Here is a 57,671-nt window from a genome sequence, read left to right on the forward strand (position 1 = left end):
CCGGAAAAGTAAATGTATTTTTTTGAAGAAAAGTGGTGAAATACTTTTGCTAAAAATTGATGAAAGTAAATTTGCTATTTACAAATGTACTTTACGTGATGATAGCAATCCGTTTGCAGTGGTTGTGCTGACGACCTTATTGGCAATCAAGAATAAAAAAGTAAGTGATGAAAAGCTGAAGGATATTAAGTTAGGCTTGTATGATGAGATGATGAAACGTGAAATGGATAAGAAGACTCGTCAAGGACTTTATAATTTTTTGACATATTACGTACGCTTTAATAATCAGGAGAATTTCATTATATTTGAACAAGAAATTGAAAAAAAATTAGGGAGGAACAGTATTATGGGCACTCACGAATATTTATTAGATAAGGCGGAAAAAGAAGGAATTGCTAAGGGACGTCTAGAAGAGCGCGCTAAGCTTAAGGTAGAAAAACAGAAAGCCGAGCATGAAAAAGCGATTTCCGTTGCATTAGAGTTTAAAAAAATGGGTTTACCTATAGCTGATATTGCTAAAGGTACTGGACTTTCTATTGAAGAAGTCGAGAAATTATAAAATTATTATATATTATACAGATAGCCGATTGGGATGACCTTTCGGCTTTTTTAATTATAGCTTAATCTGCTTTACTTTCATCGGTACCATTTCAACCCTTATCACTCACTTTCATTTCCTTCGGCTGGTTTCGGTAACAAACCAATAACTGGACGCTCGCCCTCATCGTAGAATTGTCCATAAGACAATCCATGATGCCTACTGAAAGTAAATCAACTTATCGTGAACTATTCGAAATTTATATGGTTCTAGGCCGAGTGCAAAAGTAAGATTGTGAAATTTGAGCTATCGTCATTTAAGTAGACCTGTGTATAAAAAAAGTACTTCAAAAATATCGAAGTACTTTCTGTTATTATAGGTAGATGAAAAATCAAGTGAAAAGCAACTAAGATTTACAATTTATTCAATCTTACTTAGTGGCTGATAAATCTTTGGAAATAGCCTTTTTATTAGCAAGTCTCTTTCTGACAAAAAGAACAACTTGAATAATATTTATTACTATTACAACTCCATATATAAAATGCAATACGATCATAAACTAAATATACTAAAAAGTTTTAGTTTGCAAAGACTTCCCTTTCAAGAACATGCTGTTCTAGTTCAAGGAAATCAAAGTTGTATGTTTTTTTTTATTTTTCTATTGCTAACCCCTATTGATGTTGTGGTAATGTACTTTCACACTTAGTAATAGATTTACCTTTTGTTTTGAAGTAGTTATTTTAATAGCTAATTCAAGATTGTCTCTTGTCCATCCGTTTTCGACTATTGCTCTGCAATAAAATATAGCTATTTCGATATTTTTTATTTTGGTTACAATAAGTCGATTATGTCCCCATGGTATTTGTGCCACAGGGTGTGGCAGAAAGTCATATTGTTGATTATAGAATAAGTACCTTTGACGTATAGCATAAAGATTTCGTCTGGAAAAACCATTAATACTACTAAAATTCAGTCTAACGCTTTTTCTAATTATGATTCGCTAGATTTCATATTATTTTTTTTCTTCTTTCTCAGGGATTATAATATTCCATTTTACATTTTTTATTCTGTCTCTAATTTTTATCAACGAGTCTAAAACGGTATCACTATTTGGTAGTGCCCCATATACTAGATTCCCAAATTCATTTGTGTACGTATTTTCTAATTCCTTCCAAGTTTCTTCAGTTTCATGGAATATCTTGGCTTCTTTAGGATGAATTTCTAACCATTGATTGTTGTTTTTAAAACTCGCTACATCATCTTCTCCAACAAGTAAAAGCATTTCTTCAAATTCAGAGCTCTCAAAAAAATCTAAAATTGCTGGAACTTGTAATAACTGATGTAAATCGTAAGTATGTCGAATTTTATTTCGCAAGTCAGTGATTGGATGTTCTCCGTAAGAAAATCGAACCAAACTCATTATTTTTTCGCAAATAGTTCTGTTTACATGCAAAACCTGAACTTCAAAAGGTAATATGTGATGTTGTTCGGCAATTTGATATTGTCCTGCTAATTCCATCATTTTAAAAATATAGGAGGAAATAGTGGTTTTGTGAAAAGGTTCGTATCGCCCTAGCCAAGTAGCTTCAACAATAATGTTTTCTCTTACTTGTCCGTATTTTCCAGTAGTCGTTTTTGGATAGCTATAAGCGATTTTTCTAAGCATTCCGACTTTATGGGTAATACCTTCTTCGTTAACTTCAGTTAATTTCGTTCCAACAAGATTTGTTATTTTTTTTAATTTTTTATTTAATTGATTTCCACCTTCACCTTCACGTTTCAAAACTACTAAATCAATATCTTCAGAGAATCGCTCAATTAAACCAAAACATTTTGATAAGGCAGTTCCTCCTTTAAAAACGGTTTCTGTTCCTATTGAATCATGGAAAATTAAATGAAGGACATACGTAACCCAATAATCCTTTTCCACATAAATGGGTAAAATTCCCATTTTTTGAGCTGTAAAATCAATAGATTGTCTGAATAATTTTATGTCATTGTGTAACTTCATAGTAAATTCCATTTTTCGGATGCTTTCAAAACACTGCCAACACCTGATAGTTTATACTTTGTAATTGGATTTAAGCTTTTCTGCAGCACTTCTTGAAATTGCATAATTCCTATTTCTTCCAATAAAGCACCTAAAAGTGCTCTTGTGGCGGGTTGATATTTTTGAGATAACCGTACTAAAGTATTTGTTTCTTTTTCGCTGAGATTTTTCAATAGCGTTATAAACTGTAAACAGGCGGATGAAGCATCGCTGTCAGGGATTTTTTTGATGTAACGAATAGCATCTAATAGTTGTAAAAGCGGAATATTTTCTTTTGTAATAGTGTTTTTTTGCTTGATAAATTTAATAATGTAGCGATCTCGTTGTAGAACTGGACGAATTTCGTTCCTGCCAATCTGAATTGTATTACTAACCTGCGTAGTTAATCCCAATTGATTGTAAATACTATAGCCTGTTAGATAACCAATTATTTTCCCATCATCTTCGAGTAAATCTTTTACAACTTGGAACTGGTTAGGCTCTAAATTTCCAAACGGAGTACTTTCGGGTTTGTAATATTTGCCTTTAGCTAGTTTAGCTATTTTACCAGAAACAGCCATTCTATTTAAAGCTTTAATGACTGCTTGTTTTTTATTCACCTCTGTAGTAAAATCAGTATGGGTGAAGACATATCCTTTGGGAAGCCGATCTATAGTATTCGCTATGTATTCAGTAGTTTTCATGCCTTTTTATTTACTGCAAATATATGGTTTTGTCCAGTTTATTATATAAAAAACTGGACATTTTATATTTTAAGTTATAATGTCAAGTTTTACTTATAGACTTCCTTAATAACAATATTTTTGTTAAGAATATTTCTCCTTTGAATCAAAGAATTGGTCAAGTCAGTTGTCATATTTCAATTAATAAAATTCTAAGATAAATATATATAAATATTTGATAAATAGGATATTGGAAGTGATTTTGTGGGGAGTATTTTGTTATGTCTCCGACATTGATGTCGGAGACATAAGTGTTTTATTACTTCGTAGAACAATCCATAATGTCTGTTGAAAACAATTTTGCTAGTCTAAATATTGAAACTATAAATTCATATATATAACTTATTTAGTTGCACTAGTCTGATATCAACAGTTGCAGTTTATCAAATAAAGCAATGAACTCTTTGAAATGAATCGGATCGAGTTCCTTTAGGTTTTCTGCAAATTTTCGCTTTTTCCCTTTGAAAAGATATATCGTTCCTCCTCCTGGCATTGCTTCTTCTGAAAAATAAGTTTCTATGAAACTAGGGGCATTAAGAAATAATGATTCAACTGTTAAATGCGATTTTTCCTCGAAAGTTTCATGATCGTTTTTTAAGACAAGTTTCTTTATTTTTTGATCTTGTGTTGCTGGTAATAAGAGAAGGAAACCATTTTGACCGTTATTGCGCGTTAGACATTTAGCAGGATCAGTTTCCATTAAATGTGGAAACTTCTTTTCCCTTTTCCAGTTAGAATAACCTGCCAGATCGAAATCGAACACTGCTATCAATTTTTTATGAGGAAATTGAATAAATATTCCATCAGGACGCTGATCTCCTTCATTAAAAAGTGACCCTAAAAAATTTGCAGAAAAACAATCTTGGATAAAAAATGGCATACTCTGATCTGGATAAAGTTTCTTCCATGCTATTTCGAGGATTATTTTATCTGTGATTCCCTCTGTAAATACAATATGTTTATCTGTATTTTGTAAATTATAAACGATCCCTAAATTTCCATCTTCCATAGTTATTGAAGCCAAGCCGTCGCTCAATGCTTGTACTGCTTTATTTCTATCTTCTTTTACGGGATATCCTAATGAACGGTCCATCCTATAAATAGAATTTGGTGGCGACAGAGCGATTGTGGATGGCGAATGGGTAGTTAAGATGACTTTAACTTTTTGTTCGTTAACTAATGTCTCCTGAATGACATTGATAAATAGTTGTGTTAAGGACGGGTGGAGATGGGCATCAGGTTCGTCAAATAAGATAACTTCAGGAAAATTACCATTACTTGACGCATGATATAGTACAAAAATTAAAGCCATTATTGTTTTTTCTCCAGATGAAAGACTACTAATTGGTACTGGTTTTCCATTCTCATTATCTACGAAAGTAACAGGAGGAGGTGTTTCTTCATTATTTGACGGTAAATATTCTGCTTTATATTTGAATTTAGCCTTAATAAGCATTTCGTTAAACACATCCCATGGAGTAGAAATGTTTTCTGTCAATGCAGGATAGTACTTCTGTTTTAAATGGAACTGATGAAAGAGTAGATCCAATGCAGAAGAAAAGATATGGGTAGGAACGCTATAGAATATTAGAAAATCCAAAAAAGTTAAATTATCAATATTTTTTTTTGTTTGTTGAGCAAGATTTTTTAATTGGTTTAGCTCAGAAGAATTGGTTTTTTTGAGTGATAATGGTGAAATAGCGTTTGGATTTGTATGTAAAGATCTAGCAAATAGTTCAATTGAACTGTTTAGTGCTACTAATTCAGCCTGTTCATTATCAAATATTTTGCCCTTTATTGAACTGAAACATTTTGAGATAGGATGTAAAATGTTCCATTGCTGCTTAATTGTCTGTATGAGTGATTGATTTTCAGTGTATTCAAATTCTGAACTTTTTAATCCGGGGTAGGAATAATGGATATCTTTAAGTTCTAACCCTTCGTTGGAGATCATGGGAAAAATCATTTGGGAGTCTATCCCCGGATTGTTCATCATCTCAAAATCATGCCTTTCCCAATAACCATGTGCATTGTCCCGAATACTTTCTAGGAATTGTGTTTTACCAGAACCATTTTCTCCAGTTAATACTGTTAGATCAGGTAAAAATATGTTGAATTGTTCTTTTAGTATTTTGCCGTTGTCTAATATGTTAATAATCATAAGAAAAGTTGGTTTGGTTTAATTTTTATTAATTGGTAGAACTTTAAGGAACACCAGTATTATAATGCTTCTTTTATTTTCAGTTGTGTTAAGCTTTTTTGATCTTTTCCTAATACAAATTCTACGCACCCCATTTATTTAGAACCTTCGCTCACATGATCTGGCTTAGGTAACTCTATTATAGGACGTTCGCCATCACCGTAGAAGTATTCGAAAAGTTGACTTGGTTTGAGGTTGAAAGCAATAGCTAAACCGTTAACGTCTTCTGGATAAGCATTTTTATATTCACCATTAAATAACTTTGTCAAACGGTTATATTCAATCCCAGTCGCTTTTGAAAGTAATTTCAGATCCCCAATGTATGTTGAAATAAAGTTATATATCTTGTTATTGCTTTCCGGGAAGAGATTAAGTCCCGATGATGATTGTTTTGGAAAAAGGGTGAAGCAAACGGTATCAATATTTAAATTTAATAGTTTGATTACGAGATAGAACGTTTTTCCTAAAACTAAATCTCTACTCCCTAATAATTTGTCGATTTCTTTCCCAAGTCTTCGCTTTTCACTGTTACTATGTGTGTGTTTTATTTCGTTAAGAACAAAATCTCTAAATGTTAAAATATCTAAATAGCTTATAATCATTTATTTAAATTTATTTTTAATAAAAACATTAAATATATTTTATGTTTTGGTATTATATTTTTATATTTGGCTTATAATCAGTTGTTCTGATTTCAGTCTCGTCAGATAAAACCAGCAATTTTAATTGACACGAGGCCTTTAGGAGCATATTGTCCCAATTTTGTATATTTGTACAATCTTTGGGAAAAGCTCCTACTGGAAACCGTGTCGGTCCTTGCTGGTACCATTTTGGCGGTGGAAAGTAGGAGCTTTTCCTTTTTTATAATTAAAGCTCCAATTTCTTCCGCACGAGACTTTATTTTCATTAACCAATGTTTTATTAACCGAATAATGATGAAAAGTAAAGAGTCCAGAAATCCAATTTTACGTCTGTCGATCCAGGATCGGGCAGGGCATAGCGCTATAAATGCGTTGATAAAAAACAAGCTTCGACAACCGGAATAGTTTGTCATCCATTAAAACCAAAAGGGCGTATCTACCTGTGATGGGCAATGAATAATGGCGATAATAATATAGAGCCATTTTAACTGTCCGATCCCTTGTTGGTTTTACCGATTCATAGCTTCAAAATCAGCGCAAAAGCAATAGGATTTCGATTCCTTAAATTTTCACACATTAAAAGTAACGAATATTTTATTGCTAAACAACGATTAAGCTTTTATTTGTATAGATTTTCTGTATAATATGAATCGGTTTTTATTCAAATTATATAAAATGCAATCACGAAGAAAAATTTTAATACGTACTGAAGACATATTATTGCATTTTTTCCATCTTATTTTTTAACTGTTAAGCTGTTAATAGCAGGTTGCTGGATTTCTAGAGTCCAGCCTGCTAAAATATGCTTAACGTAACACTTAATCGAATGCTAAAAAATAGCAAAAGGGAAAGCTATGCGCTGTCCCCAGAGGAAGAAATGTTTTCGTACCAGTCTAAAAAACGTATTCCAATCCTCAAAAAACCTGTTATGATAAGCCTTTTACCGGAAGGAGCTTTTAAAAAGCGAGTCGTGGAATCGACAAAAGAGCCAGTCCGCAACCGACTTAAAGATAGAACTGACGAGCGCCCGAAAGATCGCTACTATTCGTATGTGCTTGCTTCTAAAAAGGAGCACGAATCATACAGCGCGGTGGTTCGTGATGAACGCAAGGATGTGCTCCGCATATCACTGGTGAATATGGCTATTTATGAATGCTATTTGTTTGCAGTGGGATTGCCGTTGAGTTTTCCGACGGAACACATTATCGTGCACGGTGAAGATAAATCCAAGTTGGTACCGCCAAGAACCAATAACTATCGGAAGCAGTTGTCTGCCCATAATGATTTTTACGACTATGAGCTCACCGTACCTGCCGATACGGAAAGAGAGCAGTATAGTCAGCGGATATTGAACGATCTGAATGAGCACTTTCAACTGGAAGTACATATCGAGAATCTTTCGGTCGTGAAAGACAGTAGGTCTTTTATGACAGATAAAGGTGAATCAATCGAGCTTATTTGGGAAAAACAGCCAACTATGATCATGAAAACGAAAATAGGGGCTAAAGTAGGGAAGACTTATCCAATGTTAGCGGAGAGCAATTAAAAGTAAAGTTTCAGTGTTTATCGATCCCCTTTCTGCCGAGGGCTAAAAAAGACTTTAGAATCAAGTCTCCCTCGGTATGAACTGGAGTATGGGCACATTATGTCTAAAAATATGATTAAAATACATATAAAATATATAAGCAAGCTCTGGAGCTATCTCCAAAAGCTGATGCGGTCTGGGGGCGAAGGTTTTCTGTTGGTTGGGAAGATGATGATGGTGATGCTGTTGGTAATGGGTGTTAAGGAAGGAAAGGGACAGGAGATTAAACCTCTAAAAAGTGGTGAACTTATTCCAGATGCCGTTTGGCTTACTCCTTTACACTTAAACTATTTGAATGGTGAACAAAAAACCATTACTTTTTCCGATCTCAAAGGTAAACTGATACTTTTTGATTTTTGGGCTACCACATGTCCTTCTTGCATAGAAGGGATTCCGAAAATGGAAGATTATCAAAAGCAATACACGGATAGCATAGTAGTTATATTAGTGAATAGCAAAAGGAATAAAGATACACCCCAAAAGATAAAGAATACTGTAGAAAGATATAAAGAAAATTATGGTTACACGATTGCTCTACCCACATTGTACGATGATACTTTGTTCACACAATTGTTTCCACATAATACCATTCCAAATGTAGCATGGATATCGCCAGAGGGTCGGTATTTAGCTAATTCGTTCAGTAGTTCGGTGAACGCCGAACTTATCAGAGACGTGTTGCAGAAGGGTACTGCCAATATACCAAGTGTCAATATAGTTCGAAATCGTGATCGAAACACCACACCGCCGTTAATCGATACTGTAGGCGTGAAAATGTTATCTGTCTTTACAGGTCATGTCAAAGATTATTTAGGAGTTTATCCAAATCTCATCCATAATCATGGAAATTCATTGTATCAAATTGGTAATTATAGTCTGTCTTTTATTCTTGGGCAAGCATACGCAGAGGAGCTGAAAGGTTTCAATTGGGTAGACTATGCATTTGATCCTAAATTGGATAAGGGATTTAAACGGGGATTATTCTCAGATGATGACGTCTTAAACAATTATTGGTATCAGCTCTATGTAGCGGATACTATCACACAAAAGGATGCTGTTTCAATGTTACGAAAAGATATAGCAAGATATTTTAATGTCGAAGTAATTAGAAAGAACGGAAATATTGATATCTATCATATCACAACTGGAAAGGGCATTGAAAAAATAAGATCCAAGGGTAAAATGACCATGATTTCACCTTTTTTAGATCATACTCCAATTAAGCTTCAGAATGTTAAAATCCGATCATTGATAATCATGCTTGCGAAATATTTTGATAGACCGCTAAACGTTGACATAAAAGATGATTTAAATATTGATATCATTTTACCACAGGGGTTTCCCAATCTCCCTTTGGAGGAGAAAATAAATTTATTGCGGCAGCTTGGGTTTACAATTACAGCCCAAACAATACATAGGGAATATCCATATTTTCAAAAGACCAATTAACAGACTTACTTTATGAAAAGATTTATTTATATACTGGCCATCGTTCATTCTGTATTTACTGTACATGGACAAGATGTGGGAAAGTCGTGGATCAAAGGAAAAGTATATGCTGCTGAGACCAATTCACGCCTTAATAATGTCAATGTTCGTGTGAAAAATAGTCAAAATATCGCCTCTACAGATTTCAAAGGTGACTTTTCATTGCTTGTGACCTCGACTAAGGACTCTGTATTATTCTCTTGCGTAGGTTATGCCGACAAGATCTTCATTGTTCAAGATCTTCTCAATAGTCCTCATATCTTCCTATCCAAAAAAGATAATTATTTGCAGGAAGCTGTTGTCAATACGGGCTATCAAACAGTCAAAACGAATGAAATGACAGGTGCTGTAGATGTTCTTACGACCGATATGATAGAACAACAGACCGGCACTAATATCATGCAACGGTTGAATAATATGCTGCCCTCAGTTAGATGGGATAATGCCCCAATACAGAATGGCGATCTACAAAAATTACCCATATCTGTGCGTGGACTCAGTACGATAAATGGTAACCTGGATCCTTTAGTGGTCCTGGACGGATTTATCTATGAAGGAAATATTGCTAACATAGATCCTAACAGCATCGCATCGGTGTCTGTACTCAAAGATGCTGCTGCGGCAGCGATATGGGGAGCCAGAGCTGGTAATGGTGTAATTGTGATTACTTCTAAAAAAGGATCATTTTCCGCCGAGCAGCTCTCAAAGATATCTTTTAACAGTACACTGATTTTTTCAGAAAAAACAGATCTCAATAAGCTTTATCAACTATCCAATAAAGACTACTTTGATATGGAAAAATACATTTATGACAATGGATATTATAAAAACTATTCATTATTGATGCCTTATCAAGCTTTGACTCCTGTGATCGATATTTTTGAAAGACGTAGAAATGGAACGATTTCAGCAGTAGATTCTACTCGGTTAATAGATGATATTTTGATGCAAAACGGTAGAAAAAATTATTCTTCCGCTTTTTATAATGTGCCTTTGACGCAGCAATATGGACTGAATGTATTAGGAGGGAACTTAACACAACGATATTCTTTGTCTGTAGGTTATACCGACACGCGAACAGAACTTGATGCTAGGTCAAAAAAGATTAACATGCAGTTGTCTAATAGTTTTCAGTTGTTGCAGCGGCTTCAGCTAGATCTCAGCATATTATATACCAATCAAAAGGATAGCGAGGGTAGACCTTCTTTTACATCATTGACCCATGGCGGAACAGCTGTACCTTATATGCAGTTCTTAGATAAGGATGCCAATGAGATTCCTTTTGAACGAGATTTTCGCCAAAATTATCTAGCGCAAAATTTTTCCAAAGGCTACCTTGACTGGGGCTACTTTCCGCTATCTGAATATAAGCATGCAAATGTAAATGGCCAGCTAAATGAATGGTATGGTACTGCAAATATGCGGTACAAACTTTTTTCGTTTGCAAATATCAATTTTGGCGCGCAGTTGCAAAATCAAAGGGTTGATAATGTAGGGTTAAATACATTAGATAGTTACGAAACGAGAAGTTATATCAATCAATTTCTAGAATATAATGCCATTGACAATACTGTCAAATATAATGTGCCATTGGGCGGGATCCGGAAATCTAATACCGAGGTGAGCAGTTCTTATACATTTAGAGGTCAGTTGGATGTCAATAAAAAATGGAAAAGGCATCTGATTAATGGTGTTCTGGGTGCAGAAGCGCGAGAAAATAAAATTAGTGGTGAGAGTATGACTGCATATGGTTTTACAGAGCGCCCTTTATCATCTGTACCGGTGGACTATACTGCTGTCTTTTTTACAAAGCCCAACTTTGGCATCCGGCCGATAGCAGGCGCCCCTGATTTTAGGAAAGTGAATAATCGATTTGTATCGATCTATGCAAATTTTAACTACGTTCTAGATGAAAAATACGCTTTTTCTGGGAGTTTCAGAAAAGACGGAGCTAATATATTTGGCGTGTCCAGCAATGATAAATGGTCTCCTTTATGGTCAGTTGGATCTTTTTGGGAAATCGGAAAGGAAGATTTTATTCAAAAAGAATGGTTAGACATGTTGAAATTCAGAATTACTTATGGTTATAGTGGAAATGTTGATCTTCGAAAAACACCGGATCCAATTGCCTATATCGGTTCTGCAAATTATACTAACCTACCCATGTTGCAGATCAATAATCTCAATGACCCTTCCTTGCGCTGGGAAAAAATAAGAACAATTAATTTGGCAATGGATTTTGCAATTCTAAAAAATAGGGTTTTTGGCAGTTTTGATTATTATTTCAAAAAAGGAAAGGACTTATACGGAATGAGTGATTATGATTACACTACTTGGGGATTTCAGGGCAATATCACAAAGAATGTTGCAAGTATGGAAGGGCAGGGGTATGATTTAAATTTAAATAGTAAAAATATCCAGGGGCGGTTCAATTGGACGACAAGGCTTGTTCTCAGTAGAAATAACAGTAAAACATCAGATTATTACAATGCTTTAAATAATAGTGTTTCTCAGTTTCAAGGAAATGGTTATACCATTCAGCCTGTTGTCGGTAGGCCATTGTATGGACTATCTGCTTTTAAGTGGATGGGGCTGTCAGAAGCAGGAGAGCCGCAAGGCTTTTTAAACGGTCAGGTAAGTACCGATTATGCTGCAATTATCAAAGATATCAATCAAAAAGGTGATGATAGTGATGCTATTTATTTTGTTGGAGCTTCGAAACCGCAAGTATTCGGAAACTTGATTAATTCATTTGGATGGAGAAATATCGGTATCTCTTTTAATATAAGCTATCGCGGTGACTACTATTTTAGAAAACCGGTAACAACTTATCACAGTCTTTTTAGGTTTGGAAGTGCTTATCCGGATTATGAACATAGATGGAAGTCTGGTGGCGATGAAAAGAAGACCAATACCCCTGTTATGAAATATCCTCAAGAATCACCATTGTCGGATAGCTTTTATGCAACAGCAGATATTAATGTACTGCGGGGTGATCATTTAAGACTGGAATATATTAACATCGACTGGTCTGAAAATTTTAGAATAAAAAATAAAGATATGCAACTAAAAATATATGCCAATATAAACAATCTAGGTTTATTGTGGACTGCAAATAAAGAACATATAGACCCAGAATTTCCATATAGAATGACTCCTCCAAAAATGTTTTCAATTGGTGTTAAACTCGATTACTAATTATAGATCATGAAAAATCAATTTTATTTCTTTAGGATTGGCTTGGTCATTACCACGTTAATCTCGCTATGTTCATGCGAAAAATATTTGAGTGTGCAGTCGAATGATCAAATGAAGATTGTGACATCTTTGAATGATATGCAAATGTTATTGGATGATACCAGAATTATGAATATGTCGCTTTCTTCTTTTGCAGAAGCATCTGCCGATGATTATTTTATTGATGATATAACTTACAAAACTTATACTGACACCGATCAGAAAACATACATTTGGGACAATTATAATTACTATTATAAAAATGATTGGGCTTATGCTTATAATGTAGTCTATAATTGTAATTTGGTTCTCCAAAAATTAAATGAGGTAGATCAAAATCAGAAAAATACCAAATTATTTGATGCAGTAAAGGGTACTGCTTTATTCTTTCGCGGCAATCAATATCTGAATCTGTTGTGGACATATGCCAAAGCATATGATCTGAATAATGCTAAAAATGAACTTGGTATTGTGCTCAGGTCAAATAGTGATTTTAATATACTTTCTAAAAGAAGTACAGTTGAAGCAAGTTACCAAGCCGTAATTTCAGATCTTCGTCAAGCAGAGGGATTATTACCTGATCAAAGTAACGTTAAAACGAGACCTGATAAGCTGGCTGTGTGGGGAGCATTAGCTAGGACATATCTATCTATGGGGAGATATGACTCTGCATATTATTATTCAGACCGATTATTAGCTGTAAATAATAATTTAATGGACTTTAACAACAGTGAAGATATTCAGCCCAATAATCAATATCCATTTAAATTGTTTAACAAAGAAACGATTTCTTATTTCGAACTGACCCCCAGTATACTGACAAGCCCGGGAAATATAATGGTGGATACGGCTTTGTTTAGTAAATACGTGGACAATGATCTTCGTAAAACATACTACTTCAAAATTTCAAAAAATGGGTACGCGTCATTTTATGGTAATTATTCGGGTAGCTATGCATTGTTCGGAGGAATAAGCACTGCTGAAATGTATTTAACAAGAGCGGAATGCGCCGCAAGAATGGGAAATATAAGCAGTGCAATTCTAGAGACCAATAGACTTTTACAGAAAAGATATAAGCTTAATACATACAAACCATTTGAATCAAATAAAAAAGACGATGTATTGGATTGGATTTTAATGGAACGTCGAAAAGAACTTTTGATGCGCGGTCTTAGGTGGATGGATATCAAAAGATTAAATGTTGAGGCCAGGGATATCAGTTTAAAACGTATTATCAATGGTCAAATATATCTGTTAAAGGCCAATTCCGAACGTTACGCTTTACCGTTGCCAAACGATATAATTAGACAAACAGGAATAGAACAAAATAGGCGATAAAATATGTTAAAAGAATACCCCTAGTAAATAATTTACTAGGGATATTTTTTGATATTGCTTGTTCGAGTTTCCTAATCTATATAGGGAATTGCTAAGTTGCAGTTCTTGTTTTAAATCAGTTTCTATTAACAGGGTTGAAAGGAGTTGTACTCGAACCTCCAGTTTTTGTTGGAATGTAATTGCCTGATGATGTCAGTGATGATCCTAAAGTGATTCGCGATGGATTTAAAGCTGTACCGCTTGAATTTAAATCTGTATGATCCACAGGGATATTACATGATTTTTGATTTGCGCCATCACATGTTTGACCATTTGGCGAAGTAGTCCACATCGATTCATCTTCGACCTGAGATTGAATAGCGGGATTACCTTGAAATTGAACTGTCACAGGAATTAATGATTTTCCTGATGTCATATTACTCGCTTTAAAAGCTGAGAAACCTCCGATTGTTCCAATTGCCAATAAGGCCATTGCGTTTGTTTTTATAAAGTTTTTTAAGTTCATTTTTCAGGTTTTTATTTCACGTGGTGGAAAAAAAACACGGTAAAAAAAAGTTATGTTTATAAATTGTAATTCATAATTGTTGCCTCTATCGATACCTAGGTATGATTTTGGCGGTTTTAATTGGTGTCAAAATACTTTAAATTGATACACCTGACTACTGGGGAAGGTGTTCATTTTCTGGGCCATCACAAATGCATTTGTTTTCATCCCGAATGGTCTGTTCTGTACTGTGCCGATTGAGATTAGGACTAGATACATGAGAAACAACCGCACGCTTTTGCTGTACCCCTCGCTATCACCTGGGGATAATAAAGCAGGACGAAGTATCAATGATCCCAATATAGATGCGCTCAATAATATCATATTCACAACCAGATGCCACTCCCAGGACATTTCATTAAATATTGACGAACAGGTACATGGACGCTTTTCATAAATTCCAGCTACGCCAAGACCTATAAAGATGGTAAAAGCCGATAGAAGTAAAATAGAACCCCAATAACCTAACCGCTGCATTTTGTTACTTCGAAAAGCCAGCAAGATACCGGTGAGTATTTCTAGCATTGGTAGCAGCCAAAATATAATGCCTATCGACCAGTCGGGCAGTGGTTGCTGTTGCAGGGAAATCCGGAAGTTCTGCCAGCTCCATGCTTTCTCCAAACCGACAAACAACCAGATGATGATCAGTAAAATACTGATGCTCGTACCTATGATATTTTTTACCTTGTTGTTCATGTTTCCTTATTCTTATTTTCGCTTAACAGCTTCCTTGTTTGTGATTTGGCGCGCTGCTATTTTCTATATAATACCACTGTGGTGTTTTCAGTAAATCCACAAGTGCTTCCCGCATATCGTGAGCTTGAATTTTTAATACCTCTTGTGAGAATCGATTGATACTAACGGTTGAAGTAACCAAATATATTAGTCCAATGATTACAATTATGTATAGGTTATATCGTTTAATTTGGTTTTTCATGACCACTTTGTTTTTGTTTGCATCTTTATTCAAAGGTAGTGCGTACTGAAAAATTCCATTTCGGCGATTGACGTATTTTGATTTCGGAGTTTTTTCAGTGAAGGTTAGTTGATTAGAGGGTTAGAACGTTATGGTGTCCGGAGTTTGTGGTTAAATAGTTTAACTATTTTCAATAAATTATGTAAATTGGAGCTTTCTTATTTAACTGTTATGATATGATAAAGTCTTTTTTACCGCTTTTTTTTGTTTTATCGAGCTTGTGTTCGTTTGGACAGTCTACAACCAGAATTGAGGCCTCTCCAATAGAGGTTATGCCTGCTGCTTCTGGCTTTTTTTCCGAAATTAAGGTGGAAAATATAGAAGGGGTACTTTCTAAGAATTTAACGATTTACTCTTTCGATGTAATTTATAATGGTAAGGTAATTGCCAGAGAGGGAGTTAAAAAATCAATTGAAGGAGCAGGAAGTGAACTAGCGGCTATGAGTCGATTGAGCTATGAATTGCTTTTTCCTTACGCAGTATTTGAAACGGAAGATCTTTTGACTTTATTAGAAGAAAAACGAGTGGAAACAAAGAAAATCGGTGAGATGAAGTATCTTAAAACACCTGATTTTACTTTAATTGAAAAAGATGAAAGTGGTCAATGGAAAGTTGCCACTCCTCTGGGAAATAAAGTCATTATTAAACTTTATAAAGAAACAGTAAATTAACACCTATTTTACTATTTAGGAATATATAAAACATGCTACACATGAAGTATGGCATGTTTTGTTATTAGATCGTCTGATGTAGATGGCGAGTCTGGTATTTCCTTAAGTCTTCCTCTTTAAGATGTGTTCCTGATAAGCGCTCGGTCGCATGCCCACCCTCTTGAAGAAAAAATCGGAAAAACTGCTCACCTCGCTATAGCCACAATAAGTGGCTGTTTCACTTACAGTGTACAGGGCTAACTTTTCTTTTGCTTTTATAACAATAAGTTCGTGCAGGTACTGTTGCAGAGTCAGGCCAAAATACTGCTTGTGTACAGCAATGAGCCGTTTGTGCCCGACACTGAATTTTTCAGATAATCCACTTAGTGATAGATTGCTAAATTCTTGACTAACGAGGTCTTGTATAGCGCCTCGTACACGTTTAGCAAGATCTTCATTTGGATCAAGCCATTCATAACTTGTAAATTGTTTGAACTTAGCAATGTCAAATAGGCTATAGAGCATTTTGATTATCTCGGCTTCATGACCGGAATGGTAATGAAAAAAAATCTCTTCTAATCGCTGGATCTGATAACTCGTTTTTTCTTTGATAGGCCAGATCGGGGTCTGGAATAATTTCTTTTTATCCCGTAATCGTGCGGTTCTAAATTCATAGAGAAAGCTATGTGAGGGAAAGATGTTAGCCCGAATAAAACCTACATCAATTAATAAACCATAGACAAGATAATGACCGTACTGAAGGTGGACGGAAAATTTTCCTTTTGGTACATAGGCGTACGTGCCATGTCCACCTGGTAGCTGAATATGATCTTCGCTTTTGTTGTTTTTGATAATAATTTGACTTGGGGATTTGAAAGCATAAAGCAGATGAAAATCTGATTTTTCTGTTTTAAGGGGCAAGATACAGTCTGCTTCAGCATATGCTTCAATACGGTATAAGAGTACTGAATGATAGTCCAAATAGGTCTCCATAAGCTGTATGTTTTCGGCTTCGTGCCTAACTGTAGTAGCATCGGGATGCTGTGGCAGAAAGTTGTGCATTGGTCCGCTGAACTGTGCAACTTCGGGTATAGGAAAGTGATAGGTTTTGATCATTGATTAGGTGGTTAGATAGCTAGAAGGTTAGTTGGTTACTTCATTGTAATTAGATTATAGTAATTAGATAAGCGAGTCATGGTTTTTACTGAGTTACTTGTCACTATATTACTGATTACTGGGTTAACTGGCTAGACTATTACGGGTTAGACTTATATGTTACTTATTCTCTCGATTATTAAAAGAAAAATTAGTCTATAATAATAATTACCTGTTTAATTGATAAAAATATTTCTGAATAGGTGTTTTTATAAGGTGAATGTAGGGGTTTTAAGAGGTTAAATATTTTATGGCTTTTAAAAGCGTGTAAATAGAGCTGTTATGTGTATTGGGAAATTATTTTCATCAAGTTGAATAGTAGTGCGATTTTAGGGTAAATGTAAGGGCCCTAAATGAACGGTTATCGGCGCCAGATAACTGATGGTATTACTATTTATAAATGAAAAATCATGAAAAGAGACGAATCACTTATTATGGAAATTAAATTGCCTCAAGAAGTAGGTCAGCCTTTTACGGAGATTAAACGCTATTTGGCCTTCCTGGGCGACGAAAAGAAAAGCGATATTATTTGGCTGTAAAGTTTATTTGGCTGTCTATTATTTATAGACAGCCTTTTTATCAATCCTTCAATACTTTGTTTATGAACCTAACCACACATTTGTGCAGGGACAGTACTGCTTTTAAATTCCGTGAGATTGCACATTATACAACCAATATATATGGGGTGTTCCCAGAACTGACGACTGCACGGTGTTATGAAATGATGCAAACGCAACAGTCTTTGCAACGTCACGTTTTGACCAAAAATGACCGTGAAGATCTGAACAGACAATTACGCGTTATTATTTCACAGCTCGATGTAACGCAACAAGGCTGTATCTGGTTTTCTTTTCATATGGGACCTTACCATTTATTGCCTCATCTATTGCTCCGGTTAAATGTGAAGCTCTATGTCTTGGTGAGCCAACAGGTATATGACGACTATAGCCAAGAACTTAGTTTAACGCAGTATGGTGAAAACATCCGTTTAATTAATGTGCAAGATCAGGCTGCAATCTGGCATATTAACCATGCTCTGAAAACGGGGCTACAATTACTCGTATATTTAGATGGAAATATGGGCGTTGGCCAACAGTTGAAACATAGCATGCAGCTCCCGTTGGGAGATCGATGGTGGTCATTAAGTTCTGTACTGGCAAAACTGGCTCGATATCATCAAATACCGGTCGTACCTATTTGGCTACTCGTTAAACCGGGTGAAGGCATGCAGCTTAAACTTGGCAAAATACAGATCATTACTGATGCAACAGTATTTCTACAGGATCTCTTTCTGCAATTTTATCATGATCTGCTGTGTTATCCAGCGCAGTGGAAAGGCTGGCTATTTGTGCATCATGATATCCGGTCGACTCCCATAAAGTTGGAAAATACAAAGACACCACATAGTTACCCCGAATTTATTCCTTATCCGATTTCAGATCAATATTTTTTATTGGAACGGGTGACAGGACTTTTTTATCCTGTGGATTCTTTGCTTTACCAGCATATTATGAGGAAAATGAAAACCGAATTGAACCTAAACTTTGAATTATTTTAAAAAATAAGTATATTAATGATTTGTTAAGATAATTTCTTGCTATCCTGTAAACCTAAATGTTATTTTTTGATATGCTCGAAAAACGAATTGTTTATCGCTTACCTTGGTATGTTGTCTTCTTTTTATTAATAAGCTATAGCTTTTTATTCTATCAGGTAAATCAAGCTAGTTTTGTTGATTTACCCATTGTGCAATTTTTCTTTATTGCCGTAGCTTATAGCAGTGTTTTTCTAGCTGTTAGACATTTTATGGTTGATAAGTCGGGATATTTTCGGCGAGGTTTGAAGATACTACTTTATATACTCTGCTTATACATGCTGTATTTCCTACTGGTTGTCACTTTACTGTTTTTACTTCCCAGACAGTGGACAAGTTCTATTTATAAACCTCATCTCACTATTTCTCTATTGCAGGTGGGGCTGGGGCTGGCTGTATTCTTTTTTAAATATAGCTTATATGCTTGTTTGCTCGTTTTGTTCGAGTCGCGGATAAGTGCTCTGGTATGGATGGGAAAACGGTTGCTGCTCGTCAAAAAGTTACAGATCCGCAATAACATGTTCCGTCGTGATGCCTCGCAAGGGAAGGTTCGAGCACTGGTACGTGAGGAGGTAGCACACCTGTTACGCAACTTACTGCAACAGTTATATGCTTGGAAAGTTGTTTCTCAAACCGAAAAGCAACATGTTGATCGGTTGCTTCATTATGTATTAGATGGCTTGTCGGATGAAAAACTGCAGTTTGTTACAATGGATCAAGAGATGGAAGCGGTCGAACGGCTTAACCAGATCTACCACGATAGGCAGGTAGATCTGCTGTATCCTGACCGTTTGGGAGGCCACCTGGTACCACGTTTTATGCTTGTATCACTCCTGCAAAACTGCCAGAAACATGGGGTGCATGATAGTTCCGCGCTCTTAGAGATACAGCTGAGCAGGTACATGATGCATATTAAGGTGTATAATAAGATCGCTCATGATAAAAACTGGCAGATCGGAACGGATGGAACAGGTATGGACCGATGGCGTGACATTGTAAGGTATTTTTATGCCGATGCGGCGGAGGTTCTCATTGAGATGCAGGATGACCATTATTTACTGACGATTACGATTGACTACAAAAAACAAATTTGATAAATTATGTTGAAGAAAATTAGAGTTGGAATAATCGATGATGACCAGCAGGCTATAGATTTTTTAAGTGCCTATGTTGCAAAGACCGATGGACTGGTAAAAGTTTTTGAAACAGTTGATCCACAAAAGGGACTGACAAAGGTGAAGACAGGTACCATTGATTTATTGATAGTGGATATGATGATGGCTAATCTTTCAGGTATAGAATTGATCGCTCAGATCAAAGAACTGCAACGGCCAAGCCGAAAGTCCAGACTGGGTATGCAAGTGATCATCTGTTCCGGTACAGATAAATATGCTGCCGCAAGCTATCATTATGATGTGACCGATTACCTGCCAAAACCGCTGGAATATTTACGTTTTGTAGAAGCTGTCGACAAAGTAAAACAGTATTGGAATGAAAGGCACCCTATACTCATACCCAATGAACAGATTTTTCTGGTCAAAGTTGGAAGTATGTACCATCATAAGTTGATACGGATACCTGAAATTATTTTTTTGGAGGCCGATGGTATGGAGTGTATTTTGTGGTTTGGCGATGCGGTCAAGATTGTTGTCGGAAAACCAATGTCTTATGTATTGGAGCGGTTACCTCGTGAACGTTTTATTCAATGCCACCGTTCATTTGTGGTCAATACAGACTATATCGTTGATATTTTCAACAAGGAAATTAAGATGCGATATCTGGCAAATGAGGTGTCGGTCGGTGACCGAAATATTTATAAGGAATTTAGGTTATGGGAAGTGTCTAATAAATTGTGATGCAGCAGTTTAAATATTTGTCAGATGTTCAGGATGTTATGATCCTGAAGAACCAGTCTGAGTAAATTAATACTGAATATTAATTTTCAAGTTTTCACTGCGCTCCCATCAGGAAGTACGCTAACCGTTTATGGTCTTGTTTATGCCCAGTAGCTATGTCAAAAATCAAGCTTATCGAACAGATGCAACAGACTTTAACCCAATTGATGCAATATGAGGTTAAGCCTCTGCTGTCCGATATTCCGTACGAATATTTACTGAAGGAGACCATCGCGCGCTTTCCTGCTGACCCGACCTCCCCTCAGGTTCTGTCGAACATATATGAATTTGTATGTCTTGCCTCTCCTCATCTTAAGGAGCAACAGGTTCAACAAGAAAACATACCTCCTTATGTCGATATTGAATGGATCTGCTCGGTGCTGGATATTAGTAGATCTACTTTTTACGAATCTGTCAACCGCATATTACTTTTTCCAGTCGTGAAAGTCGGAAGGCGCCCTTATTTTTTAAAATCGGAGGTCGCAGCTCTATTTGAAAGAACCAAAGGGATGGGGCCTCATATTTTAGGGAAATTAGCAAGTAAAGCCCGAAAAAATTTAATCGATTGACTATTCCCAAGTCTTTCTTGAATCACTCTTTTGCGTCGGCTATCCACAATTTGTGAATAAACATGCCCTAATTGTGAATGAGGGATTACTTATCCACAATTAGGGCATAGCTGTTGAAAAATAGGGAACACTTATTATAAAATAGCATTCACTATTTCTAAAACTTCGATCTAAGTCTCAGCAAAGTTATCCCCGGATTGTGAATAAGGGGATAATTATTGTGGAAAGACGCTCACTTGTTAACAGCATTGTCTTGCTCATTCTTAAAAAGTGAACCTTCATCGCCAAACTGTGTTCGAGTTTTTAAAATTATCATTCCTTCATGTTAAACGTTGAGTGCTGTCTTGTCGATAGGTAGTCGATCTTTCTAAAGAAGTGCGCCCTTCTTATAAAAGAGCATCTGCTTTTAACAAATTTTCTGATGCTTGTTCTCAAGTTAGGAATGCTCAAAGTTAAATAGTATCACACTTTGATGCGCTATATCAGATATATGTCTTGATTATTGCCTGGAATCAGTTCTTTTTTCACAAATCTTTTGAATTTGTTTGTCCGGAAGTCCGCTCGGTCGTCCGTTAATGTCCGTTAGTGTCCGGAAGTTCCATTTCATGCAGGCACCTCGGCTATGTTTGCTTCATGATGTTCGTCCGGAAGTGCATCTGAAACTAATTTTTTAACGGAGCGGAAGCTCAATAACACCTAAGTGATATGAGAAAGAAAAAAGTAATCCTGGACTATTCAGGAATCAGCGATCATGAATTCAATACCATGATCGGAAAGGTGCTGGACTGTTTGGATGGGCACACACTTTTGACCGATTTGCCCATTCCATTAGCTGATCTGACAACACAGGCTGATGATTTTAAACTGAAGTGGCAGAAAGCGAGCCGAGGTGGAAGTCTTTTGGAAATTGAAGAGAAGAATGAGAGTAAGAAGGCGTTGGTCCAAAGTTTACGGAGTATTGCTTTTTATGTCAATACCGTTGCCGATGGCTCCCGCTCCATCTTATTGAGCTCGGGATTGATTTTGGAACTTGACCCTAGAAACGTAGAGGTACCTGCTGTGGTCAAAGAGGTGGCATTACTTGATGGAAAACAGCGTGATCAGTTGCAGATCCGATTTAAGCCTCTTAAAGAAGCGATTTTGTATGAGTATCAGGTATCGAATGAACTTGATCAGTTTGAACAACCGATATGGGGAGAGACTTTTCAGGCGAGTTCGAGTTATGGGAATGTTTTTTCGCCTACTAAACCCGGTTATGTTTACTACCTAAGGGTGCGTGCACGTAATAGAAGGGGCATCGGTGATTGGTGTGATGTGGTCAGTTTAACAGCTCGCTAAAACGGTATGGGAAATGTGCTGGTGCAGCGAATCAGACAGGGGAAGCAAAGTACCCTGTCTCATCTCTATATCGATGGAGAATTTGTGTGTTATGTATTGGAAGATGCCATTCGCGATGTGAAAATCAAAGGTGAAACGGCAATTCCCACCGGAAGGTATTCCCTGGTCTTAAATACCTATGGCGCCATGAATGCGCGGTATAAACGCCGGTTTCCGGACTTTCATCAGGGTATGATCGAGATCAAAGAGATTCCGAATTATAGCTATGTTTATATCCATATCGGAAATAATATTGGTGATACTTCTGGTTGCATCCTGGTTGGTAACAGTTATGAATTGATCGATGGGGACTATGAGCTAAGGAAATCGAGGAAAGCATATATCTCTTTATATAAAATGCTGATCGACAAAATGGCATATGATGCAGTTTGTGTGCAAGTTGATAACCAAATGCTAGACAGTAACGGAGTAATCTAGTAATGATGTTAGAGAGTGAGAAGGTTAGTAAGTGAGAAAGGTTTAACTAACTAACTAACTAACTAACTAACCTCTAGCTTTCTAACCTTTTAAAAAAAAACAATGAAAAAAATCATAAAAAAAATAAGCGGTGCTATACAGATCATCTTACTGGCGCCAGTGAAGTTACCTGCTAAAGTGTTGAATGTCCTTAAATATATCGGACTTGGAATGGGTATTATTGAGTCTGTAATAGCAGAAGAGGAAGAAGTAGAAGCGAAAAATAATGCACAAATACGCCCTTCAAATGGCCTGTCGCATGGTGTAGAAGGTGGTGCCGGCGCTATAAAACCTCCAGATCGCATCGTAAAATATGACCTGGAAACTGGAAAGGAGATCTTGGATGAAACTGAATGATATCCGGATTTCGGCACTAGGGGGAACTATCTGCTCCATATGGGCAAGTTTCTCCTTTGGTGATCTTTTTCAGACAGCACTCCTCGCTGCGGTTGGGACAGTGGTGAGTTTTGTGACGAGTAGACTATTAGGGAAGCTAAGGAAAAGAAAGTAGAATGTTGATAGTGAAGGTGTAGTATTACTTTTTATACTCTAGAAATATCTCTTAATGTTTCTTTACACCTTACAATAGAAAAGGCTGCAACTGTAAAAAGTTACAGCCTTTTTTTGAAATAGTTCGTGTTCGGATAGTATCATTTGATACTATCAAGCGGTAAATGATTATCATAAAAAAGCCTCCCCCGATTAAGGAGAAGGCCATGTGTAAATAGGTAGGTATTAGTTTCTTTAGTTCGCAGTTAATGCTACTGCATTTAACTGTCTTGATGTTCCATCTGGACCGACAGCGACAATGTTATCAAAGATAACACGGGTGCCCGGTGTGATACCGTTCAAGGCAGATGCCATGCTTGAACTTAATTGACCGCCTGAAGTGGATAGCACAATGGCATCAGCACGTGGTTTTGCAATGATCATTGTAAATTTAGTCACCTTAAAGTTCGCATCAAAGTCAAAGTTGTCCAGTTTCGCAAAGATCGCATTTTGTGCTTTCAACGCCACGGTAGCCATACTGCCACCTGTTTTTCCTGCAAATTTTGCAATTGGATCTGGAATACGTTTAACACGGAATTCCGTGGTACTCAAGGTCTGCATTTTGCCCGGTGCTACTTCAGCACTAATAGAAATGCGTGCAGTACCTGGTGAGGAAACACGGGCATTGTACTTACCGCCTGATCCTGAAAGGCTACCGCCTGTCATGCTAACTTTTACCTTATCTGTTGGTGTTCCTGCAGCAGAAACGGATAATGGGTTATCAACACCGATGTATAGTACATTCATCTTATCCGGTGATACTACTGCCGAAGGGCGTGCCACCTGATAGGTCTGTGTCGCTGTACGGTATTCCTTCATCGAACCATCCGTTTGTTTCACCTGCACAACTCCGGTCCAAGAGAAGATACCTTCCTTGCTTGTTGATACATTATACACTCCTTTTCCATCAACAATCTGTAATGGAGAACCATTGACACTGATGGCTGGTTGTGATTTAGAATCTGAAGCGGTTAAAAATACTTCTGCTTTATAGGGTTGTCCCTGTACCAAATAGGAGGTCGGAGCAACAGCTACTGCCGCAAATTTATCCAGATTAACTACTGCCTGATCCATTTTGCCTAGGATCAATTTTACCATATCCGATTCCGCATTTTGAGCATCGGTCTGGATTTTGGTCAAAATAGTCATCGCGGCTGTTAGTGGTGTACCACTTCCGAAATTGATTTCTTCCCAGCTTTTCTTGCCGTTGACAGATTTTTCAGGATCCTTTGCTTCCAATGAAAAGGAAACACTTTTTTGTTCTTCTGGGGTCAATAAAGCTAGGAGCTTAGCTCTTGTTTCATTGATCTTATCCTTTAAGACGGTTCCTTTTTTCTCATTGATCATCAGATTCGGCGAAATATCTTCGTTTTCTCTTTTAACAAGATCTCCCTTTTCAGGATCAATACCGCCACCTTGCTTGGTAAAATCTTCTTTTAGTGAGCTGATATAGGTGTTCAGTTCTCCGATGATCGCCTGTGCTTTTTTAGCTTTATCGTAGATCGGTTTTGCACGAGCAGGCTCTTCCTTTAATTTGGTGCTTTCAAATGCCGAGAACAATTGCTGTACGGCAGTGTTGACATTTGAGCGAGATGATTCGAGGCTATTGTTGATGTTTTTAAATGCATCCAAGATCGTATCGGGCACATTCAATGCAAGTAATGCAAGTAGTACCAGATAAAGAATGCTGATCATTCTCTGTCTTGGTGTCTCTCTTCCTAATGCCATTTTTATTGATTTAGATTATACATGGATGAATTAAACACGTGGTTGGTTCATTGCACTCAACATATTGCCATAGATCGCATTTAAAGCGTTTAGGTTTTTTGCCAGCTTGCCAACTTCTTCTTTGAATGCTTTAGAATCATCCAATGACTCATTGAAGTTTTGCATCGTATAACTTAAATTTTCATAAAATTGGTTCATCGATTTTAAGTGCGTAGCAGAATCCTGTAGTTCACGCTCGTACATACCATTCAATTGTTGCAGGTTTGTTGTCAGCTTATTCACCTGTTCGTGGTAGCTGGCAGTATCTGCGGATGAATTGGACATCTGTACCAAATTAGCAGAAGCCTGCTCAAAAGCAACACTCATGCTGTCAAATTTGGATGTTGCCAGTTTCAGCTTTTGTGTGAAATCTTCTGTTGCCAAAGAAACATCTGAAATTTTATTGATCGCCGACATTTTTTCGCTGAAATCACGTAATCCTCTTCCTAAATTGCCGATACTTGTCTCGTCAATATTAGCATCTGCAAACATTTTGTCCAAAGCTACAGTAGCAGAAGGTCCCGCAGGTGTGTTCACGACCGTTGCACTTCTGGTAGGTAGTTCACCGGTATAGTTTTCATCCAATTCTGGATATACGCGGCTCCAATCTGGTTCTGGTGCAGGAGGGTTGAGACCCATTAGAAAAAATAAGAAGGCTTCAACTCCTAATCCGATTCCGATCATATAATTGGCATAGGAACCGCCGATGTGGAGAATCTTGAACAGTACACCGATGATGACAATACTCGCTCCCCAAGAGATGGCGACATTTAACCATTTCGAATTGTCTTTTTTCTTACTCATAGTTTTTGTTGTTATAAATGTATTTAAATTGATTACTACTTTGGTTCTTGATATCTTTTTATGTAAAACGTATTTTTCACTTTTTTTAATATAAAATGATATAACAAAAGAAATTATTTGCTTTTCGAGCCACACAGCATATTATTTGCGATCTTATTCAGATAGCGCTACATGTGCATGAATGGGTAGGAAAAGATTGCGTCTGTTAAATACAAAAATCAAACCATATTTAATCTTGAAATAAAAATGACGTAGAAAAGATGGATAAATTCTTATTATATTAATCTTCTCCTTATATCGTTCCATTTCATCTTTCTGTACAGAAAGGAAATTAATTGTTTACGACATTAAATAGCAATTTCAAAAAATATAGGCGTAGCCTTTACAACTTAACTGTAAAAAGCTGTTTCACAATATGTTTTTTCTGATACCAGTCGTTGTATACAAATTCTATTGTACTTGCTTTTAAACAACCAAAATCAGCATTTCTATAATAATCTAATAAGTCTGAAAATTTTTCAGGCTCTTTTAATGTTGTTTGGAAACGTGCTGTGGTGATATGAGCTGTAGATAACATATACCTAGTGTCTATGCTTTGTCTAAGTTGTGAGCTATTAAAATTATCTCGTAATTGGCTCCTTAAATTTTCCAATTGATTATTAATCGGAAATCCTTGAATAAGTATAGCCTCCTGAGATGCTGTAACTCCTTTAAAATGTATGCTTATATCGGAAATACGATGTAAACTTTCTTTGATTATTTGTATATATTTTGATATATCTATCTGATTTAATTTAAAGTCTTGGGTGCATGAGATAATTGATAAAACAGTAATATGCATATCTGTAACTGGTTGATAATACGGAGTGTTATCAATATGACGCATACGTTCTTGAAAATAATGAATTTTTTCTTTGATATTTTCACTAGGTCTAATAATAACCGTCAGACCCCGTCGGGTATCATCTATATCATGAATTAAGCTATCAGTCAATATTTCCCCACTGCGGATTTTCGTTATAGCAGTATGATACATGTTATTATAGTGATTGGTTAGGTTCATGTGTAAGATGTAAATTTGTAAATGCTACTCTAAGATAGCCGTTTTGATGGTTTTTTTTATAATATTGTGAACAACAAATGGTATCTAAGTATAGGAAATGAAAAGTCTCAAAGCAGATTAGCCGTAGTATTTAATCCAAAAAATCGTTATATAGGTTTAAATTAAGACTCATCAATGATGAGCGACGTTTTTATAAACTATATTTAATTTTTTAGCTAAAAGCCAATTTTTTGCTACTGAAATTCTTATATAATTCTTCCTTAAAATACGACTGTTTTTATTTAAAATAGATCGCTGTACTTTTGTCGGTATACGTGAAAATTCGTTTTTTATCAGTGATATGTCACGCAATAAAATGAAATTGTTACTATATTTAGCAAATGCAAAGCATATATTTGTTTACCATGCTTTCAACTTTTACTTAATCTTATAAGTGTATCCATGATCGCTCATGATAGTTTAATATTAGCAATTCTTAATGATTCCCCTCAAGCAACGGCTATCTACGATAACGGTGATCTGAATATTGCTTATGCTAATCAGGGTATGCTGGATATTTGGTGTGCTGATGATTCCATCATTGGAAGAACCTTATGCGCCTGTTTCCCAAATTTTGTACAGGAAGGTTTTTGTTCTATTCTTAAAAATGTATGGAAGACAGGGATTACTTATAATGCCACGGAAGTCGCCGCCAATATTGTGGTGGGAGACAGAAAAATCAAACGTTATTTCGACTTTGAGTATAAAGCGATACTTGATGAGAAGGGAGAGACTTACGCTATCCTGCACACGGCAAGTGATGTGACTGAAAGAAAATTGGCTAATAACCGAATGGAAAGACAGCGTGAGGAGCTTTCATTAAGTTATAAATTGGACCGTTTGGCCAGTACCTTATCGCACGATCTGAAAAATCCATTATCTGTTTTAAAGATGGGAAATGATTTTCTGCTTAAAAATGAAGATCTTTCAGTTGAGGTGGCTAAACGATGGTATAAAAACTTCTCTGAATCGATACAGAATATTGAATCCATCATCAACCAGACTTTGCAGCTCAATAAAGTACGTGGATCAAAAAATATGTCTGATTGTGTCGAGATCGATAAAAGGATCGGAGAATGGATTAATGAAGTGAAGCTGAATTTTCCAGAACAACAGATCGAATTTCAGTTAGGACATCTGTATTCTTTAAATGCAGACAGTGGTGCGGTATATCAGATTTTTGTTAATCTAATTGGTAATGCTGTGAAATTTGCCAATAGTAAAGGGGCATATCTGCATATTGATAGTGAAGAGACAGATCAAGGTATTGTCTACATTTTTGAGGATAATGGAATTGGTATTCCTGAAGATGAATTAACCAAAGTATTACTCATGGAAGTTCGGGGTACCAATTCTTCACATATAGTAGGGTCAGGAATTGGATTATCATTGGTAAAAGATCTAATGGAATTTATGGGTGGTACTATCAACCTTTCAAGTGCTATAGGAAAAGGAACAGTGGTTCGATTATTTTTTCCGCAAAGTGTTGAGGATTGCTAGGTGGGGGTGAGAAGGTGAGAGGGTTAGATCGTCGGATCTCTGTCACTGTGTTACTGTTTGTGATTGATAAGTAGTTCTTATACATCGTGCGAAGGGATTCCCAGCAATTTAGATAAGTTAATTTGCAGGTTATCATTTATAAACATATATTTAGCATTTGTAAACTTTAGGTGGGATATTTTTGATTAAGTTTATTAAACTATCAAGTATTTATGACCTAAGCGTATACACTTGAAGTAGCTAAATTCAATTTGTTGGCATCGATGACCCAATTATTAGATCTTAATGAACATCTGCTCCTCCAAAGATTGCGAGATGGAGATGCCTCTGCTTTTGAAATTTTATACAATTCCTATAAAACCCGTCTTGCGGCTAATCTTTTTAAATTATTAAAATCCTGGGATCAAGTTGAAGAAACTTTACAGGAGCTCTTCGTCCGCGTTTGGCAAAATAGAAGTCGTATTGATCCAGATAAATCTTTTCAGGCTTATCTTTACCGCATTGCCATAAACCTCGTAAACGACTATTACCGGAAAGTTGCCAGCGATAGAGAACTGGTTAATAAACTTTGGGAAAATGTGTCTGCGCTCTATACTACTGAGACTTTACAAGAACAAATACGTGCTGACGAAGAATTGATGCGAACCATTGAAAAACTTCCCGAGCGCCGCATGCTTGTCTTCAAACTATGCAAATTGGAAGGTAAAAGTTATGCTGAAGTTAGCAAATTCCTACAAATATCCGAAGCTGCAGTAAATGATCATATCACTAAAGCGAATAAATTTATTTTTGAAAACTATAACAAATCTCTTCCGATCATTTCTCTGTTGATGTGCACGGTATTGATGGAAGGTGTTTAGTGTGAGTAGAAGATAGGTTGCATCACGATTTATAATTCATCTGGAAATCGCTGATTATTAACGTCTATATTTTTAAATTATATTGCTGTTAATGAATATTTTATGTTTTATTTTTAAAATTTTATAATTCAGAGCTATTGGTTTTACCTGTTACTTCGTAATATCATAAACCAAGCCTGTGAAAAATAGCCCTTCAATATATTACCTCTTTCAAAAGTTTATCGATGGATCGATTAACAAACTTGAATACGATCAGTTAATACAGTATTTTGGTGAGGAATTATATGATCAGCAACTGGAAGATCTGATCAGACAGAAACTGAGTGAAGAACCTAGCGCTATAGATGAGGAAGCAATGGCAAAGACCATAGCTAATGTCGACCTTATTATTGGACAGCAGATCTCGGTTAAAATCAATAAAAAGAAACGAATACGTCAGCTTTATCCTTTTCTCGCTGCAGCAGTAATGCTTGTATTTGGGATATGTAGTTTTTTCTATTGGAACAAGCTCGATCTAATGGATAAACAAACCGTTAATCCAAAGATCAATGATATCTTGCCTGGGACAAATCAAGCCACCATTACGCTAGAGGATGGAACCCTTTATAAATTAAATGATAAAATTAGTGGTATCACAGCTCAGGGAGATCACATTCGGTATGCCGATGGTTCCTCAATCATAGTAAAAACACCCTCTTCTTTACTTTCTCTAACAACACCAAGGGGTGGTACCTATCAGATTACACTTCCGGACGGCACAAAGGTTTGGCTTAATGCGGATTCTAAATTAGATTTTCCAGTTCGATTTGCAAATAATAGTCGGAGCGTTAGCTTAAAAGGGGAAGCTTATTTCGAAGTGACTGCAGATGCTGCTCGGCCATTTGTTGTGCAAAGTAGCGGTCAGAAAGTAACGGTGCTCGGCACGCATTTTAATATTAATGCTTACGATGATGAGCTTGCTGTCAAAACAACGCTGCTAGAAGGAAGTGTACGAATTGATTCTAAATCGGAGAAATCTTTTCAATCTCTTATGCTATATCCTGGACAACAGTCAATTGTAACTTCTGATGCGATGAGCATGGAAAAGGTGGATCCAGACGATTATATCGATTGGAAAAATGGAAAGTTTGTCTTTAGTGATGAGTCCATAGCCTCCATTATGCGAAAAGTAGCACGGTGGTACGATGTCGATGTTGTATTTGAAGGAATAGATCAAAATGAAAAATTTTGGGGTTCTGTATCACGATTTGAAAACGTAATCAAAGTACTTGAAAATGTGGAACTCACGGGAGGAATAAATTTTGAAATTAAGGGACGAACTATTTTTGTTAAAAAGCTTAAATCTTAAGGTAGAAATTATATAAGAGATAAAATCATAAAAAATGAAGAGCATGATACGATCTGGTTAACATGAGCTGGAGTTGTCTTGTTAAAACAAACGCGAAAGTGCTCGATACACTTTCGCGTGAAGTTCAGGTCAACTTGACCGACAAAAGGTCGGTAAAAAAATCCTACAATGAATTAAACTAACCTAAACCAACTCAAAAGTATGAAATATTATGCTTTTTACAAGACAGTTGTGCCCAACTTTAGGGTACTGTCACAAATTATTAGAGTTATGCGTATTACAGCATTCCTTATTTTAGTCACGCTGGTTCAAGTCAGTGCATCTACCTATGCGCAACGAATTACGATGAAGCACAAAAATGTGAGTTTAAAAGAAGTTTTTGAACAGATCAAAAGACAGACCAGCTACGATGTCGTGTGCAAATCCGAGCAATTGCGACATGCAAAGTCATTACGGGTTGATTTCGTAAATCAAACGGTCCAGACAGTTTTAGATCAAATTTTACCGGACCAGAATTTGGATTATGTCCTGAATGGAAACACCTTTGTAATCAAGGCAAAGGCGCAGAAAAATAGATCGTTAAAGATAAATTTGCAAACAAAGACCATTACGGGAACTGTTAAAGACAGCAAGGGACTTCTTTTATCAGGTGTGACTGTCATGGAAAAGAATTCTGAAATCATGACATCTACCGATGAAGAAGGGAAATATGCGATTGAATTGCCAATTAAAGATCAAACACTGGTTTTTAGATTTGTCGGCTATAAAACGCAGGAGTTACCTGTTAATGGAAAATTACAGATCGACGTAGTGCTGCAACAAGAGGATTCACAATTGAGTGAGGTTGTTGTTGTTGGATACGGTGCGCAGAAAAAAGTCTCAATTGTGAGTTCGGTGAGCACCGTGAAAGGGAAAGACTTACGTTTTCCGACTCGAAGTCTGAGTAATAATCTTGCAGGACAGGTCGCTGGACTTATTGCTATTCAGAGAACGGGAGAACCGGGGTATGACAATTCAGAATTTTGGATAAGGGGTATCAGCAGCTTTGCAGGAGGGAAATCTCCCCTTGTTCTAGTCGACGGAGTTCCCCGCTCCATCAACGATATTGAGCCCGATGAGATTGAAACATTTTCTATTCTTAAAGATGCGGCAGCTACTGCAGTATATGGTGCTGAAGGAGCAAATGGGGTTGTTCTAATCACTTCTAAACGTGGATCTGACCAAAAACCGGTCATTACTTTCCGGACAGAACATAGCCAGTCGAAACCGACACGCCTTCCTGAATTTGTTGGCTCTGCCGAATATTTGAGTTTGTATAATGAGGCATTACGAAATGATGGACAGTCACCGATGTTTACGGATGAATTGATTGCAAATTATAGAAATGGAACTGATGCGGATCTTTATCCCAATACCAACTGGATGGACGCATTGCTTAGACCGCATACCGGAAATCAGCGCTATACTTTAAATGTTCGTGGTGGTGCAGAGAAAGCCAAATATTTTGTTTCAGGAGCTTATTTTTCGGAGAATGGAATTTTTAAGGATGATCCTAATGAACGATACAAAACTAATATTGGTGTTAAACGCTTTAATCTGAGAAGCAATATCGATCTTCAAGTGTCCAAGACGACTACCGTAAGTGTAGATTTGAGCGGACAATATCTTTTGACCAACTATCCGGGAACAGGAACGCAAGCGATTTTTAGACAGATGTTATTGACACCTCCTTATATCTTTCCTCCGATGTACAGCGATGGTACACTTTCTACTTTCCCTAAAGAAAGAGATGTCAATATGCGCAACCCGTATAATATGCTGATGAATTCGGGTTATACCAAAGAATGGCGTTCCTCTATACAGTCTAATATAAGGTTGGCACAAAGCTTGGATTTTATTACACCTGGTTTAAGCTTTAAAGGAAATGTGAGCTACGACTACAATGGCAATTATAATTTCAGAAGAAATTATGATCCCAGTCGTTACTATGCTACGGGAAGAGATGACGACGGAAAGTTGATTTTTCAGCGAACAGTGCTCGGTAGTCCGGATCTCAGCGATCCAACACAGGGTGCTACTGCACAAAAGAATATCTATATAGAATCTTCTTTTAATTATAGCCGAAGTTTCCTGGCGCATACGGTAGGGGCTATGATCTTATATATGCAGAAAGAAAACCATGCGAATGCGCAACCTCTGCCTGCCCGTAAGCAGGGAATTGTAGGTCGTGTTACCTACGGTTATGATAACCGTTACTTTATAGAAGGTAACTTTGGTTATACGGGTAGTGAAACCTTTGCAAAAGGTTATCGCTTTGGTTTTTTTCCAGCTATAGGTCTAGGTTATCAGATATCCAATGAACCTTTTTACCCTGAAGCGTTAAAACAATATCTTAACGGTTTAAAACTCCGATTTTCTACAGGACGGACAGGTAATGATAATACCGGTGGTGAGCGCTTCTTGTACCGACCGACTTTTAATATGGCGGCTGGAGGCTTCAACCAAGGTATTACCAGTGGAGGAGGCAGTAATGGGCTGGGAGCTGGTATTGCCGAAAATAGATTTGAAGCACCTTATATCGGTTGGGAGATTGAGGATAAGCTGAATTATGGTATTGATGCTTCTTTTTTCAACAATCAAATAGAATTGACGGTTGATTATTTTGATACCGAAAGATCAGGAATATTGTTGCAACGTAGAACAGTTCCAGCAACAGTAGGTTTTCGCTCTGCACCATGGCAGAATTATGGTAAGGTCGAAAATTGGGGAGTAGATGGTAGCTTAACAGCACGTCATAAAATAGGTGCTGTAGACATTGGAGCTAGAGGTACTTTCACTTTTGCAAGAAATAAAATAACCGAATATGACGAGTTGGCGCAACCTTATCCCTGGATGAGCGTAACGGGAACCCGTGTATCTGAAAATATCCTATATTTAGCAGAGAGGCTTTATACCAATGATGATTTTGATATCACGGCAAACAGCAATGGGATACCTTCTTACAAATTGAAAGAAGGGCTACCTGTTCCCACAATTGGGGGCTTGCTTGGACCTGGAGATATTAAATACGAGGATTTGAACGATGATGGAATTATCAATGAATTTGACCGTAAGCGCGGTGTCGGTCATCCTTATATTCCGGAGATCGTTTACGGTTTTGGTTTAAGCTTGGGCTATAAAAACTTTTATATAAGTACTTTCTTTCAGGGCGTATCAAACACTTCTATTAATACAGGTTCTGCATGGACACCGTTTTCTGCAGGGGTAGATCAATCAAACTATCGCACTTTTGCATTAGATCGATGGACTTCTGAAAACCCGAGTCAAGATGTGCCTATGCCAAGACTACATATGAATAGTGCAAATGCTGCTAACAATCATGTTGGCAGTACATGGTGGCTCAAAAGTGGTTCCTTTTTAAGATTTAAGAACTTTGAGCTTGGTTATAACGTACCCAAAGAATTTTTGAATAAGTACAAATTAGGTACAGCAAGAATTTATGTTATGGGTAATAACCTTGCTGTTTGGGATAATATCAAACATTGGGATCCAGAAACAGGAAATGAAAATTCAGGATTGAATTATCCACTTCCCAAAACTTTCACATTTGGCTTAGAACTGAGCTTTTAACTTTAATGACTATTACAATGAAAAATATATTTTCAAAATGCATCATTATTTTGTTTATCATCATTTCTTCTTCCTGTTCGAAGTATCTTGATGTATCTAATGAATTGGCAGGAGGACTTACTTCTTTAAAAGAAGTATTTAATAAACCGAGCTATGCAAGAAGTTTTTACGCCAATATTTTTGTCGGAATTCCAGATTATTCCAACATGGTGCGTTCAGGTTGGGATGCTGGAGGTCAAACAGGTCTCCATAATCCGTGGACAGGTATGACCGATGAGATTAGCCCCTACTATGGAGATGTTACCCGTGCAATGATTTCCGATAGAAATTCTAATAATATGCTGTTTCATCGCTGGGTTACTGTCTATCAGCTTATTAGGCAGGCCAACTTATTTCTGGAAAATGCTAAAGCCATCCCGCCATCTGGTGTAGATGCCGAGCAACTCGATCAGGAAGAGCTTAATAGAATGAAGGCGAATGTCGTTTTTATGCGCGCCTATTACCACTATCTGCTATTGGAGCAGTATGGACCTATTCCTATTCTAGACCGTTCTTATACAGATCAGGAAGATATCGATGTCCCGCGTAAGAGCGTGGACGAAGTTGTAGCTTTTATAGATGGCGAGCTTCAGAAATCTATCCAAGATCTAAATCAAATACCCTATGATGATGATAATTTTAAGGCACTCCCAACTAAAGGAGTAGCGCTCGCTGTACGTGCTAAACTTTGGATGCATACGGCTTCACCACTTTTAAATGGCGGTTATCCGGAAGCTGTAGCGTTAAAAAATGCGGATGGACAAACTTTATTTCCATCCTATGACGCTAAAAAATGGACTAAGGCTGTGACAGTTTTAAAAGATTTTATAGACTATGCTGCGAGCTATCATCAACTTTATAAAGTATACAAGGCCGGAGTGTTAGACCCTGAAGCCTCAGTTTATGAGCTTTTTCAAGTTTACAATCCCGAAATCATATGGGCTACACCCAATACGGGCTGGGGCGGTATGGACGGTGACCGTTTCGAAAGAAGAGCAACCCCTAAGAGTGAACCAAATGGGCTTGGTGCCACCGGGGTTATGCAAGAGTTGATCGATGATTTTTATATGAAAGATGGATTGCCTATAAAAGATACCAAATTTCTCTCTAAATCTCAGGGTTATTCGGAATCCGGATTTTCACAGTTTAACGGAGCGGAAGTTTTTAATATGTATATCAATAGGGAGCCTCGATTTTACAATACTGTTTTCTTTGCTGGACGAAAGTGGCATATTTCCAATAAAGTCATTCAGTTCCATATGGGTTCGGCAAATGATCGCGTTGGACCAACTTCGCAGGTTTCTCCTAACGGATATCTGCTTTATAAACGCTTTAATCGGAGGGTGCATAAAACCAGTCCTGGCGTAGCTAATGTATTTAGACCGTCTATTATATTTAGATTGGCGGAGTTTTATTTACTTTATGCAGAAGCGCTCAATGAAACAGATCCCTCGAATCCTGATATTTTGAAATATGTTAATTTAATTCGTGAGCGAGCTGGAATTCCAAATCTTCAAGTACTTAATCCTGCAATAGCGGGTAATCAAGAACTGCAACGTCTAGCCATACAGCGCGAAAGCCGGATTGAACTGGCAACAGAAGGTCAGCGTTATTTCGATGTACGGAGATGGATGATAGCAGAAAAAGAAGAGGCTAGACAAGGTGGCGATTTTTATGGAATGGATATGGCAGGAGATTATGCTAACTTTTTTAAACGTACCAAGTTCGAAACGCGAGTTTTCAATAAGAAAATGTATCTCTACCCGATTCCTTTTACAGAAATTCAAAAATCTAAAAATCTGGTCCAAAACCCGGGTTGGTAGAAGTGTTATCAATGAGAGGATTAAGAAGTGGAAGGTTATACCTTTTGGTTAATTTTTTAGTTTCTATAAGGTTAGATCGTTAAATTAGTCTTTCTAAGACCTAATTATAACAACAACGCTTAGGGTTTATTCTAGGCGTTGTTTTTTATAGTAATTAGATCATGGTATTTTGTAATTAGACAAGGTTAGATGGTTAGAAACCTAAAGGGGGAGTTGGTCAGACTTTATGTTACTCCGTTACTGGTCACATGTTACTTCATCGTATTTAGATTGTAGTAATTGCAAGGTTAGAAAGCTAGAAGGTGAGGTGGTTAGTAATTACATAAGGTTAGAAAGTGAGGTGGTTAGACCTATTGTTACTCCGTTACTGGTCACTTGTTACTTTATAGTTTTTAGATTGTAGTATTGCAAGGTTAGAAGGTGAGTTGGTTAGTAGGTTAGACCTTTTGTTACATTGGGAATTTTATTTTTTTATCCTAAATAGATGCTTTTTTGGATTAAAACACATGTTTTTTTTGATTTTTAAGTGTTTTTTACCCGTTTTTAATAAAATGCTTAAAATTATTTTTTGTACATTAGTTTAATATGGAATTAGCAAATATTACAAAAGAGAGACTTGTAGAAGCTCAAAAAAATGGATATACTGCAATTATTACGAAGTACAATTCAAATCCTTTGGATCCGATCTGGATCTTTGAAAAAGTAAAAAAAGATCAGTTTTTTCAATTTTCGGAAAACCTTCAGGATACCTATCAGCTGTGCTACCAAATTTCGGAAGCGATTGATACAGTAGAGGAATACCCTTTTATCGGGAAGGTTACTTTGCCGGATTAGGATCGAGAAGCAAAAAACAAAAAATATACTTATTTAATTATAAGAGCCGATGAGGAGAAATCCTGTCGGCTTTTTTATTGTATTTCGTACCATTAATTTTGTGAATGCTAGTACAGGAAAGAAACTACTGTAATCTAGATGAACTTCATCTCTGTGGCTTTATGAATTAGGGAGGCTGTATTGACTACCCCAAATTTCTGTAGCAAATTTCTGCGATGGCTTTCGACTGTTAATGGACTGATAAACATCTGTTCTCCGATTTTTGCTGTAGTATGCCCCTGGGCCATCAGCTTGAGCACCTCGCGCTCGCGTTGGCTAACGGATGGTATGTGGTCTTTCTTATTGCTTAAGATAAAGCTCATCTCCTTGCTTAGCACCTGCTCGCCCCTTACCACAGCCTTTATTCCTTCGATCAATTCGTCGGTAGATACATTTTTTAGCAGATATCCCATTGCTCCGGCTTTTAACATACGTAATGCGATGCTTTCTTCGTTGTGGTTGCTGATCGCAATGATCTGGGTCTCTGGATATTTTTTTTTGATGATTTCTGTTGCATTGATACCATTCATCTCGGGCATATTGATGTCCATAAGAACCACATCTACGGCTTCGGTTGCTAAAAATTCGAAAGCGTCTTCCGCGCTGTTAAATGAACCGCGTAGTTTGATTGTCGAAGTGTTTTTCAAGATAAACTCGAAGCCGTTGAGTACGAGTGGATGATCATCGATGATAATTACTGAAAGCATATTATTTGATTAGTTCAAATTGAATGTGAAATGATGCGCCTTTACCTATGGCAGCATCAATTTCTAAGTGGCCATTTAAAATCTCTACCCGGTTACGGATATTAGATAATCCTATCCCTCCCTTTGTGGGGTCCTGCATAGACGGATCAAATCCCTTGCCGTTATCTTCTACGGTGATATAAAAATAATGATCTGCCTCTGAACATTGCACCCAGATCTGGGTTGCACCGCTGTGTTTTAGCGCATTGGTGAGCAGTTCCTGCACGATACGATATACAGCAATCAGAAAAGACTGTGGATAATCTGACTGCAAATTAGTGGCTTGAAAATCTATCTTTAGCTGTGGCTGGTTCATCGCATTGCATAGATCGCGTAGGGATACTTCCAGCCCCATGTACAATAAAGACTCGGGCATCATATTTCGGGCTATTCGTCGAAGTTCATTCACCGAATCGTCCATTTGATTGATAATTGTATATAAATCCATTGCTGAATCTGTTTGTGGCTGTACTTTCGCCTCTCTATTTGCAACAGCTGACAATTTGAGCTTTACGCTGGCTAGCATACCGCCTAGACCGTCATGTAGATCGCGTGCTATACGGCTACGTTCTCTCTCTTGTCCTTGAACCATGGCGTTGAAGAGGTTAAGTTTTTCCCGTTGTGACGCTAGTTTTTTTCTGTTTCTGGACGATATGTACCAAAAGAGAATGAGCATACCTAGTATAATTGACGTGAGCAGGAAAATGCCGGCAAACAGGCGTGTGCGCTGCATTTTAAGCTGTTGCTGCTGATGGACTGCTTTTACGCGGAGGAGTTCATTTTCTTTCTCACTGGTCTGATACTTCTTTTCCAGTTCCAGCGTGAGCGCTGTGCCTTTATCTGCTAGAAGGGTATCGAGTACAATTTTATGTTTTTCAAACCATTTTACAGCCTCCTGATAGGCGCCTAGCTGTACCGCAGTAGTTGCTAGATTATAATACACCATTTCTTTATTCTTCAACGATGGATTTTTTTCGATGTAGGGAAGCACTTCACGCAGTTTCTTCATCGCTGATGCGGGCTTGTTTGCTGTTTGAAATGCCGCGGATTGGCTGAATAGTATAGAGGCAACCATATCGCTGTTACGCTGCTCTTTTGCGCCCAGCAGTGCTTTTTCGAAATAAATATGGGCAAGGTCGAAATCTCGTTGTTTTTCCCAATAGCTTCCTTCTACGCTGTAATAGGTTGGGAGGTAGGAAGAAGCTGATACTGATTTTGCGGTATGGGAAGCACTGTCCAAAAAGATTCGGGAATGTGTATATTTATTATTGAGCAATGCGTTGCGTGCTGCATTAACAAAGAGAGTAAAGCGTTGCTCGGCCGCTGCATTCCTGTCGTGCAGTAAGGTCAAGGCATTGTTGTAATATTGCTCGGCTTTACTGTATTCCTGTAGATTCATCAAAGCCATCGCGACATTCTGAAGATTATTACCCAAAAGGGTAGAGTCTTTAATGCTCTTGGCCATGGGAATAACTTTGTCGATAAGCACCTGTACATACTCGTGCGCTTTTCCTTCACGTTGTAAAAGTGCGCCATAGCTTCCCCACAAACGGGCTCGGTAACGTGTCGCAGAAATTTTGCTTTTCGTTGGTATATCACCCTTGAGGAAGTTTTCGGCCTGCATGTAGAGTTTCTTTGCTTGCGCAAGATCGACGTCAAACTGGATAGCTCCGAGATAGAAACTCAGCAGTCCTTGGTAATAGTCCGTATTGGCTTTATCACCCAGCAATTTTCTGCTAGCGGAAACGTAGTGTAATGCTTTTTCTGTATTGTAATCGGACCAAAAGAAGCTCAGATCCAACAATGCCAATGCTTTTTCTTCGGTGTCTTCGATCTGCTGCAACTGCCTGTAAAGACTATCGCTATATTGCGTCAATTGCTCTGGTGATTGCGCAGATGTATTGGCAATGGAAAGTAAGAAATACGCAAAAAGTAACAGGGGTTTGTACATTATTTAATTGATCGTTTTTTGAAATTACAGATTAATCAGCATATTAACAATCTGGAACCATACCCATAGTTACTCCTGATGGACTCCATATCGGTACCAGACGCATCTTGCACCCTTCTCCGTCGTCTCCATCATTGATCGTGCGGCGCGTATCAAAAGTAAGCTTGAGTGACGATCCTTTAGGGAAGGGACCGTTTTCTTCTTTAAAATTCACGCGCATGGTCATGCTAGCCGTTTCCTTTTTTAGGGATCCTTCGAATGACATCTCTTGCTGCGTATTCTTAATCGCACCCGTGATGTTTTCGTCGATAATGCGAAAGAAAATGCTTGGATCTGCTGTGTCCATACGGTATGTAGTGTGATCGTATTTGCCGCGCACTTTAAAATTCATTTCTCCCAGATCACCAAAATCGGCCATAAATACCATCGACACGGAGTCTGCCGTGGCTTCAATCAATGCAATTCGACCTTCACCTTTCCAGGTATAATCATCAGCCCCATTTTGGGAACGAATGCCTGTGGCCGTGCCTTTAAAAGGTGTGCCTCCAAAGGTCTCGTTGAAATTTTGGTTTGCCTCCTGTTCATTATTCTCTTTTGCACAGCCTGTTAGTAATAACATAAATGCCAGAAGCAGTGTTGAATGTGTCGTTTTCATCGTTTTCTTATCACGTTATACATTAACGCCAGATCATCTGTCCGCCTGCCGTTTCAATCTTTTCTTTGCCTTTTAGAACAACGGGTATGACACCGGCTGTATTTGGCGCAATCGGATCCACATTATACTCTTTGCCATCGTTAGGGATAATCTTCAATGACCACATCCAGCCAAATGGCCCGGTCTGCCTGTATTCAGTGCCTACGAGCAGGTGTTTTCCATCGGGCGAAAATTCGGGTACGGCTTCTTTAAAATTGCTTGTGGTTACCTGTTTCAAGTTTGATCCATCCATATCCATGGTATAAACATGGTTTGCAATGCGTACAGCGAGCTGGTTGCCTGCGGGATTGACTGCCACATCGCCCCAGTCGTCATATTTCATCTCTTTCAGCAAAGTTCCGGATGTATAGGGTGGGGTCAAGCGTATGATATAGTTCTTATGCGTAACCAAAAGCGCATTGCCAGGCAGCCATAAACGCTGGTCATTAAAACCCAGTTCATCCCCGTTGATGTTGTAGATACGGACAACGAAGTCGCCATTTCGTTTTAGAATCGTGATACCGTCTGCTTTATCTTTCGAAAGCACAGCAATATGACTATTGTCGGGCGAAAGATATCCCTTACAGTATGCATTCAGTCCCGGGCTCTGGTATACAAATTCCTCAACTATACTGCCATTCGCTATATCACTTAGGGTAAAGCGTATGGGGTATTTGCCCAACGTCTGCTCATTTACGACCGTAAGCTTGTATTTGCCATCTCTTGAAATGTCGAAGTTGTTGAGTTTGGAGTTATCGGGAATAAAGGTGGATCCCACCGCATCGGGTAAACTCACTTTGAGGATTCCTTCGGTTGCCCAGTCGTAATATATTGTTCCTTTTAACGCGGAAGGGTAGCCATTGTCAACACCATCTGGCCCGTTATTATCCTTTGAACAGGCAGTTAGCAGTACCAGATATACTGCTATCAGTAATAAATTTGTCTTTTTCATCCTTTTAAATTTGTTGATTAATTAGTTTACTTAGTGCGATATAATAATCACCAGTTTCTTCTTATGTGCGTTTTACCTTTTTCTCTAACAAATTTAATGGCTGTGTGCTTACTGGTCAATCCACGAAAACAAGGATTTTAAATTGGGGATATCGTTGGTTGGAATTATTTCCATAAAGCTTGGAGGGCTTTAAAGTTCATATTTTATCTCTTCAAGGGTTGGACGAGCAACTTTTTCAATTTTTGCTAATTAAAAAGCAAAAGCCGATTGGTAAACCAAACAGCTTTTGCTCTTGTAAAGCATTAAAATTTCTAGATAAACAGGCCTACTCAACTGCGTATTAAGTCTGGTGAGCAGGTGGATTTGTTGCTTTTTCTTGTACTGGCTTTTTAATAGGTAATGACCGACTTAGTTGTGAAAACAAAATCTAATTGTACGAACGTGTTTCTTAGATCTTTTTCAGGAGAGGCATACCAAAACCCGCTGTAGTGGGTGGTATTAATTGACCATTTTGGACCTTATACCCCGAAAGATCAACATCTTCCGATGTGCTCGTTACTCCTTCTATAGTGACTGTATTTCCCAGTCCGCCTGTGAGATGTGCCGTATAGTATGTCTTGAGTAGGGATCCCCATGCATGAGGCGATGCCTGCACACCCAATTTCTTCAATTCGGGCATCAGCTTTCTCCAGTTTGTAAAACCGAGACCTTCGATATCGGTTAGATGTACATCCAATAGTTTCTTTTCAAAAAGCTCTTGTAAAAGCTTTGGATCCGGATCGGCTTCACCATCTGCCAATAAGGTAATTCTGCCTGTTTTTTTTATATAACTTCTCAATTTTTGATAATCAGCAACGGTTTCATGGAAGGGTTCTTCTATCCAGAATAGCTTTACTGAGGGAATTCCTTCTAGATACTGGATAAATTGGTCAACGGAGAAACCGTTGTTGCCATCCACTAAAATACCGCAATCTGGAAAAGCTTTTGCGACGGCATTGGTAACATCGATATCACGCTGTAGGCCTTCTTTATAGGGCATCCATTTATGACCTCTACCGATTTTGAGTTTGAACTGTCGATATCCGACTTCGTAATCATACCGACATTCTTCGAGTATACGGTCGATACCTGCAGGCTTTTCCAAGGGCTCGAGATCATCAAAGTAGATCATACCACTATAGTAATCGGTCAGATAAGGTGTTTTTCTTCCTAGTAATTCATAAACCGGTTTCTGCAATATAATACCCGCGAGATCATGGAGAGCCATATCAAAAGGGATATGTCTAGCTTCTAAAGTTCCGATATCAGCTGCAAAAACCTCCGATACTTTTTTACCAAGCAATTCTTTTGCGATCTGCTCTGCATCTCTTCTTGATCCGCGGAGTGAGGCCCATCCCATCGCACCTTTGTCTGTTGTGATACAGCAGATCTCGACATTGGGGCCATATCCATGAAGGTCAAGACGTGCATTTTTTCCGACAAGCCGGGGGTATTTCATCTGAACAGTGGAATACTTGATTTCCTGGATACGATGATAGGCCAATTCTTTATTCTGTATTTTATTGTCCAGGAGAGAGGTCAGCGTCATGGCTTGTCCTGCTCCATTGTACAGCGTTGCAGAGGCGATACCTAGGTTTAAGGCCTGTAAAAATGTTCTTCTTTTCATATTTGGTTTATTTTTGATTTTAATTAACTAACCAATAATTCTTATACGATTATTTTTACCCTGACTCAACCGCTTCCTGATCGGTTCATCGAGACATCGTAAAACGAAATGGGCTAGCAATAAAAGCAGTACTATACCTGAAGCAATGACCAGAACCATTTAAGTTTATCAGCTCTTTTTAATACGATAAACGATTCAATTAAAGTATCATCGTATTTTTTGAAAGTTACATCAAAATATAAAAATCATTATAGCACATTTGTTTCAATCGATTTCCAAATCGTATCATTTTTAGCTAAGGTGAGTTGGTGAAGAGGTTAGATGGTGAGTTGGTTAGGTAGTTAGAGGTTGAAAAGTTAGTAGGTGAGTTGGTTAGATAGTTAGTAGGTGAAGAGGTGAGTTGGTTAGAGGGTGAGTTGGTTAGGTAGTTAGTAGGAGAGGAGGTTAGATAGTTAGAGGGTTAATAGGTTCCGTACCATCGGTATTTGTGCTACAGTTTGTGGCACAAAGTACTATTGTTTGTAGTGTTAGCAGAGCGAAATAATCTTATTAATCAGCGATGTTCGCTCTCGAGAGGAATATGGCGAGATAATTTTTAAAAACTTAGTCTTCCGTGCTAGAGATCCAATAGCCTCCTGCTTTACCTTTACCACGATATTCAATTCTGCCTTCGTCTTTTAATTTTTGTAATCGGTGTTCCAATTTCCTGACTTTGATGTCAAATATGGTTAAATAAAAGGGTAGACGTTTACCAGGATTAGTTGTAATGATATCATATAATTTATTTATGGCATCAGTTTCTTCTTTTTCTTTAGCTTTATTTTTAATATCAAGAATTTCACTGATATTTTTTTTGAGAAATTGATTGTCCTCTTGGTATTCTTTAATATGGTACTTGGCAGGTTCTTTTTTAATTTTAACAAAGGCCATCTGCGATCGTTTAGAAATAGTTCCAAGTGGAGTTATATCATTGATTCTAGTCTTTGCCAGTTCATAATCTGTATATTTTTTCAGATATGCATAAATGTTTGTTTGACTGATATAAATGTTATAGGTGGTTTTAAGATCTCGGACAATTTCTGCAGAAGTACGTGGTTTTATAAAGTAATCTGTGTGTTTTACAAAATAGTCAAACATGTCTCGCTGATGTTTTCTTTGTATATTAACCGGATGTTTAGTTCCTGCAGCAAAAGGAATTACATCTGTCTTTTGAGCCATAGATATTTCATCTTCACTGGCGCTAGTCTCAGCATCGCTAAGTTCTAGTTTAAGAACAAATCTTTCTTTTTTACCGCCAAAGCAATATTCAAAGAGTGTGTGTGGTGCTAGTCCGAACGCTATAGCTAGCGAACATAGCTCATAAGCATAAGCATCATCCAAAGATTTTTTAAGTAAATTGTTTATTCTTGATTCGTTTAAGCCTGTTGCAGCAGCTAGATCTTGTTTTGTGTTAAAAAATATCTCAAATAGCTTATCGAACTCATTGGTTGAAGATTGCAACCTAGTTGCTGGAAAATTCTTAAAAAACTGATTGCATATAGCAGCCAAGTCGAGTCCAAGTGCAAGGGTGACAACGAAGAAAGTTTTTGCCGTCAATTTACGGTCTTCTTTTTCTAGCATGAAGTCAACGAGCTTACTTTTTTCGTTGACCATCGATGCTTCATTCAAAGTCGAAGCTATCTGTTGTTTTAAAAGGTTTGCGAAACTCTTTGCACTGTATAATTTCTGTTCACTATTTTTCATCATATTTCATTAGCTGCAACTGCAGGCTTTGGGGCATTTAACAGGAGAACTCCGAATTCGGAATAGACCTGCATGCTATGCGACTTGATATCACAAATTGTGATATCAAGTTCTCCCATTTTTATTTTTCAAGGCCCAACATAAATTCTTTAAGGAATTACTCTCAGTATATATAGCAGATTATTAGGATGAAATCACCAGAAAATTGGTCTATGTCTCCATTAATAACCTGGGTAAAAACTCGAGTTTTAACACCTTAAATATTGGTTTTAAAAACTAATATAGTGAAAACAGACAAGATAACATGTCAAATATCTGTTACTCTAGCAATAGATGCGCTTTATTACCAATGGTTTACTCATATTGTCTATTGCAAAGTTTTCAGTAATTAATATTGATATTTCTCTATGGATTTGATCTGGTTATTGCCTTCGGTGAACACTAATACGGGTTGATAATGATCAGCTTCTTCAGCAGACATCCTTACAAAAGATAATATATGGACTGTATCACCGACTGTTGCATGAAGTGCCGCTCCACCATTCATACACACCTCGCCACTGCCTCTTTTTCCGGGTAATACGTAAGTCATTATTCTGCTCCCATTTATAGCGTTGTTGATATATACTTGTTCATATTTTTTTATTCCTGCAGCATCCAATAGGTCGGCATCAATGGTAATTGAACCATTATAGGCGACGTTTGCTTCTGTCACAGTTACGGTATGTATTTTAGCTTTTAATAGTGTTACTTCCATTTTAAATTGCTCTTAATGATTTATTTGCTTTCGGATATTCGATCTTTTTGAATAAAAATCTGGTGTCATGCTGTAGTAAAGTGAAATATTTTCCATCCATCTGTGCCAAGATCTCATAGGGCTCAGTAATGATAAATTTTTGTTGGGGGCATGATGTACAGACCTGGTTTATGATTTCGCCACTGTGACTGTAGCTGGACATTATATAGTGAGTTTCCTCAACGTTGCTTTCGGCAAGATGAAACCACATGCCTTCACCAATGCCTCCCAACCATTGTGCGTCAATAGGGACATTGTACGGTCTTAAAGGCAGGTCAAGATGACCTTTGCTTAAGTCACATCCTAAGGCTGTGGATGATCCGTGGCTTAAATTTTCTTTGAGTAAACTCCATTGAAACTTTAAGGATTGTTTACGACTCATATTCCAGCTGGTTAGTTGTCCGTCTGCGAAACAAAATATCTGTTTATTTTGATGCGTATTGACAATATTGCTTGTCGGGCTGGGAATAATGGTTTCGGGAATACATATTTTTCTTATGCGTCTATCTTCTGGATGCATACTAGCTTTAAGCATCTGGGCGACAAATCGGGAGCAGCTGTTGTTGCGTGCTGCTAATGCACCGTATGGAACTGGCCCCATGTTGCTGAGGTCGCAGGCATATTGGGTGGCAACCTCATATTCTATCTGGGGTACGATGGAAAATAACAGCCGCCCTCCTCCGTGGGTGGCGTGTTCGATTACAGATAATTCCTGCATTATTTCCTCGATATTGGTGATCGTTGAATAGGTTTTGTCGAAGATAGCCGATGTTTGAATGGTTAGCCTGGGATCAAAATGTTTTGATCGGACCCGACCATAACCACGTGGACAAACATAACGGCCAAAATCATAATACGTGACCTGTCCAGTGTTGCGTGATACCAATAATATAGCGGCATGTCCCACCTTAAAGTTTAGATTTTTTACCAGCCTAAAACTTTTTAGTATGCTCATCCATTTTTCATCGCCATAGGCTGTTTTATCAGGCCAGGCCAGCGGAATCGCGAAATCATGAAAACTTTTGATCATAGGCTGTCTTCTTAGTATTTAATGTATGGTATAGACTGTTCATATAGCGATCGCCATAATCAGCAAATAATAATACGATTTGATCTCGACTGTCTACTGGGGTGTCTGTGAAATAATCTTCCAGTCCCGTAAGAACTGCGGCACTGGAAAAACCAGCAAGCATTCCTGTATGTTGGTAATAGTCCATTGCAGTCTGGATTGTACGGCTACGTTCAACTTGGATAATGTAGTCAAGGGCTTTCAGATTAAAAATACCGGGTATAAATTTGCGCCCGATGCCTTCAATTTTTTCCATTTCTGTATTTGCTTGTACCACACGACCAGAAGCTTTATAATGCGCGAGGATGGAGCCTTTCGGTTCAACTCCAACGACTTTAATGTGCTGGTCTTTTTCTTTTAAGTATTTTCCAATGCCTGATATAGTGCCCGTCGTGCCAATTCCAGCAAAGAAGTGGGTAATAATTCCGGATGTTTGGTTCCATATTTCTGGACCGGTGGTTTCATAATGGGCCCGACAGTTTTCTGGATTGTTATACTGATCGGTATAGTAACTGTTTTTATTAATTTCCGTAAATGCCCGTGCTTGATATTGTGTGGAATTTTTATCTAAGAACCCGTTGGAATTATCGCAGAGCACGATCTTTGCATCCAGAGCTTGTAAACTCTTTAGTTTCTCTTGGGAACAATTGCGTGTGACGAAGATACAAGATCTGTATCCCATTTGCTTCGCAAGATAGGCAATTCCAATCCCTGTGTTCCCACTGCTTGCTTCAACGATTGTATCGTTAGGTTTTATAAGTTTTTTGGCAATTGCGTCCTTTACCATATACCATGCCACTCGATCTTTGGCTGTATGATTAGGATTAAAATATTCCTTTTTTATATAAATATGACATCGATATTTTTCTGAAAGGTAGCTGCATCGATGTAGTGGTGTATTTCCGAAGATTGAAGCATCCAAAATAGTGTAAAATATTAGTTTTCAATTCAATTTCTATTCATATTTAACGGTTTTACATTCCAATTTAGTATAGGATGTGGATATTGTAGGCGTATATCCAATTCTTTTTAAACACGACTCGTATAACGGATATCATTTTTTTTCGAGAGTTTATTGCCCTATGTATCTATTTAATAAGTAGTCTGTTATATTTAAAATTTTACTAAATTTAGGGGAGAAATAACCAAACTTCCAAGAGATGTTGACCTGATTGAAGAACATCTTAATTTGCAAAGGTTTTGATTAATAAAGACGTAATGGCAAAACAGATTTATTGAAGGATCAGCATTATTATAAACTAAAATAGAATTTACAATGAGTTTAAAAACATTAATGACCAACAGTGTTGATTACAACATCTGGGTTACAGAACAATTGATAAATTGGTTGGGAAACTACCCCGTGGAATTGTTGCAAAAGGAATGTCCGTCGAGTTTTAACAGTATCGCAAAGACAGTAAAACATATCAGTGATACGCAGCTGTACTGGTCATCGATGATCCGTGAAACAGAGACACCAAGTTTTGAGTACATGGCCACAACGGTAGATATTGAACTTGAAATGGAAAACTTAGTAAATGAAGCGAAACTTTTAGCAGCTTATGTAAAGGGAAACTACGAAGCGATGAACAATTCCCTTTTAATAGAGTCAGAATGGTTTTCTTCAAACTTTGCCAAATACGAATATCTCCAGCATCTCATCATCCATACTACCTATCATCGCGGTCAAATTGTAACGATCGGGCATCATGTAGGAGTTTTAAAAGCACCCATGATGGATTATAATTTCTGGAACGTGATGCGGCAACAAGCTGGATAGTCCCTGTAGAATAGGCATTTTTAGATGTGTAAAAGCAAATTATTAAGACACTTCTAAACATAAGCAACAAATATATTGGACATTGGAATGACACTCATTGTATTCGAAGTTGACTGCCCGAACCTGATTTTTACTATGTGTCAATGATGATAAAAGCAGCCGCAAACAGCAAGTTTATGATACTTAGTTATGATTGGATTCATGAAGATGTGGTGCAAGAGGGTATAGAATTGATAGGGAATAATAACAAACAATCCGAAGTTACGGCATCATGGATCGACTCATGGGGTATGGGCGGAAAATTATGAATTGTTATGGAAGAATGAACAAGCAAGGTGATATTTCCATATTAGATTTTTATGAAGTCGTTGATAACTCGATTAGGGCTGGCGAATGGAAATTCCAGTCCTTAGTAATAATAGCTTTCTAATAAAAATGTACAATGTTTCACCGGACGGGGAAGAATCTTTAGCAGTTGATGCAAATTATGAACCAGTGTAAAGATAAATAATTTTTAATTGCCTTATTAAGCTAGAATAAAAAACGTAATGTAAAAAAATAAAAATATAGTTGTACTGGGCTAAGAGGAAGTCGCTTGGCTCTTGATAGACTGGAAAGAAGAATATTGACTTTCCTTTCAAGCCAAAGAGTACCTTTGTTCGCTTTTTACCCTTTGCTTTAACGTATTTTGAAATTTTATTAATATATTCAGCTTTGTGTGCGCCAATATAAAATAAAGATTAACATATTGTTATGGTTTCTTTTTGACCAAGCCTTTTATGATTTTTCATTCTAATATTTAATATTTTTGGTGCCTTGATCAAGTCGATAAGACTTCCTCAGTGATTTTGTAAATAAAATTTTAATGAAGCAATCATCAATTATTGAATCTCTGCGTCAAGAAAATGAAGACGGCTTGATCGCAATCTATCGCTTGTACAATCGATCGCTGATTTTTTTTGCTCGTAAGTATTGTTCATCCGTTCAGGAAGCTGAAGAGGTTGTCTCTGAGGCGTTCTTGAAATTTTGGGAAAGAAGGAGTCAATTTGAACAGGTGGACAAGATCCGTTCTTTTTTGTATGTAGTGGTGAAAAACTTATGTTTGAACCGCAATAGGAAAAGTAGGTTTATTTTGCAGATTGATGATATAAGTGATTATGAAGAAGTGCTTGTTGAAGATTCGGATATTTTTTTGCAAATCGTCCGCACAGAGTTACTTACCCTGATATTTGAAGAGGTGAATCTGTTGCCTGAAAAGCAGAAAATGATTTTTCAGATGAGTTTTATGGAGGATCTTACTATAGAACAGATAAGTGCCAAATTGCTGATGACACCTAATGCTGTTTATGCTAATAAATCCCGCGCTTTGGCAACCCTACGCCGAAAATTAGACCTAAAAAATTCCTGTGTTTTCTTATTAATATTTAAGGATCTATTTTAATCTTGTTGTCTTTAACGTGCTTATTACACAATTTTATTTTTGTTGTATAATTGATGTAAGGTTTTACAAATTGTTGTGTTTATATAAATAAGGACTACTAATTATATATGCAACAAATAGATCAGATCGTTTCTTTGATTAAGGATAAAGTGCATGGAACGCTATCTCCGGAAAAAGAAAGGGTATTAGAAAAAATGCTGTTAAATCATCCGAGATTGAAGGAAATTCTCCAAGAATTTGATTCGGCAGAGAAAATCCTAAGTGCGGTTGCGGATTATCAGCAGATTCTTCACGTTCATACTCAGCAGCGTGAAGAGGTCTTATTGGATGATCTATTGATCAAGATAAGAAAACAAGGGCACGACTCTTCAGATACCTTAATATTTCCGATTAGGAAACGTCGCTATTTATATGTTGTTGCTTCTTGTTTTTTAATATTCTTGCTTGCAGGTTATCTGATATTAGAACAGCAAAAGCCGATAAAATATCTTCACCATACTGTTATCTCTGATTTCAATCCAGGAAAGAAACGTGCTTTGTTAAGCATGAATGATGGTAAGAGGCTTGTTTTGAGCGATGCTCATGATGGCATAAGCATGATGGATGCATTAAAATATACTGACGGGACAGTGATTGCTGATGAGAACGAGATTGCGACTAAATTAATGACTCTTAGTGTTCCTAGAGGGGGAGAATACCAAGTCGTCCTTTCTGATGGGACGAAAGTGTGGCTCAATGCAGACTCGAAACTGAGTTATCCACAATCTTTTGCGAAAAATCAACGCGAGGTAACATTAACTGGTGAAGCGTATTTTGAAGTTAAAAGTGACAAAAAGCGCCCTTTTATCGTGCATACGAGAGATCAGACAGTCGAAGTTTTAGGTACACACTTTAATATTGCAGCTTATCAGGATGAGGCTGTTTCACTGGTGTCACTCGCGGAGGGTAAAATTCAGGTATCTCATAAAAATCAACCTGTTCATATTTTGATACCGGGGCAACAGGCAGCTTTTAAGGATGGACAGATAAACGTTTATCCAGTTAATATTTCGGAGTTTATTGCCTGGAAAAATGGTGAATTTATATTTAACAATGAACCGCTGTCTTCTGTTATGCAAAAATTGGCTCGCTGGTATGATGTGGAATTAGTTTTGGATAAAAAACTCGAAAATATGAAAATCTGGGGCTCTATTACAAGAAGTAGTCGTTTTAGCCATGTACTGCGATTAATTAAAATGACTGATGAAGATATTAACTATAAAATTGAGGGAAGGAGGGTAACATTCATGAAATAAATTTTACTCAGGGATGTTGAACTAAATACCGGAATAGCGCTAACTATTCCGGCAGGAAAGTTCAAGTAATGATAATCGCATATTGTAGATACTATATTTTAACTTAAACCAGTCAAAGGTAATGAAAAAAAACAATCTCGGAATGGCAAAACGATTCCATTCCCAGCACTTTAAGTACTTTGTCATGATGAAATTTTTGATCTTGTATATTTTCTGTTCCGTTGTGCAGCTTCATGCTACTGTACGTGCACAGACCATAACGATTAAACAAAAAAATATGTCTTTTGTACATTTTCTCACGGAAATAAAAAATCAGACGGGCTATAATGTTCTATGTAAAAGTGACATCATCAATGATGTGAAAAATTTGAATGTCGATCTGACCAATCAACCGCTAACCACTGCATTGGACAAATTATTGGAACCTCGGAATCTCCGGTATACGATTGATGAAAAGTCTATTGTTATTCAAAGAAAGAAGATGACGGGCCGCATAAATCAAAACGGTTTCATTAAGGTGGATGCCGACCAACAGCAGGTTTTTTCGGGGCTTATTACTGATGTTGCAGGTGAAGCACTTTCGGGTGTCAGTGTTATGGTAAAAGGAAAGTCCGCAGGCGGAAGCGCTTCGGATGTTGATGGCCAGTTTTCGGTCGTGGCGAATGTGGGTGACGTACTGATAATATCTTTTGTGGGATTCAAAAAGCAGGAAATTATGCTTCGTAATCAGCAGGTTTTGGAGATTAAGCTTGAACAGGAGGAAAAGCTGATGGACGAGGTCGTAGTCGTAGGCTATGGCGTGCAAAAAAAGATAAATATGACGGGTGCTGTTGCGACCTTGTCAGGGAAGGAGCTTGAAAGTAGGCCAATTACAAATGTTGGTCGCGGACTGCAGGGACAGCTTCCTGGATTGACAGTCCGAAGTCAGAATACAAGTCCGGGCAATTCTGCTCCTGAGATCCGAATCCGTGGTGTAGGTACTTGGGGAGATGCGAATCCTTTGGTCGTGATCGACGGGATACCGGGGGGCAATCTCAATATTTTAAACCCGGAAGATATTGAAAACGTTTCGGTGCTCAAAGATGCTGCTTCGTCTTCTATCTATGGTGTTCGCGGAGCAAATGGAGTGATATTAATCACCACTAAAAAGGGTAAGGCGGGTACAACGAGTCTTAATTTTAATAGTTACTATGGACTCCAGACCCCTACGGCTTTACCAAATTTTTTAGGTTCTGTCGATTATATGTTGCTGCAGAATGAAGCAAACCGCAATGCTAATCAAGGACCTACTTATAGTGAAAAAGATATCGAAACGGCCCGCAACGGAACTGATCTTAATTATTTTGCAAATACCGATTGGATCGATGAAGTATATAAGAGGAATGCTAAGCAACAAAATTATAATTTGAGCCTACAGGGCGGTACGGAAAAGAGTCGTTATTATGCTTCATATGGATACCTTGGCGAGGGTGGACTGGTTGTAGGTGATAATTTTAAAGCAGGACGTCATAATGCCCGTTTACGATTAAATACGGAGCTGATCGATCGTGTCAAGATAGATGCTAACTTGGGTTACATTGACCGTGGTTATTACGGTTCTGCATCGGGGACAGGTGCACTTTCTGGTGCAACTTCAATACGTCCCTTGGTTCCAGTAAGATTTTCAAATGGAAGCTGGGGATATCATGGTGGTCAAAGTAATCCAGTCGCGGTGGCAACCGATGGCGGTACCAACCGTTTTACTTCGCAAGAAATTACAGCCAATATCGCAGCTACTCTTAACCTGATGAAAGGTCTCGATATCAAAGGCCAATATGGTTTGGTAAAATATAATTCGAAGCGAAATACACTGCTTAAGACAATCAACTATTTTAGTCCCGATGATAATAAATTGATCTATCAGACCAATAATCCTAATAGTATCAAAATGGATCATTACGCTGGCACTTATCAAACATTCGTGGGTACCGCTAATTATATAACAACTATTCAAGATAAACATAACATCACCGGATTGTTGGGGTTTTCAGTAGAAGAAACTATTGGAAATGATTTTTGGGCTTCAAGACAAAATCTTCCTGTTCAGGAACTGGAATCTCTTGCGGTAGGTACGGACAACCAGTTGAACAGTAGCTCCAGCAATCAGAATGCACTAATGTCTTTTTTTGGAAGACTAAATTACGACTACAAAAGCAAATATCTGCTGGAAGGTAACTTCCGTCGTGATGGTTCTTCCCGCTTCCATAAGGATGTACGATGGAACTGGTTTGGATCTTTCTCTGCTGGTTGGGTATTGAGTGAAGAGCATTTCTTTGAAAAAATGAAGGGATTCTGGGATCTGGCTAAAATCCGATTCTCGTATGGTACACAAGGAAACGATAAAGTAGGACGTGATTTTCCTTATATGGCGACCTTGGCCTCTGTACAGATGACGAGTAACAATCCAATCGGTGATGAGGGACAGGTGGGCTTTAGGCAAACGTTTATTCCAAACCAATTTATTACTTGGGAATCTGCTGAAAAAACAAATGCGGGGATAGATCTTGCATTTTTAAATAGTCGGTTAAGTTTGACTGGTGAATATTTTATTAATAATACGAATGCGATCATTTTAAACCCGCCATTACCTGATGTGATCGGTGTGGGTACTGCTTATCCTGCACAAAACTCCGGTTCAGTACAAAACAAAGGCTGGGAACTGGTTATCGGTTGGCGTGACCAAGTGGGAGATTTCAGGTATGCCGCCAATTTTAACCTTTCTGATGTGAAAAATAAGATTACCAAGCTGGAAAATTTCGCGAATAACCTTGGGGATCAAGTTCGATTGGAGGGATATCCTTTGGATGCTTTTTATGGATTTGTGGCTGATCGAATTGCGCAAGAAAGTGATTTTAATCTTGTTGATGGAAAATATGTTCCTAAGTTTCCTTTTCAAAAGGGTGATCTGGTAGCTCCAGGCGATTTGATTTATAAACCTGCCGATGCGGATGCGACAGAAATAACTGTATTGAAGGATCGTGTAATCTTGGGAAGTGAAATTCCACGCTATACTTACGGATTTAGAGGTGATCTGGACTATAAGGGCATTGATTTTAGTTTCTTCCTGCAAGGGGTGGGCAAGGCTGATGGATATTTGGGCGGTGCGGCGCGCCATCCTTTTATCAACAACAGTGCTATGCCACAAGATGTGCATCTGGATCGATGGACCCCAGAAAATACCGATGCTTCTTATCCAAGATTGGTTTATATGCGTACCCATAATACACGATTATCATCCAAATGGTTAGAAGATGCGTCATACCTCAGGTTAAAAAATATACAGATCGGGTATACTTTTCCAACAACTATGATGGAAAGAATCAGAGTTTCCAAACTGAGAATATATTTCTCTGCGGATAATCTCTTCACCAAAACTAACTTCTATAAAGGTTATGATCCTGAAATACCTGCGGGTAATACTGGCGGTTATTATCCGCAAGTTAAAACTTATGTTGTCGGTCTAAATTTCAACCTTAAATAGTCAAGATCATGTTACTTCAAAAATATAAAAATAATACACGAAGAGTGATGCTATTGCTTATAGGCATGGCTTCGCTAAGCAGCTGTAATAAATTTCTGGATCGCTATCCGCAAGATGAAATCGTTGATGATACTTACTGGAAGACGCAAGAGCAGTTGGAGATGGCGGTTACAGCTATCTACTCGCGCGTAAAAGCGAAGAATATTGTCGATATGGAAAATTTGGCCGAAAATACGATGTGGCCAACAACAACAGAATATAAAGATATCGGTTCTGGTGTATTTCCGGTCACTCAACCTACAGTGGATGCTGAATGGCGCAATATGTACCGCGATATCCGAGAATGTAATGTCTTTTTGGAAAAGTACAAAAATGCGGAAGAAACAACTCCTGGAGCTAATGAACGACTTGCCGCAGAAGTTCGTGTGATCAGAGCTTTGGGATATAGCTTTTTGACTTCTTTTTATGGAGATATTCCTTTGTCTTTAGTACCACTGAATCCAGGTGATCCGGAGTTATATGATGCAAGAACACCGCAAGCAGAAGTGGTTGATTTTCTACTTAAGGAATTGGATGTGGCTGCAGCTGTTCTCCCTAAGGAGATTCCTGCCGGGGATAATTTGGGGCGTATCAGCAAAGGTACTGCACTAGCCTTAAAAGCGCGCATTGCGCTAGCGTATGGACGATATGAAATCGCTGAGAAAGCAGCTAAAGATGTTATGGATCTGGGCGTTTATAAGCTGTATACAACAGGGAATCCGAAAACTGCTTATCAAGACCTGTTTACGCGGAGTGGTAAACTGGCTATGGGAAAAAATCAGGAGACACTTTTTGCAAGGTTGCATAAAATGGATATTATTATGCATAATTTAAGTAGGGAGATTCACGTACCTGATCAGTTTGCTCGTTTTGTGCCGACAAAATCGCTGGTTGATTCCTACTTATCATCTGATGGTTTACCGATCGAAAAATCACCGCTGTATCAGGATGATACCTATGCAGATGTCTTCAAAAACAGAGATCCGAGAATGACCCAGACGATCTTGGTGCCGGGAGATAAATGGGGCGGACGTTATGATGGTAGACCGATTGCGAGCAATCCTGATCCAACTATCTTTCAAGTTCCTAAATTTAGCCAAGATGGTCGTGGATCGGTTACCACAACTGGCTATTATTATAAAAAATATGTGGAGCTATCTGCTGTTCCAAATTATAACAGAGATGATAATGATATTCATCATATTCGGTATGCAGAAGTGTTGCTAACCTATGCGGAAGCGCGGATGGAACAGGGGAAACTGACTCAGGCTGATCTTGATATCTCAATCAATTTGTTGCGTGACCGTGTAGGTATGAAACGTATGGAGCTGAGTTTTTTAGCGCAACACGGCATGGATATACGCACGGAGATCCGCAGGGAGCGACGGGTGGAACTTGTACTTGAGGGGCAAAGATACTTTGATGTACGTAGATGGAAGGAAGGAAGCCGCCTTGCTGCTGACATAGAAGGAGTAAAAGCTTCGTGGTTCCCACAATTAGCGAGTGCCGCTTACCGTAAAAATAAAGATGGGTTTTTGATCGTGCAGTGGAACCGTGCTTTTGAAAATCCAAAAAACTACCTATGGCCTGTGCCACAGACGCAGTGGGAAAGAAATCCAAATCTGGGACAAAATCCCGGATGGTAGAATGCTAAATTAAATCAGATCTCTTCTAAAAGTAATATGGTTTAATTACTTTAAACAAAAAGGCTGCTTAGATCAATTTAAGCAGCCTTTCTTGTGTCAATAGTCTCACCATGGAGTAATACTACCATACTGCTGGTATGCAGTATGGTGCTTTAGTATGTTTAATTTGTTGCTCCTTGATTAGCCATTAATGGCCAGCCTGGATTTTGGTAAATGCTGGACGATTCCGGCGAGCCGTCTGGTGAAGTTATGGTAAAGTGGCTCATAGCAATTGGATTTAAATAATGTGCACTGATCCATTTATACCCATCGAGGACTAAATTGGTTGCCGCTAAGTTTATGCGGTAAGGTCTAAGATAATTGCTTTCAGACTGCAGGGAAACATTAGCTGTTTTTCCTGAAGTATTTGGCTGTATCAACGATGAAGCACCTTTTTCATCTTTATACCATTCTTGCATAGGTCCCCATATTTTCATGCCTTCAACAATATAAGGTTTTGCCGCAAGTTGGTCTAATGCTCTCCAGCGTTTTAGATCTGCAAAGCGCAGGCCCTCAGCAACTAATTCCAGGCGTCTTTCTCTCCGGATATTATATAAAACTTTATCAGATAATAATTGTCCGGCAGAATAGGCCCCGAAATCACCTTTTGCTTCCATATTCATATCGGTATTATTGACTGTATTCATATAGTCGGTGTTGACTCCAGCACGCTCCCTGATTTGCGTCCAGTATGCCTGCGCCTTAGCATTGACCGAACCATTTTTAAGGTAACTGGCTTCGATATAATTTAAGTAAGCTTCAACGGCTCTGAATACAATAGAACCGGTGGTGCTTGTTGCACCTTCGGATTGTGCAATTAGGTAATTGAACCCTTTCTTAAGGGCATAACCTGTTACATATCGAGTTTCAGCAATACCCAAAATATCCGGTTTTCCTTCTACGATATCTTGCCCATTGGTATTCTTTCGATCGGTATAGCTTAACTCTCCCGGAGCTTTCATA

General features: G+C 37.8%; 49 protein-coding genes and 1 pseudogene (1 of these 50 running past the window's edge). 27 read left to right on the forward strand and 23 right to left on the reverse strand.

The genetic code is table 11. The features are described from left to right. Window positions 1–559 (forward strand): annotated as a pseudogene (locus EDF66_RS03430) (hypothetical protein); the annotation flags it as partial. A 643-nt stretch (window positions 560–1,202) separates the two neighbouring features. Here the strand turns inward: EDF66_RS03430 and EDF66_RS26560 are convergent. The 6 genes from EDF66_RS26560 to EDF66_RS03460 all read right to left on the reverse strand — a co-directional run bounded on the left by EDF66_RS26560 (window position 1,203) and on the right by EDF66_RS03460 (window position 6,417). Continuing rightward, window positions 1,203–1,535, reverse strand: a complete 333-nt coding sequence (locus EDF66_RS26560; RefSeq protein ID WP_132841259.1) for a DUF1016 N-terminal domain-containing protein — start codon at window positions 1,533–1,535, stop codon at window positions 1,203–1,205. A gap of 15 nt (window positions 1,536–1,550) precedes the next feature. Continuing rightward, window positions 1,551–2,549, reverse strand: coding sequence for a nucleotidyl transferase AbiEii/AbiGii toxin family protein (locus EDF66_RS03440; RefSeq protein ID WP_132840641.1), 999 nt, complete (start codon window positions 2,547–2,549; stop codon window positions 1,551–1,553). Further along, on the reverse strand, window positions 2,546–3,271 hold the full coding sequence (locus tag EDF66_RS03445; protein ID WP_132840642.1) for a DUF6088 family protein: 726 nt from the start codon (window positions 3,269–3,271) through the stop codon (window positions 2,546–2,548). Before EDF66_RS03445 ends, EDF66_RS03440 begins: the two co-directional genes overlap by 4 nt. A gap of 394 nt (window positions 3,272–3,665) precedes the next feature. Beyond that, the gene (locus EDF66_RS03450) at window positions 3,666–5,471 is read right to left on the reverse strand and encodes an AAA family ATPase (RefSeq protein ID WP_132840644.1); all 1,806 of its coding nucleotides are present in this window, start codon (window positions 5,469–5,471) and stop codon (window positions 3,666–3,668) included. Window positions 5,472–5,605: 134 nt separating this feature from the next. Beyond that, on the reverse strand, window positions 5,606–6,112 hold the full coding sequence (locus EDF66_RS03455; protein ID WP_132840646.1) for a helix-turn-helix domain-containing protein: 507 nt from the start codon (window positions 6,110–6,112) through the stop codon (window positions 5,606–5,608). A gap of 101 nt (window positions 6,113–6,213) precedes the next feature. Then, window positions 6,214–6,417 (reverse strand): hypothetical protein, encoded by a 204-nt coding sequence (locus tag EDF66_RS03460; protein ID WP_132840648.1) that lies wholly within the window; start codon window positions 6,415–6,417, stop codon window positions 6,214–6,216. 536 nt (window positions 6,418–6,953) lie between these two features. Here EDF66_RS03460 and EDF66_RS03465 point away from each other — a divergent pair. The 4 genes from EDF66_RS03465 (at window position 6,954) to EDF66_RS03480 (ending at window position 13,799) form a co-directional block, all read left to right on the forward strand. After that, complete coding sequence (locus EDF66_RS03465) at window positions 6,954–7,697, forward strand: hypothetical protein (RefSeq protein WP_132840650.1); 744 nt, start codon at window positions 6,954–6,956, stop codon at window positions 7,695–7,697. Between the two features lie 111 nt (window positions 7,698–7,808). Beyond that, complete coding sequence (locus EDF66_RS03470; protein ID WP_165902350.1) at window positions 7,809–9,185, forward strand: TlpA family protein disulfide reductase; 1,377 nt, start codon at window positions 7,809–7,811, stop codon at window positions 9,183–9,185. A gap of 12 nt (window positions 9,186–9,197) precedes the next feature. Then, window positions 9,198–12,422: a SusC/RagA family TonB-linked outer membrane protein gene (locus tag EDF66_RS03475; RefSeq protein WP_132840653.1), complete on the forward strand. Its 3,225-nt coding sequence runs from the start codon at window positions 9,198–9,200 to the stop codon at window positions 12,420–12,422. Between the two features lie 9 nt (window positions 12,423–12,431). Then, window positions 12,432–13,799, forward strand: a complete 1,368-nt coding sequence (locus tag EDF66_RS03480) for a RagB/SusD family nutrient uptake outer membrane protein (RefSeq protein WP_132840655.1) — start codon at window positions 12,432–12,434, stop codon at window positions 13,797–13,799. 115 nt (window positions 13,800–13,914) lie between these two features. Here EDF66_RS03480 and EDF66_RS03485 read toward each other — a convergent pair whose 3' ends face one another. The 3 genes from EDF66_RS03485 to EDF66_RS03495 form a co-directional block, all read right to left on the reverse strand. Beyond that, entirely contained in the window at window positions 13,915–14,304 is a 390-nt protein-coding gene (locus EDF66_RS03485) for a hypothetical protein (protein ID WP_132840657.1), read from the reverse strand. A 126-nt stretch (window positions 14,305–14,430) separates the two neighbouring features. Next, a complete protein-coding gene (locus EDF66_RS03490) occupies window positions 14,431–15,039 on the reverse strand; it encodes a MauE/DoxX family redox-associated membrane protein (protein WP_132840658.1) in 609 nt (202 codons plus the stop codon). A 22-nt stretch (window positions 15,040–15,061) separates the two neighbouring features. After that, window positions 15,062–15,280 carry a hypothetical protein gene (locus EDF66_RS03495; RefSeq protein ID WP_132840660.1) on the reverse strand — a complete coding sequence of 73 codons (219 nt, stop codon included), beginning with the start codon at window positions 15,278–15,280 and terminating at the stop codon, window positions 15,062–15,064. Window positions 15,281–15,495: 215 nt separating this feature from the next. Here EDF66_RS03495 and EDF66_RS03500 point away from each other — a divergent pair, with 215 nt between their 5' ends. Continuing rightward, on the forward strand, window positions 15,496–15,990 hold the full coding sequence (locus EDF66_RS03500) for a hypothetical protein (protein ID WP_132840662.1): 495 nt from the start codon (window positions 15,496–15,498) through the stop codon (window positions 15,988–15,990). 102 nt (window positions 15,991–16,092) lie between these two features. On the opposite strand, the gene EDF66_RS03505 is transcribed toward EDF66_RS03500, so the two are convergent. Continuing rightward, on the reverse strand, window positions 16,093–17,085 hold the full coding sequence (locus EDF66_RS03505; protein ID WP_132840664.1) for an AraC family transcriptional regulator: 993 nt from the start codon (window positions 17,083–17,085) through the stop codon (window positions 16,093–16,095). Between the two features lie 449 nt (window positions 17,086–17,534). Between EDF66_RS03505 and EDF66_RS26425 the strand changes: the two genes are divergently transcribed. From EDF66_RS26425 to EDF66_RS26005, 9 genes are all read left to right on the forward strand, one after another. After that, window positions 17,535–17,663, forward strand: coding sequence for a hypothetical protein (locus EDF66_RS26425; protein ID WP_259193390.1), 129 nt, complete (start codon window positions 17,535–17,537; stop codon window positions 17,661–17,663). A gap of 62 nt (window positions 17,664–17,725) precedes the next feature. After that, window positions 17,726–18,682 carry a hypothetical protein gene (locus EDF66_RS03510; RefSeq protein ID WP_132840666.1) on the forward strand — a complete coding sequence of 319 codons (957 nt, stop codon included), beginning with the start codon at window positions 17,726–17,728 and terminating at the stop codon, window positions 18,680–18,682. A 71-nt stretch (window positions 18,683–18,753) separates the two neighbouring features. Continuing rightward, a complete protein-coding gene (locus EDF66_RS03515) occupies window positions 18,754–19,812 on the forward strand; it encodes a hypothetical protein (RefSeq protein ID WP_132840668.1) in 1,059 nt (352 codons plus the stop codon). 6 nt (window positions 19,813–19,818) lie between these two features. Beyond that, window positions 19,819–20,574 carry a LytR/AlgR family response regulator transcription factor gene (locus EDF66_RS03520; protein WP_132840670.1) on the forward strand — a complete coding sequence of 252 codons (756 nt, stop codon included), beginning with the start codon at window positions 19,819–19,821 and terminating at the stop codon, window positions 20,572–20,574. Between the two features lie 155 nt (window positions 20,575–20,729). Further along, on the forward strand, window positions 20,730–21,182 hold the full coding sequence (locus tag EDF66_RS03525) for a helix-turn-helix transcriptional regulator (RefSeq protein WP_132840671.1): 453 nt from the start codon (window positions 20,730–20,732) through the stop codon (window positions 21,180–21,182). Between the two features lie 705 nt (window positions 21,183–21,887). Then, entirely contained in the window at window positions 21,888–22,520 is a 633-nt protein-coding gene (locus tag EDF66_RS03530) for a hypothetical protein (protein ID WP_132840673.1), read from the forward strand. 6 nt (window positions 22,521–22,526) lie between these two features. Then, window positions 22,527–22,997 (forward strand): DUF5675 family protein, encoded by a 471-nt coding sequence (locus EDF66_RS03535; RefSeq protein WP_207898441.1) that lies wholly within the window; start codon window positions 22,527–22,529, stop codon window positions 22,995–22,997. Window positions 22,998–23,099: 102 nt separating this feature from the next. Next, on the forward strand, window positions 23,100–23,393 hold the full coding sequence (locus EDF66_RS03540) for a hypothetical protein (protein WP_132840675.1): 294 nt from the start codon (window positions 23,100–23,102) through the stop codon (window positions 23,391–23,393). Then, a complete protein-coding gene (locus EDF66_RS26005) occupies window positions 23,380–23,547 on the forward strand; it encodes a DUF3810 domain-containing protein (RefSeq protein WP_165902351.1) in 168 nt (55 codons plus the stop codon). Before EDF66_RS03540 ends, EDF66_RS26005 begins: the two co-directional genes overlap by 14 nt. Before the next feature lie 233 nt (window positions 23,548–23,780). Here EDF66_RS26005 and gldM read toward each other — a convergent pair whose 3' ends face one another. The 3 genes from gldM to EDF66_RS03555 all read right to left on the reverse strand — a co-directional run bounded on the left by gldM (window position 23,781) and on the right by EDF66_RS03555 (window position 27,219). Next, window positions 23,781–25,313 (reverse strand): gliding motility protein GldM, encoded by a 1,533-nt coding sequence (gldM, locus tag EDF66_RS03545; protein WP_132840677.1) that lies wholly within the window; start codon window positions 25,311–25,313, stop codon window positions 23,781–23,783. A gap of 30 nt (window positions 25,314–25,343) precedes the next feature. Then, on the reverse strand, window positions 25,344–26,156 hold the full coding sequence (gene gldL / locus EDF66_RS03550) for a gliding motility protein GldL (RefSeq protein WP_132840678.1): 813 nt from the start codon (window positions 26,154–26,156) through the stop codon (window positions 25,344–25,346). Window positions 26,157–26,538: 382 nt separating this feature from the next. Beyond that, the gene (locus tag EDF66_RS03555; RefSeq protein WP_132840680.1) at window positions 26,539–27,219 is read right to left on the reverse strand and encodes a mutarotase; all 681 of its coding nucleotides are present in this window, start codon (window positions 27,217–27,219) and stop codon (window positions 26,539–26,541) included. Between the two features lie 441 nt (window positions 27,220–27,660). On the opposite strand from EDF66_RS03555, the gene EDF66_RS03560 reads away from it, so the two are divergent. The 6 genes from EDF66_RS03560 (at window position 27,661) to EDF66_RS03585 (ending at window position 37,292) form a co-directional block, all read left to right on the forward strand. Next, complete coding sequence (locus tag EDF66_RS03560; RefSeq protein ID WP_132840682.1) at window positions 27,661–28,758, forward strand: PAS domain-containing sensor histidine kinase; 1,098 nt, start codon at window positions 27,661–27,663, stop codon at window positions 28,756–28,758. 263 nt (window positions 28,759–29,021) lie between these two features. Further along, a complete protein-coding gene (locus EDF66_RS03565) occupies window positions 29,022–29,618 on the forward strand; it encodes an RNA polymerase sigma factor (protein ID WP_132840684.1) in 597 nt (198 codons plus the stop codon). A 178-nt stretch (window positions 29,619–29,796) separates the two neighbouring features. Next, window positions 29,797–30,966, forward strand: coding sequence for a FecR family protein (locus EDF66_RS03570; RefSeq protein ID WP_132840686.1), 1,170 nt, complete (start codon window positions 29,797–29,799; stop codon window positions 30,964–30,966). Between the two features lie 201 nt (window positions 30,967–31,167). Beyond that, window positions 31,168–34,596, forward strand: coding sequence for a TonB-dependent receptor (locus tag EDF66_RS03575; RefSeq protein WP_132840687.1), 3,429 nt, complete (start codon window positions 31,168–31,170; stop codon window positions 34,594–34,596). A 17-nt stretch (window positions 34,597–34,613) separates the two neighbouring features. Further along, entirely contained in the window at window positions 34,614–36,458 is a 1,845-nt protein-coding gene (locus tag EDF66_RS03580) for a RagB/SusD family nutrient uptake outer membrane protein (protein WP_132840689.1), read from the forward strand. Window positions 36,459–37,043: 585 nt separating this feature from the next. Continuing rightward, entirely contained in the window at window positions 37,044–37,292 is a 249-nt protein-coding gene (locus tag EDF66_RS03585) for a hypothetical protein (protein ID WP_021190102.1), read from the forward strand. Window positions 37,293–37,426: 134 nt separating this feature from the next. Here the strand turns inward: EDF66_RS03585 and EDF66_RS03590 are convergent, their stop codons facing one another. The 9 genes from EDF66_RS03590 to EDF66_RS03630 all read right to left on the reverse strand — a co-directional run bounded on the left by EDF66_RS03590 (window position 37,427) and on the right by EDF66_RS03630 (window position 47,870). Then, the gene (locus EDF66_RS03590; RefSeq protein ID WP_132840691.1) at window positions 37,427–38,038 is read right to left on the reverse strand and encodes a response regulator transcription factor; all 612 of its coding nucleotides are present in this window, start codon (window positions 38,036–38,038) and stop codon (window positions 37,427–37,429) included. A gap of 1 nt (window position 38,039) precedes the next feature. Next, the gene (locus EDF66_RS03595) at window positions 38,040–40,028 is read right to left on the reverse strand and encodes a sensor histidine kinase (RefSeq protein WP_132840693.1); all 1,989 of its coding nucleotides are present in this window, start codon (window positions 40,026–40,028) and stop codon (window positions 38,040–38,042) included. A 43-nt stretch (window positions 40,029–40,071) separates the two neighbouring features. Further along, window positions 40,072–40,683 carry a hypothetical protein gene (locus tag EDF66_RS03600; RefSeq protein ID WP_132840694.1) on the reverse strand — a complete coding sequence of 204 codons (612 nt, stop codon included), beginning with the start codon at window positions 40,681–40,683 and terminating at the stop codon, window positions 40,072–40,074. A gap of 22 nt (window positions 40,684–40,705) precedes the next feature. After that, window positions 40,706–41,500, reverse strand: coding sequence for a TolB family protein (locus tag EDF66_RS03605; protein ID WP_165902352.1), 795 nt, complete (start codon window positions 41,498–41,500; stop codon window positions 40,706–40,708). Between the two features lie 622 nt (window positions 41,501–42,122). Further along, window positions 42,123–43,340 carry an enolase C-terminal domain-like protein gene (locus EDF66_RS03610; RefSeq protein WP_207898443.1) on the reverse strand — a complete coding sequence of 406 codons (1,218 nt, stop codon included), beginning with the start codon at window positions 43,338–43,340 and terminating at the stop codon, window positions 42,123–42,125. 603 nt (window positions 43,341–43,943) lie between these two features. Further along, entirely contained in the window at window positions 43,944–45,083 is a 1,140-nt protein-coding gene (locus EDF66_RS03615; protein ID WP_132840697.1) for a hypothetical protein, read from the reverse strand. A gap of 388 nt (window positions 45,084–45,471) precedes the next feature. Further along, window positions 45,472–45,840, reverse strand: a complete 369-nt coding sequence (gene panD / locus EDF66_RS03620) for an aspartate 1-decarboxylase (RefSeq protein ID WP_132840698.1) — start codon at window positions 45,838–45,840, stop codon at window positions 45,472–45,474. A gap of 1 nt (window position 45,841) precedes the next feature. Next, the gene (locus EDF66_RS03625) at window positions 45,842–46,909 is read right to left on the reverse strand and encodes a DUF6695 family protein (RefSeq protein ID WP_310437883.1); all 1,068 of its coding nucleotides are present in this window, start codon (window positions 46,907–46,909) and stop codon (window positions 45,842–45,844) included. Continuing rightward, the gene (locus EDF66_RS03630; protein ID WP_165902353.1) at window positions 46,890–47,870 is read right to left on the reverse strand and encodes a PLP-dependent cysteine synthase family protein; all 981 of its coding nucleotides are present in this window, start codon (window positions 47,868–47,870) and stop codon (window positions 46,890–46,892) included. The genes EDF66_RS03625 and EDF66_RS03630 overlap by 20 nt, the downstream gene beginning before the upstream one ends. 354 nt (window positions 47,871–48,224) lie before the next feature. Between EDF66_RS03630 and EDF66_RS03635 the strand changes: the two genes are divergently transcribed. The 6 genes from EDF66_RS03635 to EDF66_RS03655 all read left to right on the forward strand — a co-directional run bounded on the left by EDF66_RS03635 (window position 48,225) and on the right by EDF66_RS03655 (window position 56,669). Beyond that, a complete protein-coding gene (locus EDF66_RS03635) occupies window positions 48,225–48,728 on the forward strand; it encodes a DinB family protein (RefSeq protein WP_132840702.1) in 504 nt (167 codons plus the stop codon). A 143-nt stretch (window positions 48,729–48,871) separates the two neighbouring features. Then, window positions 48,872–49,036, forward strand: coding sequence for a hypothetical protein (locus tag EDF66_RS26010; protein ID WP_165902354.1), 165 nt, complete (start codon window positions 48,872–48,874; stop codon window positions 49,034–49,036). Window positions 49,037–49,593: 557 nt separating this feature from the next. After that, on the forward strand, window positions 49,594–50,169 hold the full coding sequence (locus EDF66_RS03640) for an RNA polymerase sigma factor (protein ID WP_132840703.1): 576 nt from the start codon (window positions 49,594–49,596) through the stop codon (window positions 50,167–50,169). Between the two features lie 107 nt (window positions 50,170–50,276). Next, window positions 50,277–51,464, forward strand: coding sequence for a FecR family protein (locus EDF66_RS03645; protein ID WP_132840705.1), 1,188 nt, complete (start codon window positions 50,277–50,279; stop codon window positions 51,462–51,464). A gap of 142 nt (window positions 51,465–51,606) precedes the next feature. Then, entirely contained in the window at window positions 51,607–54,984 is a 3,378-nt protein-coding gene (locus tag EDF66_RS03650) for a TonB-dependent receptor (RefSeq protein ID WP_243655980.1), read from the forward strand. Window positions 54,985–54,992: 8 nt separating this feature from the next. Then, window positions 54,993–56,669 (forward strand): RagB/SusD family nutrient uptake outer membrane protein, encoded by a 1,677-nt coding sequence (locus EDF66_RS03655; RefSeq protein ID WP_243655981.1) that lies wholly within the window; start codon window positions 54,993–54,995, stop codon window positions 56,667–56,669. A gap of 161 nt (window positions 56,670–56,830) precedes the next feature. Here the strand turns inward: EDF66_RS03655 and EDF66_RS03660 are convergent, their stop codons facing one another. Further along, a protein-coding gene (locus tag EDF66_RS03660; RefSeq protein WP_132840707.1) for a RagB/SusD family nutrient uptake outer membrane protein crosses the window boundary here: on the reverse strand, window positions 56,831–57,671 show its 3' portion. 1,154 nt of this gene lie beyond the right edge of the window; only the last 841 of its 1,995 coding nucleotides appear in the window; its start codon lies off the right edge, out of view; it ends in the stop codon at window positions 56,831–56,833.

The sequence above is a fragment of the Sphingobacterium sp. JUb20 genome, from assembly GCF_004342035.1.
Taxonomy (GTDB): domain Bacteria; phylum Bacteroidota; class Bacteroidia; order Sphingobacteriales; family Sphingobacteriaceae; genus Sphingobacterium; species Sphingobacterium anhuiense.

What these genes read in the sequence shown, in the direction of transcription:
- EDF66_RS03530 (WP_132840673.1), top strand. Translation starts at nt 21,888, where the DNA reads ATGAGAAAGAAAAAAGTAATCCTGGACTATTCAGGAATCAGCGATCAT.
- gldM (WP_132840677.1), bottom strand. Translation starts at nt 25,313, where the DNA reads ATGGCATTAGGAAGAGAGACACCAAGACAGAGAATGATCAGCATTCTT.
- EDF66_RS03465 (WP_132840650.1), top strand. Translation starts at nt 6,954, where the DNA reads ATGCTTAACGTAACACTTAATCGAATGCTAAAAAATAGCAAAAGGGAA.
- gldL (WP_132840678.1), bottom strand. Translation starts at nt 26,156, where the DNA reads ATGAGTAAGAAAAAAGACAATTCGAAATGGTTAAATGTCGCCATCTCT.
- EDF66_RS03625 (WP_310437883.1), bottom strand. Translation starts at nt 46,909, where the DNA reads ATGATCAAAAGTTTTCATGATTTCGCGATTCCGCTGGCCTGGCCTGAT.
- EDF66_RS26005 (WP_165902351.1), top strand. Translation starts at nt 23,380, where the DNA reads ATGAAACTGAATGATATCCGGATTTCGGCACTAGGGGGAACTATCTGC.
- EDF66_RS03575 (WP_132840687.1), top strand. Translation starts at nt 31,168, where the DNA reads ATGAAATATTATGCTTTTTACAAGACAGTTGTGCCCAACTTTAGGGTA.
- EDF66_RS03480 (WP_132840655.1), top strand. Translation starts at nt 12,432, where the DNA reads ATGAAAAATCAATTTTATTTCTTTAGGATTGGCTTGGTCATTACCACG.
- EDF66_RS03490 (WP_132840658.1), bottom strand. Translation starts at nt 15,039, where the DNA reads ATGAACAACAAGGTAAAAAATATCATAGGTACGAGCATCAGTATTTTA.
- EDF66_RS03495 (WP_132840660.1), bottom strand. Translation starts at nt 15,280, where the DNA reads ATGAAAAACCAAATTAAACGATATAACCTATACATAATTGTAATCATT.
- EDF66_RS03560 (WP_132840682.1), top strand. Translation starts at nt 27,661, where the DNA reads ATGATCGCTCATGATAGTTTAATATTAGCAATTCTTAATGATTCCCCT.
- EDF66_RS03600 (WP_132840694.1), bottom strand. Translation starts at nt 40,683, where the DNA reads ATGAAAACGACACATTCAACACTGCTTCTGGCATTTATGTTATTACTA.
- EDF66_RS03580 (WP_132840689.1), top strand. Translation starts at nt 34,614, where the DNA reads ATGAAAAATATATTTTCAAAATGCATCATTATTTTGTTTATCATCATT.
- EDF66_RS03520 (WP_132840670.1), top strand. Translation starts at nt 19,819, where the DNA reads ATGTTGAAGAAAATTAGAGTTGGAATAATCGATGATGACCAGCAGGCT.
- EDF66_RS03505 (WP_132840664.1), bottom strand. Translation starts at nt 17,085, where the DNA reads ATGATCAAAACCTATCACTTTCCTATACCCGAAGTTGCACAGTTCAGC.
- EDF66_RS03635 (WP_132840702.1), top strand. Translation starts at nt 48,225, where the DNA reads ATGAGTTTAAAAACATTAATGACCAACAGTGTTGATTACAACATCTGG.
- EDF66_RS03535 (WP_207898441.1), top strand. Translation starts at nt 22,527, where the DNA reads ATGGGAAATGTGCTGGTGCAGCGAATCAGACAGGGGAAGCAAAGTACC.
- EDF66_RS03610 (WP_207898443.1), bottom strand. Translation starts at nt 43,340, where the DNA reads ATGAAAAGAAGAACATTTTTACAGGCCTTAAACCTAGGTATCGCCTCT.
- EDF66_RS03555 (WP_132840680.1), bottom strand. Translation starts at nt 27,219, where the DNA reads ATGAACCTAACCAATCACTATAATAACATGTATCATACTGCTATAACG.
- EDF66_RS03475 (WP_132840653.1), top strand. Translation starts at nt 9,198, where the DNA reads ATGAAAAGATTTATTTATATACTGGCCATCGTTCATTCTGTATTTACT.
- EDF66_RS03585 (WP_021190102.1), top strand. Translation starts at nt 37,044, where the DNA reads ATGGAATTAGCAAATATTACAAAAGAGAGACTTGTAGAAGCTCAAAAA.
- EDF66_RS03510 (WP_132840666.1), top strand. Translation starts at nt 17,726, where the DNA reads ATGAACCTAACCACACATTTGTGCAGGGACAGTACTGCTTTTAAATTC.
- EDF66_RS03590 (WP_132840691.1), bottom strand. Translation starts at nt 38,038, where the DNA reads ATGCTTTCAGTAATTATCATCGATGATCATCCACTCGTACTCAACGGC.
- EDF66_RS03650 (WP_243655980.1), top strand. Translation starts at nt 51,607, where the DNA reads ATGGCAAAACGATTCCATTCCCAGCACTTTAAGTACTTTGTCATGATG.
- EDF66_RS03540 (WP_132840675.1), top strand. Translation starts at nt 23,100, where the DNA reads ATGAAAAAAATCATAAAAAAAATAAGCGGTGCTATACAGATCATCTTA.
- EDF66_RS03470 (WP_165902350.1), top strand. Translation starts at nt 7,809, where the DNA reads ATGATTAAAATACATATAAAATATATAAGCAAGCTCTGGAGCTATCTC.
- EDF66_RS26425 (WP_259193390.1), top strand. Translation starts at nt 17,535, where the DNA reads ATGAAAAGAGACGAATCACTTATTATGGAAATTAAATTGCCTCAAGAA.
- EDF66_RS03595 (WP_132840693.1), bottom strand. Translation starts at nt 40,028, where the DNA reads ATGTACAAACCCCTGTTACTTTTTGCGTATTTCTTACTTTCCATTGCC.
- EDF66_RS03455 (WP_132840646.1), bottom strand. Translation starts at nt 6,112, where the DNA reads ATGATTATAAGCTATTTAGATATTTTAACATTTAGAGATTTTGTTCTT.
- EDF66_RS26010 (WP_165902354.1), top strand. Translation starts at nt 48,872, where the DNA reads ATGATGATAAAAGCAGCCGCAAACAGCAAGTTTATGATACTTAGTTAT.
- EDF66_RS03640 (WP_132840703.1), top strand. Translation starts at nt 49,594, where the DNA reads ATGAAGCAATCATCAATTATTGAATCTCTGCGTCAAGAAAATGAAGAC.
- EDF66_RS03525 (WP_132840671.1), top strand. Translation starts at nt 20,730, where the DNA reads ATGTCAAAAATCAAGCTTATCGAACAGATGCAACAGACTTTAACCCAA.
- EDF66_RS03440 (WP_132840641.1), bottom strand. Translation starts at nt 2,549, where the DNA reads ATGAAGTTACACAATGACATAAAATTATTCAGACAATCTATTGATTTT.
- EDF66_RS03460 (WP_132840648.1), bottom strand. Translation starts at nt 6,417, where the DNA reads ATGAAAATAAAGTCTCGTGCGGAAGAAATTGGAGCTTTAATTATAAAA.
- EDF66_RS03515 (WP_132840668.1), top strand. Translation starts at nt 18,754, where the DNA reads ATGCTCGAAAAACGAATTGTTTATCGCTTACCTTGGTATGTTGTCTTC.
- EDF66_RS03485 (WP_132840657.1), bottom strand. Translation starts at nt 14,304, where the DNA reads ATGAACTTAAAAAACTTTATAAAAACAAACGCAATGGCCTTATTGGCA.
- panD (WP_132840698.1), bottom strand. Translation starts at nt 45,840, where the DNA reads ATGGAAGTAACACTATTAAAAGCTAAAATACATACCGTAACTGTGACA.
- EDF66_RS03655 (WP_243655981.1), top strand. Translation starts at nt 54,993, where the DNA reads ATGTTACTTCAAAAATATAAAAATAATACACGAAGAGTGATGCTATTG.
- EDF66_RS03565 (WP_132840684.1), top strand. Translation starts at nt 29,022, where the DNA reads ATGACCCAATTATTAGATCTTAATGAACATCTGCTCCTCCAAAGATTG.
- EDF66_RS03645 (WP_132840705.1), top strand. Translation starts at nt 50,277, where the DNA reads ATGCAACAAATAGATCAGATCGTTTCTTTGATTAAGGATAAAGTGCAT.
- EDF66_RS03450 (WP_132840644.1), bottom strand. Translation starts at nt 5,471, where the DNA reads ATGATTATTAACATATTAGACAACGGCAAAATACTAAAAGAACAATTC.
- EDF66_RS03615 (WP_132840697.1), bottom strand. Translation starts at nt 45,083, where the DNA reads ATGAAAAATAGTGAACAGAAATTATACAGTGCAAAGAGTTTCGCAAAC.
- EDF66_RS03445 (WP_132840642.1), bottom strand. Translation starts at nt 3,271, where the DNA reads ATGAAAACTACTGAATACATAGCGAATACTATAGATCGGCTTCCCAAA.
- EDF66_RS03500 (WP_132840662.1), top strand. Translation starts at nt 15,496, where the DNA reads ATGATAAAGTCTTTTTTACCGCTTTTTTTTGTTTTATCGAGCTTGTGT.